Raw genomic sequence first — 57,671 nt, 5'->3', positions numbered from 1 at the left:
CCGCCCCCGGCAGCGACCACCAGCTGGCCTGGGCCCGCACGCTGGCCGGTGCCGCCCGGACGGAGGGTCAGCTCGCGCTGCTGGCCGGTCTGCTGGACGGCTCCCAGGTGATCGAGGGCCTGGCCGTCGACACCGAGCTGCGCTGGGTGCTGCTCTCCCGGCTGGTGGCCACCGGCCGCGCCGCCGAGAAGGCGATCGACGCCGAGCTGGAGCGGGACAGCACCGCGGCCGGCCAGGAGCACGCGGCGTCCTGCCGCGCGGCCCGGCCGACCGCCGAGGCGAAGGCCGCGGCCTGGGCCTCCGTGGTGGAGTCGGACGAGCTGACCAACTACGTCCAGGAGGCCGTGATCAGCGGCTTCGGCCAGCCCGACCAGCGGGAGCTGCTCGCCCCCTACACGGCGAAGTACTTCGCCGCGATCAAGGGGATCTACGAGACCCGCAGCCACGAGATCTCGCAGCAGATCGTCACCGGCCTCTACCCGGCCCGCCAGGTCGAGCAGGCCACCCTGGACGCCACCGACGCCTGGCTGGCCTCGGCCGAGCCGGCCCCGGCCCTGCGCCGGATGGTGGTCGAGGCCCGCGCGGCGGTCGAGCGCGCGCTCAAGGCCCAGGCCGCCGACCGTACCGCCGGTGCCCGGGAGCTCGGTCACTGACGGTCCGCCGGTAGGTGGGGAACGCACGAAGGACCGCCGTCCGGCTCGGAGCCGGACGGCGGTCCTTCGGGTGTCGGAGCGTCAGCTCTTCTTCTTGCCGAGCGAGGGCAGCATCACCAGGCCCGCGATGATCGCGAACAGCACCAGCGGCGCCGCCACGAACAGGGCCAGGGTGTCGACCGTGCTCAGGCCCTTGCCCGGGTCGTCACCGTCGTCGCGGGTGACCGCCTGGGCGGCGGGCGACGTCATCAGCATCATCAGCGTCGCCGCCGCGGAGACCGCGCCGGCTCGCAAAGCGTTCTTCTTGTCCACATCGCCCAAGGTAGCGGCCGCTTACCCCTCGCCGCTCCCCGGGGTCCGCCTTCCGAGCACGCTCCTCAGCCGTCCGGTCCCCTCCGCCTCGGCCAGCGCCTCCAGCGTGACCGGGCGTCCGCTCCGGTCCGCCACCGGCAGGCGCCAGTTCGGGTACTGGTCCCAGGTGCCGGGCAGGTTCTGCGGCCGGGGGTCGCCGACCGTGTCGGGCAGCCAGACCCCGACCAGTTCGGCCGGGGTGGCCAGCAGGAAGGCGTACAGCGCCTCGGCGGTCAGCTCCGCGCCCTCGGGCAGCAGGCCGGCCCGGGTCAGCTCGGCCCGCCAGTCGGCCAGTTCGGCGGTCGCCTCGGCCTGCTCCTCGTCCAGCGGGCGGGCCAGCAGCCCGAGCCGGTGGCGCAGCTCGACGTGCTCGCCGGAGAGCCGGGCGGCGGTGCTCGGCAGGTCGTGCGTGGTCAGGGTGGCCAGGCAGGCGGCCCGCCAGCGCTCCGGCGGCAGGATCTCGCCCTCGGACCGCCAGTCGCGCTCGAACCAGAGCACCGAGGTGCCGAGCACCCCACGCGCCGTCAACTCCTCCCGCACGCCGGGCTCCACCGTGCCCAGGTCCTCGCCGATCACGTACCCGCCCGCCCGGTGCGCCTCCAGCGCCAGCACCCCGAGCATCGCCTCCGCGTCGTAGCGGACGTACGCCCCCTGGGTCGGCGGGTGCCCGGCCGGTACCCACCAGAGCCGGAACAGGCCCATCACGTGGTCGATCCGCAGTGCCCCGGTGTGCCGCAGGGCCGCCCGCAGCAGCTCCGCGTACGGGGCGTACCCGGCGGCGGCCAGCGCGTCCGGGCGCCAGGGCGGCAGGCCCCAGTCCTGGCCGTGCGCGTTGAACGCGTCCGGCGGGGCGCCGACCGAGATGCCCTCCGCCAGCACCTCCTGGAGCACCCAGGCGTCCGCGCCGTCCGGGTGCGCGCCGACCGCCAGGTCGTGGATCAGGCCGACCGGCATCCCGGCCTCCTTCGCCGCCTGCTGGGCCGCGCCGAGCTGCTGGTCCGTCAGCCAGGCCAGCCAGCGGTGAAACTCCACCCGGTCGGCCAGGTCCTGCGACGCCTTGGTGACGTGCGGGCTGTCCGGGTGGCGCAGGCCCTTGGGCCAGTGCCGCCAGTTGTCGCCGTGCTGCTCGGCCAGCGCGGACCAGACCGCGTACTGCTCCAGCCACCGGCCCTCCCGCTCCACGTACGCCCGGTACGCCGCCTCCCGGCCGGGGCCGCGCGGCACCCGGTGCACGAGTTCCAGCGCCTCGAGTTTGAGTGCCCGGACCGCGTCCCGGTCGATCAGGCCGTCGTGCGCCAGCACCTCCTGGCTCAACCTGCGCCCGCGCTCCGGGAGTTCGCCCAGGTCCGCGTACGGGTACTCGGCCACCGCCTCGACCCGCAGGTGCACCGGGTCGGCGAAGCGGCGCGAGGACGGCCGGTACGGGGACGGGTCGGAGGGGGCGCCGGGCAGCGCCGCGTGCAGCGGGTTGATCTGCAGGAAGCCCGCGCCCAGCCCGTGCCCGGCCCACTGCGCCAGCTCGGCCAGGTCGCCGAGATCGCCCATGCCCCAGGAGCGCTCCGACAGCACCGAGTACAGCTGCGCCAGGAAGCCCCAGGAGCGCTGCCCGATCTCCGGCAGCCGCTGCGGGGCCACGATCAGCGGGACCGACTCGGTGCGCCCGCCCGTACGGGCCGTCAGCCGGTGGCGGCCGAGCGGGAGGTCGGCGGGGAGCCAGTGCGAGGGCTTGGTGGGCAGCGTCCAGGTGCCGCCGTCCTCCAGCTCGACGGCGAGCCTGACCCCGGCCGGCACGTCCAGCGCCGTCCGCCGGCCGGCCCGCACCACGATGCAGGGCGGGAGCAGCCGGGCCGCCTGCTCGGCCCGGTGCCGCTCCATCGCGTCCCGGATCGCCACCGGGGTGCCCGCGTCCACCCCGAGCACGGCCAGCACCGCCACCAGCGTGTGCGGCGCCACCGGCACCGGGCCCGAGCCCGGGTCGTACGTGCTGTCCACCCCGTGCGCGTGCGCCAGTGCCACCAACTCCGGTGAGGGCGGCGGATCCTCGGCTGGAGCCTGCGAACTGCCTGTTGCGGCACGGTCGAGGTATGCGGCCACTGCACGGCCTCCTGCACTCGGATGAAGCCCTACGGACCCCCAAGTCCTACCCCCGCCCACCCCGCCCGACCCCACCCGACACGCACAACGGCCGGGCCCGGTACGCCTGCTGGCGTACCGGGCCCGGCCGGGCCGGACCCGAGGGGCCTCCGCTCGGGAATCCGCAGGTCACCCCTTCGGCATCAGCTTTCGACTTCGCTCCCTCTCCCGCCTGCGGCGCGGCTCAGGGGCCGCTCGGATCAATTCGGGGCATAGCAGGCATTCCTCGCACAGCCGTTGACTTCGGAACGGCTTGCTGGTGGGCTGTGCGGCGGGGGCTTGGACTGGACGTTTTTCGGGTTGAGGAGGTCCTGTGCAGGCTCGGGTGTCGGTGGCCGCCGGTCGGCGGTTGAGGCAGCAGATCGAGCAGAGCGCAGCCCTCCGGGAGGTGCTCTGGCACCCCGCCGCGCTGGCCGCCCGCAGGGCCACCGCGCGGACGGCGCGGCAGTTGGCGCCGAAGACCGCGGACCGGCTGATCGCCGACCTCAAGGGGACCGAGCCGCTGCTCGCCTCCGTCCGGGCCGAGCGCCGCCGGGGCCCGCGCCGGGCGGCGCTGCAGCTGGCCGCGACGCTCTCGGCCGCTGCCGTGGTGGGCGGGCTGCTGGTGGGTGTGCCCGGTGTCGCGTACGCCGAGATCCCGGCCGGACGCCCGGTCAGTACGGCCGCCCGCACCCCGCTCGGCACCATGGCCGACCCGCAGGTCTACCCCCGCCCGCAGCAGCTGACCGCGGTCGGACGGCCCGTCAGCGTCCCGACCGCCGTCAGTCTGGTGAGCGCGGACCGGGCCGACGCCCCGGCCCTGGACGCGGTCCGGGAGCTGCTCGGCACCGCCGGGGCCACCGACGTCACCCCGCTGCCCGACCTGCCCGCCGAGCCCGCGCCCGGCAGCCTGACCGTCTACGTCGGCGGCCCGGAGGAGGCGGCCGGCGGCGCCGTCGACCGGGCGCTGCGCGGCCTGGCGGCGGCCTCGGGGCAGCCGCTCTCGTTCGACGGCCTGCCCGCCGGCGGCTACCTGCTGGCGGTCGGTCAGCTGCCGACCACCGGCGGTACGTACGGCGCGGTGGTGCTGGCCGGGGTCGACGCGGCCGGGACGTTCAACGCGGCGCAGAGCCTGCGTCAGCTGCTGGCGCCGGTCCAGCCCGGGCAGGGGCAGGGCACCGGGGCGCTCGGCTTCCCCGGGGTGGTGGTCCGGGACTGGCCCGCCGGAGCGGCCGTCCGGGGCATCGCCGAGTCGTTCCACGGCGCCCCCTGGAGCAGTGAGCAGCGGCTGGCCCAGCTGGACTTCCTGGGCCGGACCAAGCAGAACTTCTACCTCTACGCCCCCGGCGGCGACCCGTACCGGCTCTCCCGCTGGCGCGACGCCTACCCCGCCGCGCAGGCCGCCGAGCTGCGCGAACTGACCGAGCGGGCCCGGCAGAACCACGTCGTGCCCGGCTACTCGATCGACCCGGGCCAGTCGTTCTGCTACAGCTCCGCCAAGGACCTGGACGCACTGCTGACCAAGCTGGACGGGCTGCGCAGGCTGGGCTTCGAGGCGTTCCAGCTGGAGTTCCTGGACGTCAGCTACGACGAGTGGCACTGCTCCACCGACCGCCGCAGCTTCGGCACCGGCCCCGAGGCCGCCGCCAAGGCGCAGGCCGCCCTGGTCGGCAAGGTCAGGGAGCGGCTGACCAAGGGGAAGCTCCCGCTCACGGTGGTCCCGACGGACTATCAGAAGGCCGCCGCCTCCCCCTACCGGACGGCGCTGGCCGCCGGGCTGCCGAAGGACGTCCGGATCGCCTGGAGCGGCGGTTCGGTGATCCCGGCGAAGATCACGGGCAGTCAGGTCGCCGAGGCGGCGAAGGCGGCCGGGCACCCGCTGGTCACCCTGGACAGCTACCCCGTCAACGACTCCGCGCCCGACCGGCTCTACCTCGGCGCCTACCAGGGCCGCGACCCGGAGCTGGCCACCGGTTCGGCCGCGCTGGTGACCGCCGCGATGGCGCAGCCGGTGCTCTCCCGGGTCCCGCTGGCCACCGCCGCCGACTTCGCCTGGAACCCGGCCGGCTACCGGCCCGCCGACTCCTGGCGGGCCGCGCTGCGGCCGCTGGCCGGCACGGACGCGGGCCTGGCCGCCGTCACCGCACTGGCGGGCAACAGCTCCTCCTCCCCGCTGGCCCGGGCCGAGTCCGGCTACCTGACCCCGCTCGCCGAGCGGTTCTGGGCCGCCCTGGAGCCGACCGGCGGCAGCACCCCCGACCCGGCCCGGCTGACCGAGGCGGCCGCCCCGCTCCGGGACGCCTTCGCCACCATGGCCGCCGCCCCGCAGTCGCTCGCCACCGAACCGCTGGCCGCCGAGGCCGATCCCTGGCTCACCCAGCTCTCCGGCTACGGCCGGGCCGGGCTGGCGGCGGTCGACATGCTGCTGGCCCAGCGCGGTGGCGACGGCACCGCGGCCTGGCAGCACCGGGTCACCCTGCGCAGCGCCCGCGAGCAGCTGGCGCAGGGCAGCGCGGTGGTCGGCGCCGGCGTGCTCGACCCGTTCCTGGACCGGGCCGCCCGGGCCGCCGACAGCTGGTCCGGCGTCAGCGCCGGCGCGGTGGGCGCCACCACCACGCTGGGCACCGCGCACGACCACCGGCCCGCGCTGATGACGGACGACTCGGCCAGCACCTTCTACTGGACCTCGGCCCCGCCGCAGGTCGGCGACGCGATCGGGCTCGACCTCGGCTCCGGCCGCCCGCTGGGCACCGTCACGGTACTGATGGGCAGTTGGGGCGACGGCCCGGACGCGCGCAGCGCCGCGACCGACTTCCTGCGCGAGGGCGTACTGGAGTACACCACCGGCGAGGGCGGCTGGAAGGAGCTGGCCCGGGTCAAGGGCCGGCCGGACATCACCGCGACCGCACCGGCCGGGGTGGTCGCCAAGGCCGTCCGGCTGCGCGCCACCAGCGCCCAGAAGACCGCCGTCGCGGTCCGCGAGTTCAGCATCGCCGCCCCGGGCGAGACCCCGGCCACCGTGACCGGCGGTCCGGTCGCCGAGCCCGGCTCCTCGGCCGCCGCCGTCCTGGACGGCAACCCCGACACCGCGTACCGGGCCGCCCGCGCACCGGGCAGCAACGACGCCCCGCTGACGGTCGAACTCGGTGCGCCCCGGCCGCTGGACCGGGTCACCGTGCTGACCGACCCGACCGTCCGGGCCAACGCCACCGTCGAGGTCCAGCTGGCCGACGGCAGCTGGACCGCGGTCGGCGCCGTCCGGCCCGGCTGGAACGAGCTGCCCGCCCAGGGCCGCCCGGTCGGCGCGATCCGGCTCAGGTGGGCCCCCGGCGGCGAACCGCCGGTGGTGAACCAGATCATCCCCTGGTACGCCGACACCCCCGCCGCCCGGCTCGGCCTGACCTCCCCCGTGCTGGACGTGATCGCGGGCGCCGCCGTCCCGGCGCAGACCAAGGCCGTGGTCGAGTCCGGCCGCCCGGACGTGGTCACCGGTGAGCTGAAGGCCGAGGTCCCGGTGGTGGCCAAGGGCCTGACGGTCGCTCCGGTGCCCGCGCTGGCGGTGCCGCGCGGCGGCCGGATCGGTGCCCCGCTGCTGGTCACGGCGGCGGCCGGGACGCCCACCGGGACGTACCAGGTGCCGGTCGCCTTCACGGCGGGCGGGCTGACGGTCCGCCAGACCCTCCAGGTGCGGGTGGTCCCGCCGACCGGCGGGCCCGACCTGGCGCCCGACGCGGCGGCCTCCTCCTCCGGGGACGACTCGGCGAAGACGCCCGCCGACGCGGTGAACGACGGCGACCCCAAGACCCGCTGGACCGCCCCCGCCAAGGACGACGCCTGGATCCAGCTCCGCCTCCCCGCCCCCGTCCGGCTCGGCTCCGCCGTCCTTGCCTGGCAGCCCGCCTACGCCTCGTCCTACCGGATCGAGACCTCCCCCGACGGCTTGCACTGGACCACCGCCGCCACCGTCGAGGACGGCCGGGGCGGCACCGAGACGCTCCGCTTCGACGCCCCCGACACCCAGTACGTACGGGTCCAGGGCGTCACCCGGGCCACGCCGTACGGCTACTCCCTCACCGGCATCGAGCTCTACGGCGTCACGGGCTAGCCAGGTCGCGAAACGCGGCGGGCCGCCGGCGCTCCCCCGGAGGGGGTGGCGGCGGCGGCCCATGAGGCGTACCGAGGATTGGCTGGCAGGCCCTGTCTGTCAGGCGGAGAGCGGTTCGGGCTCGCCGCGGTGGGACCGTCCGTGCGGGGCCGGGAAGGCCGCGCCGTGGTCGGTATGGTCGTAGTGCTCGTACTCGCGGAACTGTTCGGTCGCGCCGTACGGCTCCAGGTAGGGCCGCCAGCGCGGGTCCTTGATGCCGGTGCCGATGATCCGCCAGGCGAGGCCGCTGGGCGGGGCGGGCGGACGCTTCATCCGCCAGCCGAGGTCGGCGAGGTGGCGGTCGGCCTTGGTGTGGTTGCAGCGGCGGCAGGCCGCCACCACGTTGTCCCACCGGTGCTGGCCGCCCCTGCTGCGCGGGATGACGTGGTCGACGCTGGTTGCGGCGGCCCCGCAGTAGACGCAGCGGCCCTGGTCGCGGGCGAACAGGGCGCGGCGGGTGAGCGGGACGGGCCCGCAGAAGGGGACCCGGACGAACCGGGTCAGTCGGACGACGGACGGCGCCGAGACGGCGCTGGTGGCGCTGTGCAGAGTGATTCCGGAATCCTCCAGGCTGACCGCCTTGTGGTTGAGGACCAGGATGAGAGCGCGGCGCATCGAGACGACACCGAGTGGTTCGTACGACGCGTTGAGGACCAGGACATGCGGCACGGAGGCCTCCTTGGACGCCTGCGGCGCGTGGCTCGCGCCGGGACGAGCGGGTGACCGCGTGGGGTGTGGACCCGACACGATCTCCACCAGTGTCGCCTCACGCCGTTGCGGGGCGCCACCAATCCAGCGAAACGGAGCCGATGTGGGTTCCGTCATATCCGATATGCCCAGCGGGTGGCCGCCCTGCACCGTTCACCCCTGGTAACCGGCCCCTTCGGCCCGTTCCGGGCGTCTGACGGGCCGTCCGTCCGGGTGGTGCCCGGCGGCTAGGCTGGCAGTTCGTCCTGATCAGTGGCCCGCAGACGGCCGGTGGTCCCCAGCAGGAAGGACTCCGCTCGTGTTCAGCTCCGGCGCTTTCGGCCTCCTCGCCGACGCCTCCCCCGCCCCTTCGTCCTCGCCGTCCGACGATCCGCTGTCCAGACTGCCGACCTCGCCGTCCGAGGCCGCCGAGGCGACCCGGCAGGCCGCGGGCTGGCTGAGCAGCAGTTGGCAGGGCTGGCTGGAGAACGGTCTGCGGATCCTGCTGATCGTGGTGCTCGCGCTGGTGCTGCGGGCGGTGCTGCAGAAGCTGATCAGCAAGTTCATAGCCCGGATGGTCCGGCCCTCGGAGAGCGAGGCCGAGCTCGGCCGGCTCGGCGGGCTGCTGGCCAACAGCGGGGTGGTGAACACCGAGCGGCGGCAGCAGCGGTCGGCGGCGATCGGTTCGGTGCTGCGCAGCGTCACCTCGTTCACCATCCTGGGGACCGCCGCGCTGATGGTGCTCTCCGCACTCGGGGTGAACCTGGCGCCGCTGCTGGCCAGTGCCGGGGTGGCCGGGGTGGCGATCGGTTTCGGCGCGCGGAACCTGGTGACGGACTTCCTGTCCGGGGTCTTCATGATCATGGAGGACCAGTACGGCGTCGGCGACGAGATCGACACCGGCGTGGCGACCGGCACGGTGCTGGAGGTCGGCCTGCGGGTGACCAAGCTGCGCGGGGCCAACGGCGAGATCTGGTACATCCGCAACGGCGAGGTGAAGCGGATCGCCAACATGAGCCAGGGCTGGGCGACCGCCTCGGTGGACGTCCAGGTCGGCTACAAGGAGGACCTGGTCCGGATCGAGGAGCTGATCAAGGAGACCGCCGAGCAGCTGGCCAAGGAGACCCCGTACGACGAGTTGATCTGGGGTCAGGTCAAGGTGCTCGGGATCGAGTCGGTGGCCTTCGACTCGGTGGTGCTGCGGGTCGAGGCGAGGACCTCCCCCGGCCGGGCCCTGCTGGTCTCACGGGCGCTGCGGCAGCGGCTGAAGGCCGCCTTCGACGAGGCGGGCGTGAAGTTGAAGGAGGACGCGCCGGCCGCCGTCACGGTGGGAGCGCTGGTCGAGCCCGGCGGCACCGCGCCCTCGGCGCTGGCCGATCCGGGCTCCGCCGCCTCGCAGATCGCCAAGCCGATCCCGGCCCAGCCCGGCGAGTAGCCGTACCCCGCGAAGCCCCGTCCCGCCGGAGAACGCCGACCGGGACGGGGCTTCGCGTTGCCCGCACGTAACGCTTCGGCAACCTCGGGTGGGGGTCCCATTGACACTCCCGCACCCTGCGCCATACCGTCCTTCTCAGCGATTGGAAAGTTTCCTAACTATTCACGGAGCACCACCCCGACCAGCACGGCCGGGTGGTGAGAGGGGAGGATCTGGGCTGTGACCGACAACACCCGCACCCCCATCGCCGGTACTCCCAGCCTGCTCCGGGCGATCAACGACCGGGCCGCGCTGGAGCTGCTGCTGGCCCACGGCCCGCTCTCCCGGACCCAGATCGGCAGCCTGACCGGCCTGTCCAAGCCCACCGCCTCCCAGCTGCTCGGACGGCTGGAGAGCGCCGGGCTGGTCCTGCCGGTCGGCACCACGGCCGGCGGCCCCGGGCCGAACGCGCAGCTGTACCAGGTCAACCCGGCCGCCGGGTACGTGGCCGGGCTGGACGTGACCACCACGCACGTCCGGACGGCCGTCGCCGACATCACCGGCAGCACGCTCGCCGAGGCACTCACCCCCACCAAGGGCTGGCCGGCCGCCGAGACGGTGCACCGCACCGCCGAGGCGCTGGCCGCGACCGTGCGGGAGGCCGGGCTGGCCGCGGGCGACCTGCAGGGGATCGTGGTCGGGGTGCCCGGTGCGCTCGACCCGGCCAGCGGCAAGCTGCGGTACGCCTCGCACCTGCCCGGCTGGCACTCGCCCAAGCTGCTGGCCGAGCTGGAGACCGCCCTCGGCGCCCCGGTGACGATCGAGAACGACGTGAACCTGGCCGCGGTGGCCGAGCAGGCCTTCGGCGCGGCCCAGGGCTGCGAGGACTTCGTCCTGCTCTGGGCCGAGGAGGGCCTCGGCGCGGCGATCGTACTGGCCGGCCGGCTGCACCGCGGCTACACCGGCGGCGCGGGCGAGGTCGGCTACATGCCGGTGCCCGGCGCCCCCGTGGTGCACAACGTCCGGCGCAAGAACTCCGGCGGCTTCCAGGAGCTGGCCGGTGCCGAGGCGGTGCTGCTGCTGGCCCGGCAGCACGGCCTCGGCGGCAGCACCGCCGAGGCGGCCGTCGCCCTGGCGCTGGAGACCCCCGGCGCGGGCGACGAGTTCCTCGACCAGCTGGCCGAGCGGCTCGCCGTCGGCCTGGCCTCGATCGTCGCGGTGGTCGACCCCGAGCTGGTGGTGCTCTCCGGCGGCACCGCCACCGCCGGGGGCGACCGGCTGCGCGCCCTGATCCAGGACGCGCTGGCGCGGATCTCGATCCCCCGGCCCGAGGTCCGCAGCAGTACCGTCCCCGGCTCCCCCGTCCTGCACGGCGCTCTGCAGCGCGCCCTCGCCTCGGCCCGTGAGTCGGTGTTCTCCACCCACTGACCCCCGGCCGCCGACATGACCCACCGTCACCCCGTAGCCCGTCCACCGCCCGTGCGCTTCCGCCTGCCCCAAAGTCCCAGGAGGACCCACCGATGCACTCCGCCCGCAGATCGTCCCGCCTGCTCGCCGCCGTCACCGGCACCGCCGTTCTGGCCCTGCTCGCCACCGCCTGCACCGGCACCAACTCCGAAGGCGGCCAGGACGACTCGGCCGCCGGCAAGGACGTGAACATCACGTTCTGGCACGGCTGGAGCCAGGAGAGCGAGACCAAGGCGATCGAGGACAACGTGGCCGCCTTCCAGAAGGCGCACCCCAACATCCACGTCAAGATCGTCTCGAACATCGAGGACGACAAGAGCGAGCAGGCACTGCGGGCCGGCGGCTCGGACGCGCCGGACGTGGTCTCCTCGTTCACCACCGACAACGTCGGCAAGTTCTGTTCGGCCAAGGTCTGGGCCGACCTGAACCCGTTCCTGAAGAAGGACGGGATCGACCCGGCCAAGACCTTCCCCGGCGCGATGCTCAAGTACACCCAGTTCCAGGGCAACCAGTGCGCGCTGCCGCTGCTCAGCGACGCGTACGGCCTGTACTACAACAAGGCCGCCTTCGCGGCGGCGGGGATCACCGCCCCGCCGAAGACCTTCAGCGAGTTCGAGGCGGCGGCCGCCAAGCTGACCATCGCCGAGGGCGACGGGTTCAAGCAGCTCGGCTTCATGCCGAACTACCACGGCTACGAGAGCAGCATCGCCCACCTGCTCGGCCAGTACGGCCCGAGCTACTTCGACGGCGACGGCAAGTCCACCATCGCCGCCGACCCCAAGGTCGCCGCGCTGATGGAGTGGCAGAAGGGCCTGGTCGGCAAGCTCGGCGGGTTCGACAAGCTGGAGAAGTACCGGACCACCTTCGGCGACGAGTTCAGCGCCAAGAACCCGTTCCACACCGGCCAGGTGGCGATGTCGATCGACGGCGAGTGGCGCACCGCCTCGCTGGCCGAGGACAAGCCGGACTTCGAGTGGGCCACCGCGCCGTTCCCGGTGCCGGACGACCAGGCCACCACCTACGGCCGGGGCTACCAGACCGGCACCATCATCGGGATCGCCCGCGGCAGCCAGAAGCAGACCGCCGCCTGGGAGCTGGTCAAGTACCTGACCACCGACACCGACGCCGTGGTGAGCTTCGCCAACACGATCCACAACGTGCCCAGCACCTTCGCCGCGCTCGACTCGCCGAAGCTGACGGCCGACCCGAACTTCCGGACCTTCATCGACATCGCCAAGAACCCGAACTCCGGCACCACCCCCGCCAGCATCAACGGCGGCGCCTACCAGGTGAGCCTGCAGAACCTCGGCTTCGACTACGAGTCCGGCAAGCAGACCGACCTCAAGGCCGGGCTCGCCGCCACGGCCAAGGAGATCGACACGGCCGTCAACCAGGCCAAGTGACGCTGCCATGGCACTTGTTGGTATTCCGATCCCGGCGGCGCTGAAGCGCAAGCGCCGCCGGGAGGCGCTCCGTACGGTCGCCTTCCTGTCCCCCTGGCTGATCGGCTTCACGGTCTTCTTCGCCTACCCGCTGATCTCCACGGTCTACTTCTCCTTCATGAAGTACGACGGCTTCAGCGCGACCTTCCGGGGTCTGCAGAACTGGAGCTACGTCCTCAACGACTACCCGTCGTTCTGGCAGGGCCTGGGCAACACCCTGTGGCTGGTGGTCGTGATGGTGACCCTGCGGGTCGCCTTCGGCCTCGGCATCGGGCTGCTGATCACCAAGGTGAAGACCGGCGCGGGCCTGTTCCGGACCCTGTTCTACCTGCCCTACCTGGCTCCGCCGGTGGCCGCCACGATCGCCTTCGCCTTCCTGCTCAACCCCGGTACGGGCCCGGTCAACGCCCTGCTCGGCGACCTCGGGCTGCCGACCCCCGGCTGGTTCACCGACCCCGCGTGGTCCAAGCCCGCGCTCACCATGCTGGCGATGTGGGGCATCGGCGACCTGATGGTGATCTTCATGGCCGCCCTGCTGGACGTCCCCCGGGAGCAGTACGAGGCGGCCGAGCTGGACGGGGCCGGCCCCTGGCAGAAGTTCCGCTTCGTCACCTTCCCGAACATCTCGCCGATCGTGCTGTTCGCGGTCGTCACCGGCGTGATCCAGACCATGCAGTACTACACCCAGGCGATCGTGGCCGGACGGGTCGCCAGCGGCGTGATCGGCGGCTCTGGCCAGCAGTTCGAGCCCGGCTACCCCAACGGCTCGACCTGGACCCTCCCGCAGATGGTCCAGAACCTCGCCTTCCAGCGCTCCGACTACGGCTCCGCCTGCGTGGTCGCGCTGATCCTGTTCGTGATCTCGATGGCCTTCACGTCGCTGCTGCTGCGCCGGAAGTCGGGCCTGCTGGCGAGTGAGGACTGACCATGACCGCAACCATCCCCCTCCCGCTCACCCGCCGCAGCGCCGCCGTCAGGGTGGCCCGGCGCCGGGCCGCGCTGCACTGGGTCGCCGTCCACTCGCTCGCCCTGGCGGCCGGGCTGTTCTTCGTGCTGCCGTTCGTCTTCGTCTTCCTCACCTCGGTGATGACCGACCGTCAGGCGATCACCTCCGAGCTGTGGCCGCACAGCTGGCAGTGGGGCAACTTCGTCGAGGTCTGGCGCACCCCGGGCTTCCTCGGCTGGTGGCGCAACACCCTGATCTACGCGGGCCTGGGCACGGTGCTGACCATCGTCTCCAGCGTCCCGGTCGCCTACGCGCTGGCCAGGTTCCGCTTCCGGGGCCGCAACCTGGCCATGATGGCGGTCATCTCGATGATGATGCTGCCGCCCCAGGTGATCATCATCCCGATGTACCTGTTCTGGGCCAAGCAGCTCCACCTGGGCGGCACGCTCTGGCCGTTGATCATCCCGATGGCCTTCGGCGACGCGTTCTCGATCTTCCTGCTCCGGCAGTTCCTGCTGACCATCCCGAAGGAGTACGTCGAGGCCGCCCGGATCGACGGCTGCGGCGAGCTGCGCACCCTGCTCAGGGTGGTGCTGCCGATGGCCAAGCCGGCCATCGCGGCGGTCGCGCTGTTCCAGTTCTTCTACTGCTGGAACGACTACTTCGGCCCGCAGATCTACGCCAGCAACAACCAGGACGCCTGGACGCTCAGCTACGGGCTGGCCACCTTCAAGGCCGCGCACCACACCAACTGGAACCTCACCATGGCGGCCACGCTGCTGGTGATGGCCCCGGTGATCGTTCTGTTCTTCTTCGCACAAAAGGCCTTCATCGAAGGCGTGACACTGACAGGGGTCAAGGGCTGATGTCCGCACTGAAGTTGGCAATCGTCGGCGGCGGTTCCACCTACACACCCGAGCTGATCGACGGCTTCGCCCGGCTCCGCGACACCCTCCCGATCGGCGAGCTGGTCCTGATCGACCCGGCCGCCGACCGGCTGGAGCTGATCGGCGGGCTGGCCCGGCGGATCTTCGCCAAGCAGGGCCACGGCGCCACCGTCACCACCACCACCGACGTGAGCGCCGGCGTGCAGGGCGCGGACGCCGTCCTGCTCCAGCTCCGGGTCGGCGGCCAGGCCGCGCGCAACCAGGACGAGACCTGGCCGCTGGAGTGCGGCTGCGTCGGCCAGGAGACCACCGGCGCGGGCGGGCTGGCCAAGGCGCTGCGCACCGTCCCGGTGGTGCTGGACATCGCCGAGCAGGTCCGCCGGGCCAACCCGGACGCCTGGATCGTCGACTTCACCAACCCGGTCGGCATCGTCACCCGGGCGCTGCAGACCGCCGGGCACAAGGCGGTCGGCCTGTGCAACGTGGCGATCGGCTTCCAGCGCAAGTTCGCCGCCCACCTGGACGTCGCGCCCGAGCTGGTCCGGCTCGACCACGTCGGCCTCAACCACCTGACCTGGGAGCGCGGGGTCACCCTGCTCGACGCCCCCGGCGCCGCCACCGGCCGCGAGGTGCTGCCGGAGCTGTTGGCCGGCTTCGGCAAGGAGATCGCGGACGACCTGCACCTGCCGCTGCCGGTGATCCAGCGGCTCGGCGTGGTGCCCTCGTACTACCTGCGCTACTTCTACCAGCACGACGCCGTGGTCGAGGAGTTGAAGGTCGAGGGCTCCCGCGCCGCCAAGGTCGCGGCGATCGAGCAGGAACTGCTCACCATGTACGCCGACCCCACCCTCGACACCAAGCCCGAGCTGCTCGGCCAGCGCGGCGGCGCCTTCTACTCCGAGGCCGCCGTCCAGCTGATCGCCTCGCTGCTCGGCACCGACGGCGGCACCAGCGTGCAGGTGGTCAACACCCGCAACGACGGCGTGCTGCCCTTCCTGCCGGACGACGCGGTCATCGAGGTGCCCGCCGAGGTGGACGCGAACGGGGTCCGCCCGCTGCCGCAGCGGCCGGTCGAGCCGCTGTACGCGGGCCTGATCGCCGGCGTCACCGCGTACGAGCAGCTCGCCCTGGAGGCGGCGCTCAAGGGCGGCCGGGACCGGGTCTTCGACGCCCTGCTGGCCCACCCGCTGGTCGGGCAGATCGAACTCGCCGACCAGCTGACGGACCGTCTGCTCGCGCACAACCGGGCCCACCTGCCGTGGGCGTGAGCTTCTTCTCCATTCCCGGCCGGGACGGTCGGGGCAGTCACGAGCGGGGACCTGATGCAGCAGCTTGAGCAACTCCCCGGCGTCCTCGCCATCGACGCCGGGAACAGCAAGACCGACGTCGCCCTGGTCGGCGCCGACGGCAGCGTCCTCGGCCACGCCCGGGGCGGCGGCTTCCAGCCGCAGACCGTCGGCGCCGAGGCGGCCATCGCCCAACTGGCCCCGCTGGTCGCCTCGGTGGCCGCCCAGGCCGGGATCGACCCGGCGGCCGGCGTCCTGGTCTCGCACGTCAGCGCCTGTCTGGCCAACGCCGACCTGCCGGTGGAGGAGGAGGCCCTGCTGACCGCCCTCACCGCCCGCGGCTGGGGCGTCGGCAACACCGTCGCCAACGACACCTTCGGGCTGCTGCGGGCCGGTACCGACGGCCCGCGCGGCGTCGCGGTGGTCTGCGGGGCCGGGATCAACTGCGCCGGGCTGCTGCCGGACGGCCGGACCGCCCGCTTCCTCGCCCTCGGCAAGCTCAGCGGCGACTGGGGCGGCGGCGCCGGACTGGCCTCGGCCGCCATGTGGCACGCCGTCCGGGCCGAGGACGGCCGGGGCGGCCCGACCGCCCTGTCCGGGGCGATCGCAGCCCACTTCGGGCTGCCCTCCGCCGCCGCGCTGGCCGAGGAGATCCACCTCGGCCGGGTGTCGTCGACCCGGCTGCACGAACTGGTGCCGGTGCTGTTCGCCGCCGCCGAGGCGGGGGACGAGGCCGCCCTCGGGCTGATCGACCGTCAGGCGGACGAGATCGTCCGGCTCGCGGTGGTCGCGCTGACCCGGCTCGACCTGCTTGGGGAGCCCGCTCCGGTGGTGCTCGGCGGCGGGGTGCTGGCCTCGCGCCAGGCCCTGCTGCTCGACAACGTCACCGGGCGCCTGGCCGCCGCCGCACCCCTGGCCGAACCCCGGGTCGTGGTCGCCCCGCCGGTGCTGGGCGCCGCCCTGCTCGGCCTCGACCACCTCGGCGCCGACCCGGTCGCCCAGCAGCGCCTGCGGGACGCCTACCCGACCACGGCCCCGGTCGGCGCCCTCGGCTGACCCGCCGGGCCGCCGCCGGGCCACCGGCTGCACCCGCAGGGGCTCGGGGAACAGCGGCGCCGGCCCCGGGGGCGTTCGACCTGCGGGCCGGTCAAGGCACTCGGTCCGGCGGCCCGCACGCCGGACCTCCGCGCCGTTCCCCGAACCATGGACCGCAGCCGGTCAGACCCGGCGCCAGGTGCGCCGGTAGTCGCGCGGGGCGACCCCGACCCGGCGGGTGAAGGCCGGCCGGAGCGAGACCGCCGAACCGAAGCCGCAGCGGACCGCGATCGCGTCCACCGGCAGGTCGGTCTCCTCCAGCAGGCGCTGCGCCGCCAGCACCCGCTGCTCGGACAGCCAGCGCAGCGGCGGCACGCCCGTCGCCTCGGTGAAGCGGCGGGCGAAGGAGCGTTCCGACATGGTCGCGAGCCGGGCCAACTCGGCCACCGTCCACGGGTGTTCGAGTCCGTCGAGGACGGCGGCCCGGACCGCCGAGACCGGGTCGTCGCCCAGTGCGTCCGGCACCGGGGAGGGTATGAACTGCGCCTGCCCGCCCGAGCGGAACGGTGCGGTGACCATCGCCCGGGCCACCGCGGCCGCCGTCTGCTGGCCGTGCGCCGCCCGGACCAGGTGCAGGCAGAGGTCGATCCCGGCCGCCACCCCGGCCGAGGTCCAGACCGCGCCGTCGCCGGTGAAGAGCACCCCCGGGTCGACCTGGACCGCCGGGTGACGGCGCGCCAGTTCGGCGGCCAGGTACCAGTGCGTGGTGGCCCGGCGGCCGTCCAGCAGACCGGCGTCCGCGACCACGAAGGCGCCCGCGCAGAGGGCGGCGATCGGGATCCCGGCCGCGTGCACGGCGCGCAGCGCCTCCAGCACCTCCTCCGGTGCCCGTACGGTCGGGTCGGTGACCCCGGGCACCACCACCAGGTCGCAGCCCAGCAGCGCGTCGAGACCGGCATCCGGCACCCGTTCCAGCCCGCCGCCGAGCCGGACCCGGCTGCCCTCCCGGCCGCAGACCCGCAGCTGGAAGGGCGGGTAGCCCATCCCGCTCCGCCGGTCGTTCCACACCTCGCCGATCACCGCGTAGTCGAAGGCCCGTACGCCGTCCAGGATCAGACATCCCACCGTCTCCATGGCAGGAATCTATCGATCACCGGCGGTCCGCCCGCTCACCCCCCGCGGTGCTCCGGCCGGAGCATGGAGCCATGACCAACACCAGTGCATTCGACGCCCCGCTGACCATCGCCCCCGACGCCGTCCTGATCGTGATCGACGTGCAACAGGGCTTCGAGGACCAGGAGTTCTGGGGCGACCGGGACAACCCCGAGGCCGAGCAGCGGATCGGCGAGCTGCTCGACGCCTGGCGGCGCACCGACCGGCCGGTGGTCGTGGTGCAGCACGCGACGGCGCGCGGCCCGCTCACCCCCGGCACCCCGGGCTACGAACTCAAGCCCGTGGTGGCCGGGGTCGAGGCCGACCTGTTCATCACCAAGACCGTGAACAGCGCCTTCTATGGCACCCCCGACCTGCACGAGTGGCTGCAGCAGCGCGGCGCCACCCAGCTGGTGACGGTCGGGATCATGACCAACGTCTGCAACGAGACCACCGCCCGGATGGGCGGCAACCTCGGCTACGACGTGGTCTTCCCGATCGACGCCATGCACACCTTCGCGATGGCGGGCCCGGACGGCGTGAGCATCCCGGCCGAGCAGCTGGCCCGGGGCACCGGCGCGGTGCTGCACGCGATGCGCTTCGCCAAGGTGGTCACCACCGGGGACGTGCTCAAGGCGGTCTGACCCGGCGCCTGACCCGGTGTCAGTGCCCCTGCTCGCGCAGCCAGGCGGCGAGGTGCTTGCCGCAGGCGTCCACCGACTCGCGCCAGGTGCGGTCCGCGCCCGTGCCCGCCTCGTCGCTCACGTGCTTGACCAGCCGCACCGGCAGGCCGGCCCGCCGGGCCACGGTGGCGATCGCGTAGCCCTCCATGTCGACCAGGTCGGCCTGCTCGGCCAGCCGGTCCCGGGCGGCCGGGTCGGAGACGAACAGGTCCCCGGTCGCCAGCACCGGTCCGCTGGCCAGGTCCAACCCGATCGGGGCACCGTAGGTCCGGCCGGTGAGCGCGCGCAGCACGGGGGTGTCGAGGTCGTGCTGGAGCACCCGGGCCACCTCGTGCGTCCCCTCCCAGCCGGAGCGCAGCGCGCCCGCGGTACCGAGGTTGAGGATCTCGGTGGGCCGCTCGCCCCGGGCCAGCACGGTCGCCAGGGCCGCGGTGGCGTTGATCTTCCCTATGCCGGTGAGCAGGATCGGGAGCGAGTCGCCGAAGTGGGCGGCCTCCTCCTCCGCGGCGACCACGAGCAGCGGGCGGTCAGGAGTGATGGTTCCGAGCAGACGCATGCCTCCCATGGTAGATCGGCCGGCCTCCCCTCCCCGGGGCCCGGCCTTCTCCTGATCGCGGGGAACCGCATAGGGTGCGTCCCGCGTCGCCCGTGACGGAAGACCCGTACCTCAAGATCGGCGCAACTCAAGTGTGGCGGTCGGACCCGGCGGCCATACTGCTCGCAACGGACCGTACTCCGAACGCGGAGGGTCCACGGGGAGGGTGGGGCAGGTGGCGACACCGGTGGTGACAGGCGTGCGCACGCCGGCGGCAACGGCGGCACAGCAGCGGCTGCGACAGCTGACCGGCACCGCGCCGGCCCGGCTGCGCGCGGCCGGGGCGGTGCTGACCGCGCTGGTGCTGCTGTTCGGCGTCCTGACGGCCTGGCAGGTGAGCACCCGGGCCGCGGCCGCCGACCAGGTGGTGACGCACAGTCAGCCGCTCAGCCAGGACGCCGCCGAGATCTACCGCTCGCTGGCGGACGCGGACACCACCGCGGCCTCCGCCTTCCTGCTCGCGGGCAACGCCCCGCCGGCCCTGCGCGAGCGGTACGAGGGCGATCTGGCCACCGCGGCCCGGCTGCTCGCCCAGGCCGCCGCGCGGACCGACGCCAGCTCGGACGCCCAGCGCTGGGTGGCCGAGCTGAACCAGCAGCTCCCGCAGTACGCCGGCCTGGTGGAGACCGCCCGGGCCAACGACCGGCAGGGGCTGCCGCTCGGCGGGGCCTACCTGCGGTACGCCTCCAAGCAGATGCAGGGCACCCTGCTGCCGACCGCGCAGCGGCTGGTGGAGGCGGAGAACCGGCAGCTGAACAGCGACTACACGGCGGCCGAGTCCTTCGCCTGGACGGCGTTCGGCTTCGGCGTGCTCACCCTGGGCGCGCTGGTCTGGTGCCAGGTGCTGCTGCTGCGCCGGACCAACCGGGTGTTCAACCTCGGCCTGGTGGGGGCGTCGGCGGCGGTGCTGGCCACGCTGCTCTGGCTGGTGGTCGGCACCTTCCTGGCCCAGCTGAACCTCGGTGACAGCCGGACCCACGGTGCCGACCCGCTGCGGGTGCTGAACCGGGCCCGGATCGAGGCGCTGCAGTCCCGGGCGGCGGAGAACCTGGACCTGGTGGCGCGGGGCGGGTCGGACACGTACGACCAGGACTGGCTGAAGTACACCACCGCGCTGGCGGGCGATCCGGCCAAGCGCGACGGCGGCCGCATCCTGGGCGGCACCCTGTCCGACGCCCGGATGAACGCGCCCCGGGACGCCGTGCTGGCGCTGGACCAGGCGGCGAAGCTGTTCCCGGCCTGGAGCGCCAGGCACAAGGCCGCCGAGGAGGGCGACAACTACGCGGCCGCCCTCCAGGCCGTGGTCGGCCCGGAGGGGACGGACACCAGCGCGGCCGTGTTCGCCGCGATGGACGAGCAGTTGGGCAAGGCCGCAGCGGCCGAGCTGGCCGCCTTCGAGGACTCGGCGCAGGGCGTCGACGGCGGGCTGACCGGGCTGGCGGTGGGCGCCGGGGTGCTGGCCCTGCTGGCGGCGGCGGGTGTGACGGTCGGCCTCGGCCGGCGGCTGGCGGAGTACCGGTGATGGTGGCGAAGGGGGAATCGACTGTGCGTACCGTACGGACCAGGGCACTGGTCGTCGCCGCGGCGCTGGCCGCCGGGCTGGTGGGGGCCGGAACCTCCCACGGTGTGGCCGGAGTTGTCGCCGCCGCTCCGGCCGCGGCCCCGCAGGCACCGGCCGCCGAGCCCGCCAAGGACTGCTCCGAGCAGACCCCGGCGCCCAGTTCGGCGCTGAGCGGTCGGAAGGTGCAGGAGATCCGGAGCCGCCCGGGGGCCACCCTGGTCGTCGGCGTGGACCAGAACAGCTACAACTGGGGCTTCCGGAACCCGCAGAGCGGCCAGCTGGAGGGCTTCGACATCGAGCTGGCCCGGGCGATCGCCAAGACGGTGCTGGGCGACCCGAACAAGGTCACCTTCCGGACGGTGACCACGGCCAAGCGGATCGAGGCGATCCGCAACGGGACGGTCGACATGGTGGTCCGCACCATGACCATCAACTGCGACCGCCGCAAGGACATCGCGTTCTCCGCCCCGTACTTCTCCACCGGGCAGCGCCTGGTGGTGCCCAGATCGGACAAGTCGGCCACGGTGGCCGAGGGGCTGCGGGGCAAGCGCGCCTGCGCGGCCCAGCAGTCCTCCTCCGAGACCGAGTTGAAGAAGCCCGGGTACGCCACCAGCTCGGTCACCATCGTGGAGAACCAGCTCGACTGCCTGGTGCTGCAGCAGCTCGGCAAGGTCGACGCGACCCTGACCGACTCCTCGCTGGCCGCCGCCCAGGCCGCCCAGGACCCGACCGTCCGGCTGGTCGATGAGAACATCATCCCGGCGAAGCTCGGGATCGGGCTCAAGCAGGAGGACACCGACCTCACCGCGCTGGTGAACCAGATCCTGCTGGACTACCAGGCGAACGGCGGCTGGCAGGCCGCCTACAACCGCTGGCTGGCCCCCAGCATGGGCACCAACTCCGTGCCCTACCTGCCGTAGCAGCGTCGGCACCGAGACATCGCGCACCGAAGTACGGCGAGACTGGAGAGGAATGACGTGGCGTTCGCAGGAGCTGCCGGCCCGGTGATGAGCCGGGAGGAGGTGGACCGCGCGCTGGCGCGGCTGGGGGCGGAGCGCGACGCGGTGGAGGCCGCGCTGCTGGCTCTGCAGGAGCACGCGGGCCGCCGGTTGCTGGAGGGTGCGGCGCTGAGCGGGCGGACCCTGGAGCGCTGGTCGGTGGCCGAGCCCGGCCTGAACCTGCTCTGGGCGCTGTTCGACCGGTACGCGGAGGCGCTGGCCTCGGCGGTGGCCGTCCGGGCCCGCCGCAGCCGCCCCGGCGGCCCCGAGCTGGCCGAGCTGAGCGAGCTGCTCGGCGGGCCCGCCGTCACCGTCTCCGGCGGCCAACTGCCGGACACCGGCGGCCCGGTGCCGGTCCGGCTGGTGGAGCGGCTCAGCCTGGCCGAGCTGCTGGAGCGGATGAACGCCTGGTACGCCACCGTGTACGAGGTGGTGGCCGCCGCCGACGCGGTCTGGTCCGCGCTGCCCGCCCGGATCGACCTGCTGCTGGCCGAGCTGGGCCGGGTCCGGATGCTCTCCGGTTCGGTCGGGGTGCGCTCCGGCGCGCACCCGCTGGCCGACGACCTGGACGGCCTGGAGCGGGAGTTGACCGAGCTGCGGACCGAGGTGCGGACCGATCCGCTGGCCCTCTGGCGCCCGGGCCGGGTGCCCGCGCAGCGGGGCGGCGGCAGCGGTCCGGCACCGGGCCCGGTCGCCGGGGTGGTGGACACCGAGCGGTTCGACCGGGCCGGCCGGGCGCTGGACGGCGTCCGGATGGAGCTGGACGGGCTGCTCCGGCTGCGGGACGAGGCGCACGAGCGGCTGCAGCAGGTCGGCGACCTGCTGCAGCGGGCCGACGCCACGCTGGCCGAGGCCCGCCGGGCCCGGGGCGAGGTGCTGGCGAAGATCGCCGCGACCGAGGTGCCCGCGGTGCCGGGGCCGACCTCCGCGCTGCGCGAACGGATCGGGCTGGCGGTCGAGTTGCAGCAGACCGGGCAGTGGCACCGGTTGGCGCCGCTGCTGGACACGCTGGAGGACGTGGCCGCCAAGGAGCTGGGGCGGGCCCGCCAGTCGCTCACCGAGGTGGCCCAGCCGCTGGCCGTCCGGGCCGAGCTGCGCGGGCGGCTGGAGGCGTACAAGGCGATGGCCGCCCGGCTCGGGGTGGCCGAGGACCCGGTGGTGATCGAGCGCTTCGAGAAGGCGCGCTGGCTGCTGTGGAGCGCGCCGTGCGACCTGCGCGCGGCGGCGGAGGCGGTGGCGCGGTTCCAGCAGGCGCTGCGGCCGGCGGCGGCGCCCGCCGCTCCGGCGGCCGCGCCGATGGACCGGGTGGACACGTACCAGGACGGACAGGGGGAACAGGGCAATGGGTGAGACCTGTGCCCGGCCGGAGTGCTCCGGCTCGGGGACGATCGACGGCGACGGCTACTGCGACGAGTGCGGCCTGGCGCCGGTGGCCACGGGCACCGCTCCGGCCGCGGCGTCCGTGAAGACGTCGACGTCTTCGGCGTCGGCGTCCGGGTCCGGGTCCGGGTCGGTCAAGGTGGCGCCCGGCGCGACCTGCACCCGGGACTGCACCGGAACGATCGACGCGGACGGCTACTGCGACGAGTGCGGCCTGGCCGCCGAGGCCGGGGCGCTGCCGTTCGTGCCCTCCGCCAGGACCGAGCCGCACTCGGGCTCGATCTCCTCCCGGACCATGTCCGGGCGGTCCCGCTCGCACCGGTCCACCCGGACCGGCAGCGGCCGCTCGGTCTCGGTCCGCAGCAGCACCGGCAGCAGCGGCAGCGGCACCGGACGGCGCGGCAACCTGGGCGCCGGGCTGGTCACCGTCCCGAGCATCCCCTCGGCGGACCCGGCCGCGGCGGTGCTGACCGACCCCCAGGTGCCCGAGCGCAAGCGGTTCTGCAGCAAGTGCGACGCCCCGGTGGGCCGAGAGAAGAACGGCACCCCGGGCCGCCCGGACGGCTTCTGCACCAAGTGCGGCACGGCGTACTCGTTCACGCCCAAGCTGACCCGGGGCGACCTGGTGGGCGGTCAGTACGAGGTGCTGGGCTGCCTGGCGCACGGCGGGCTGGGCTGGATCTACCTGGCGATCGACCGCCGGGTGAACGACCGCTGGGTGGTGCTCAAGGGCCTGCTCGACACCGGCGACCAGGACGCGCTGGCGGTGGCCATCGCCGAGCGCCGCTTCCTGGCCGAGGTCGACCATCCGAACATCGTCCGCATCATCAACTTCGTCGAGCACCCCGACCTGCGCTCCGGCTCCACCGACGGCTACATCGTGATGGAGTACATCGGCGGCAAGTCGCTCAAGGACATCGCCAACGAGCGCCGCACCCCCGACGGGCGGCGCGAGCCGCTGCCGGTCGAGCAGGCGATCGCGTACGCGCTGGAGGCGCTGCCCGCGCTCGGCTACCTGCACGCGCGGGGGCTGGTGTACTGCGACTTCAAGATCGACAACGTGATCCAGAGCGAGGACGCGCTCAAGATCATCGACCTCGGTGCGGTCTCCCGCTCCGGCGACGACGGCCCGGTCTACGGCACCCTCGGCTACCAGGCCCCGGAGATCGCGACCGACGGCCCCTCGGTCGCCTCCGACCTGTACACCGTGGCCCGCACCCTCGCCGTGCTGACCTTCGACTTCCAGGGCTACAACACCACCTTCCGGTACGAGCTGCCCGGCCCCGAGCAGGTGCCGCTGTTCGCCCGGTACGAGTCGTACTACCGCCTGCTGGTCCGCGCCACCGACCCCGACCCGGCCCGCCGCTTCGGCTCGGCCGAGGAGATGGCCGGCCAGCTCACCGGAGTGCTGCGGGAGCTGCTGGCGCTCCAGGACGGGCGGCCGCGCCCCGCGCTCTCCACCCTGTTCGGCCCGGAACTGCGGGTGGTGGACAGCGAGCTGACGCCCGATCCGATCGACCCGACCGCGGCCGCGATGGCGCTGCCGGTCCCCCGGGTGGACCCGGCGGACCCCGGGGCCGGCTTCCTGGCCACCCTGGTCGCCAGCGCCCCGGCCGAGGCCCTGGCCGCGCTCGCCACCGCCCCGGCCGGCTCGGTCGAGCTGCGGCTGCGGGCGCTCCGGGCCCACCTGGAGCTCGGCGCCCGGGAGGACGCCGAGGCGGAGCTGCGCACGCTCGACCAGGACCACGGCGACGACTGGCGGGTGGTCTGGTACCGCGGGCTGGCCGAGCTCTCGGGGGGCCGGACCGAACAGGCGGCGAGCGCCTTCGACGCGGTCTACGACGCCTTCCCGGGCGAGGCCGCCCCCAAGCTGGCGCTGGCCGTCTGCGCCGAGCTGCTCGGCAACGGGCAGGACGCCGCCGAGTTCTACCGCCTGGTCGGCAGCACCGACCGGGCCTACGTCAGCGCCGCGTTCGGCCTGGCCCGGGTGCTGCTGGCGGCCGGGGACCGGAACGGCGCGGTGGCCGCCCTGGAGACGGTGCCCGAGGCGTCCGCCCATTACACCGCCGCCCGGATCGCCACCCTGCGGGCCCGGCTGCGCGACCGGGCCGCCACCGAGCCGCTGGGCGCCGAACTGGTGCGCTCCTCGGCCCAGCTGACGGCCCTTTCGCTGGACGCCCGGCGGACCGAGGAGCTCTCGGTCGAGGTGCTGAACGCGGCCCTGGAGTGGGTGCTGGCCGGCTCGGCCGGAGCCACCACCGCCGAGGGTGCCCCCGGCACGCTCGACGTACTGGGACATCGGGCTGCTGAACGGGAACTGCGGTTCGCCCTGGAACACTCCTACCGAGTGCTGGCGCGGTTGACCGACCGGGCCGAGATCAGGATCGAGATGGTGGAGCGGGCGAACCGTACCCGCCCCCGGACGTGGGTGTGAACCGATGCCGCAGCAGCAGACCATGTGCCCGGGCTGTGCCGAGCCGCTGGACCCCGAGGACGACTACTGCGGGGCCTGCGGCCTGAACGTGACCGGTGACGCGCCGACCGCCACGGCCGCACCGGCGGAGCAGCCGGTGACCGTCACCGCGCCGACCGCCGCGGCCGCACCGCTCTGCGTGCACTGCGGCGCGGCCGAGGTCGCGGCGGACGGCTACTGCGAGAGCTGCGGCGGCGCGCAGCCCCGCCCGCGCGACCACCAGGAGCAGGAGGTGGAGGGCGTGGCCGGGGTCACCGACCGGGGGCTGCGCCACCACCGCAACGAGGACGCCTTCACCGTCGCGGCCACCCGGCTGCCCGACGGCGAACCGGCCGTGCTCGCGGTGGTCTGCGACGGCGTCTCCTCCTCGGCCCGGCCCGACGAGGCGTCGGCCACCGCCGTCGAGGCGGCCTCGGCCCACCTGCTCACCGCGCTCCGGCGGGGTCGGCGCCCGGACCAGGCGATGCGGGAGGCGATCGGCGAGGCCGCCCGCGCGGTGGCCGAGCTGGCCACCGACGGCTTCGACACCCCCGGCGGCAGCCGGAACGCGCCCGCCTGCACGTACGTCAGCGCGATCTCCGCGGCCGGCCTGGTCACCATCGGCTGGGTCGGCGACACCCGGGCGTACTGGATCCCGGACGACCGGGAGTCCGCGGTGGCGTACCGGCTGACCGAGGACGACTCCTGGGCCGCCCGGGTGGTGGCGATCGGGCTGATGGACGAGGCCGAGGCGTACGCCGACCCGCGCGCCCACGCGATCACTGGCTGGCTGGGCGCGGACGCCGAGGAGATCGAGCCGCACACGGTGAGCTTCACCCCGCACGTGCCCGGTGTGCTGCTGGTCTGCACCGACGGCCTGTGGAACTACGCCGAGGCCGCCGCCGACCTGGCCGAACGCGTCCGTCCCGACGCCAGGACCGAGCCGCTGGCCGCCGCGCGCAGCCTGGTGGAGTTCGCGGTGGGGGCGGGCGGCCACGACAACATCACCGTGGCCGTGCTGCCGATCTCCCCGGCGCCGGAGGCGACCCTGCGGACCGTCCCGCTCCAGTCCGCCACCGCCGGGGCGGCTCCGCTCCGCTCGTCCCAGACCCTCCAGCTCCACCGGCCCGGCAGCGGGAGCTGACGGCCACTCACGACTCGTCCGTTTCCCGTCCGCCGATCCACAGAGTGCTCGACAGGAGCAGCAATGGCCGTTCTGTCCCGGTCCCACCCGAGTTTCAGCGTCGACATCTTCCAGAACGAGTACCTGGCCGAGGGTGCCCGTGAGGTGAACGCCATCGTCACCGTCACCGCGACCGGCGGCGGCACCTCGGGCGGGCAGCCGTTGGCCCCCGTCGACGGCGGTGCGGGCGCCGCCGTGGTGATCATGGTCGACTGCTCCGGCTCGATGGACTACCCGTCGGCCAAGATGCGCAACGCCCGGGAGGCCACCGGCGTGGCCATCGACACCATCCGCGACGGGGTCGCCTTCGCCGTGGTGGCCGGCACCCACGAGGCGAAGGACCTCTACCCGGGCGGCGGGAAGCTGGCGGTCGCCGGGCCGGCCACCCGGGCCCAGGCCAAGGAGGCGCTGCGCAAGCTCTCCGCCAACGGCGGCACCGCGATCGGCACCTGGCTCAGCAAGGCGAAGCAGCTCTTCGACAGCCGGGCCGACATAGCGATCCGGCACGGCATCCTGCTCACCGACGGCCGCAACGAGCACGAGCGGGCCGAGGACCTGGAGCGGGTCCTCGGGCAGGCCGCGGGCGTCTTCACGGTGGACTGCCGGGGCGTGGGCACCGACTGGGAGGTGACCGAGCTGCGCAAGATCGCCTCGGCCCTGCTGGGCACCGTGGACATCGTCGCCGAACCGTCCGGGCTGGCCGAGGACTTCCAGCAGATGATGGTGCAGGCGATGGGCAAGCAGGTCGCCGACGTGGCGCTGCGGGTCTGGACCCCGGCCAACGCGGTGATCAAGTTCGTCAAGCAGGTCACCCCGAACCTGGAGGACCTGACCGACCGCCGGGCCGACGCCGGGCCCCGGGCCGGGGACTACCCGACCGGCTCCTGGGGCGACGAGAGCCGCGACTACCACGTCTGCATCGAGGTGCCCGCGGCCGAGGTCGGCAACGAGATGCTGGCCGCCCGGATCAGCCTGCTGCTGCCGCAGCCCGACGGGACGCCCGAGGTGCTCTCCCAGGGCCTGGTGCGGGCGGTCTGGACCGATGACCTGGCCTCCTCCACCCGGATCAGCCCGCAGGTCGCCCACTTCACCGGCCAAGCCGAGCTGGCCTCCTCGATCCAGGAGGGGCTGGAGGCGCACCGCGCCGGGGACGTCGACCTGGCAACGGCCAAGCTCGGCGCGGCCGTTCGGATCGCCCACCGGACCGGCAACGAGAGCACCTTCAAGCTGCTGCAGAAGGTGGTCGACGTGGTGGATCCGAAGGAGGGTACCGTTCGGTTCCGTAAGAACGTGAGCGAGGCCGACTCGATGACGCTGGACACCCGTTCGACCAAGACCGTCCGGGTGAAGAAGTGACCGGCTCGGGGGGCCGAACCGGACTGTTGGAGATGTGGGGGACCTGATGTCGATCTGCCCTAGGGGCCACGAGTCGCAGGCCGAGGACTGGTGCGACTTCTGCGGTTTCCCGATGACCCCGCCACCGGGCCTGGCCGTACCGGGCTCGTCGCCCTTCGCCAGCGGCAACACCCAGCCGCAGGGTGTACCGACCGGCCCGCCGAACGCTCCGCAGGGCGCGCAGTACCCCCAGGCGGGGCAGGCGCACGGGCAGTACACCCAGCCGGGGCAGCCGCCGCAGGCACAGGCACAGCAGCAGTACACCCAGCCGGGACAGCCGCCGGCGCAGCAGTCGCCGTACCCGCAGGCCGGACAGTTCACCCAGTCCGACCTCACCGCCGGGCTGCTCACCTGCCCGATCTGCCGGACCCCGCAGACCGGCCGGTACTGCGAGGAGTGCGGGTTCGACTACGAGCTCTCCTCGCCCGCGAGCCAGCAGCAGCAGCGGCCGGTCGGCGGGTACGGCTTCCCGCCGCCCGCGCCCGCGCCGGTGCCCACCCCGGCCCCGTACCAGCCGCCGGTGCCGCCGCCCCCGCCGATGCCCAGCCCGTACCAGCCCCCGGTGCCGCCGCCCGCGCCCACGCCGGAGCCCTCGCCGTTCCCGCCGCCCGGCACGCAGCACGGCCAGCACGGCCAGCACGGCGGCCAGCAGAGTGGCCAGCACGGCGCGCCGTCCGGTGCACCCGTCGGCCACGGGCAGTTCGAGCAGGGCGACCCGTTCCGCAAGAACGCGGCGTTCCAGGGCGCGGAAGGGCTGGAGAGCTTCGACTCCGGCCCGACCTACGCGCAGCCCGGCAGCGCCCCGGGCGACGAGTTCGGCACCAGCTTCCACCTCCAGCCGCCCGGCGCCCAGCCGGCCCCGGTCCGCTCGACCTGGATCGCGGTGGTCACGGCCGACCGCGACTACTTCACCGACATGATGGCCCGCAGCGGCCCGGAGGCAGCCGGCCTGTTCTTCCCGCCGTACTGCCCGGAGCGGCGGATCCCGCTCACCGGGCGCGGCCAGCTCCGGATCGGCCGCCGCAGCCAGCACCGGGGCACCGTGCCGGAGATCGACCTCTCCGTCCCGCCGGAGGACCCGGGCGCCTCGCACCAGCACGCCCTGCTGGCCGAACAGGCCGACGGCAGCTGGGTGCTGGTCGACCAGGACTCCACCAACGGCACCACGGTGAACGGCGGCGGCGAGGCCGTCCCCCCGCACACCGCGATCCCGCTGAACGACGGCGACCGGGTGCACATCGGCGCCTGGACCACGATCACCCTGCACCGCGCCTGACGGCCCGTCGGCGGGGGCTCCGGCCCCCGCCGACCAGTCCCCCCTGCGTAGGCCCTGGCCCGAACGCCCTGGTGCCACGGTCCTGGTTCCATGGTCCTGGTGTACGACCGCCGGAGCCGTCTGCGACCATGGTCAAGTGACTGACGAGGCGACGTTCTTCGAACAAATCGGTGGCGAGCCGACCTTCCGGCGGCTGGTGCACGTCTTCTACCAGGGTGTCGCCGAGGACGAACTGCTGCGCCCGATGTACCCGGAGGAGGACCTCGGCCCGGCCGAGGAGCGGCTGACCCTGTTCCTGATGCAGTACTGGGGCGGCCCCCGCACGTACAGCGAGGAGCGCGGCCACCCGCGGCTGCGGATGCGGCACGTCCCCTTCAAGGTGGACCGGGCCGCCCACGACGCCTGGCTGCGCCACATGCGCACCGCCGTGGACGCGCTGGAGCTTCCCACCGACGCCGAGCGCCAGCTCTGGGACTACCTCGCCTACGCCGCCGCCTCGATGGTCAACTCGGCGGGCTGAGACCGGCCGGGCACACCGGAGCAGGCAGGCTCAACGCAGCGGGCTTCAGCGCAGCGGGCTTCAGCGCAGCGGGCTGAGCCCGAGGCCGCTGCCGGGCACGGCGGTACCGCGCAGCGCGACCGACCCGGCCGGCGCGCTGAGCCGGAGCCAGCTGCCGGAGCGGTGCGCGGTGAGGGCGGCGCCTGGGGTGAGGAAGCCGATCACGTACGCGGCGTGGGCCGCCCGCAGCGGCAGCGCGGGGGCGGCGGTGAGCGGCCGGGACCAGATCTCGTCCGCGAGCGCGTCCAGCGCCGGGCGGGTCCGGTGGTGTTCCGGGATCCCGGCACTGCGCTGCTTGAACTCCCGGACGGCGGCCATCAGTTCCGGCATCACCTCGGGGGCGGTGGTGGCGGCGATCCGCTCCCAGCGCGAGCGCGGCGGCAGCAGCCCGGCCCAGGCCGGGCCGGTGACCGGGGCGGGCAGCCAGACGGTGGCACCCGCCTCGTCGACGCCCTCCAGCAACTGACCGGCGGAGACGGTCAGATCGGCCTCCTCGACCGCCGCACCGAACAGCCGGGCACTGCGTACGGCCAGCACCCCGGAGCTGCCCAGCGGCAGCCGCCCGAAGACCGCGAGCACCGGCCCCTGCTCGGCCCGGACGGCCTGCAGGCGTACGGCGGCGGCCCGGTCGAAGCGCAGCAGCCGCTCCAGGAACGCCGCCAGGTCGGCGGCTTCCGTGGCGTCGGCGAGCGGGAGGCGGGGCGCGGTCGGCGCGGTCAACGGATCAGCTCACTCGGGTACGGGTACGGGGCGGTGGCGGGGTCAGGCGGCCGCGACGACCGGGGCCTGGTCGGCCCCGTCCATGAATCGGCTGAGGAACTCCCGCTCCACCGGGCTGATCCGGCGCGGTCGGCCCGCCGCCAGGTCGTAGGGGACCACCACGGTGGAGGCCCGGACGTAGACCGTCTCGGTGCCGTCCTCGGCGGTGTCCTTGATCTCGTACGAGACCGTCAGCGAGGCGCCGCCGATCTTGGTCACCCAGGTCTCGATGGTGACCGGCTCGGGCCGGTGCACCAGCGGGAGCTTGTAGTCGATCTCGTGCCGGGCCACCACCGAGCCGCCCGCGAACTCCCCCGCACCGGCGGCGCTGGCCTGGGTGAACATGAAGTCGATCCGGGCCTCCTCCAGGTAGCGCAGGAAGACCACGTTGTTCACGTGTCCGAAGGCGTCCATGTCGGACCACCGCAGGGGGCAGGCGTAGATGTGGCGTGCCACGGTCGATCTCCTCAAATCTCTTGCCCGTCAGCTCGGGTACCCGCCGGAAGCTCACGGGCGCAGGCCCGGCAGACCACCCCAGGGGCAGTCTGCCGGGCCGTTGTTGCACCAGCGTGTCAGCCCCGGGTCAGCTTCCGGTAGGTGGCCCGGTGCGGGCGGGCGGCGTCGGCGCCGAGCCGCTCGATCTTGTTCTTCTCGTACGACTCGAAGTTGCCCTCGAACCAGAACCACTTGCTGTCACCCTCGTACGCGAGGATGTGGGTGGTGACCCGGTCCAGGAACCACCGGTCGTGCGAGATGACCACGGCGCAGCCGGGGAACTCCAGCAGCGCGTTCTCCAGCGAGGAGAGGGTCTCGACGTCGAGGTCGTTGGTGGGCTCGTCGAGGAGCAGCAGGTTGCCGCCCTGCTTGAGGGTCAGCGCCAGGTTGAGGCGGTTGCGCTCACCACCGGAGAGCACCCCGGCCGGCTTCTGCTGGTCCGGACCCTTGAAGCCGAACGCCGAGACGTAGGCGCGGGACGGCATCTCGACGTTGCCGACATTGATCCAGTCCAGGCCGTCGGAGACGACCTCCCAGAGCGTCTTCTTCGGGTCGATGTTGGCGCGCGACTGGTCGACGTAGCTGATCTTGACCGTCTCGCCGACCTTGACCGTGCCGGAGTCCGGCGTCTCCTGGTCGAGCAGCATCTTGAACAGCGTGGTCTTGCCGGCGCCGTTCGGGCCGATCACGCCGACGATGCCGTTGCGCGGAAGGGTGAAGCTCAGGTCGTCGATCAGCAGCTTCTCGCCGAAGGACTTCGAGAGGTTGTTGGTCTCGATCACGATCGCGCCCAGGCGCGGGCCCGGCGGGATCTGGATCTCCTCGAAGTCCAGCTTCCGCATCTTGTCGGCCTCGGCCGCCATCTCCTCGTAACGGGCGAGGCGGGCCTTCGACTTGACCTGACGGCCCTTGGCGTTGGAGCGGACCCACTCCAACTCCTCCTTGAGCCGCTTGGCGCGCTTGGCGTCCTTCTGGCCCTCGACCTTGAGACGCGTCTGCTTGGTCTCCAGGTAGGTGGAGTAGTTGCCCTCGTAGGGGTAGGCGCGACCGCGGTCGAGCTCCAGGATCCACTGGGCGACGTTGTCCAGGAAGTACCGGTCGTGGGTGACCGCGACCACGGTGCCCTTGTACTTCTCCAGGTGCTGCTCCAGCCAGTTCACCGACTCGGCGTCGAGGTGGTTGGTGGGCTCGTCGAGGAGCAGCAGGTCGGGCGCCTCGAGCAGCAGCTTGCAGAGCGCGACGCGGCGGCGCTCACCACCGGAGAGCTTGGTGACCGGCCAGTCGCCGGGCGGGCAGCCCAGCGCGTCCATGGCCTGCTCCAGCTGGGCGTCCAGGTCCCACGCCTCGGCGTGGTCCAGGTCCTCCTGCAGCTTCCCCATCTCGTCGAGCAGGGCGTCGGAGTAGTCCGTCGCCATCAGCTCGGCGATCTCGTTGAAGCGGTTGAGCTTGCCCTTGACTTCCTTGACACCGTCCTCGACGTTCTCGAGCACGGTCTTGGACTCGTCGAGCGGGGGCTCCTGGAGGAGCATGCCGACGGTGTAGCCCGGCGAGAGGAAGGCATCGCCGTTCGAGGGCTGCTGCAGACCGGCCATCATCTTCAGCACCGTGGACTTACCAGCACCGTTGGGGCCGACGACGCCGATCTTCGCCCCGGGGAGGAAGCTCAGCGTCACGTCATCGAGGATGACCTTGTCGCCGATGGCCTTGCGCACCTTGCGCATGGTGTAGATGTATTCCGCCACGTGAGATCGCTCCGGCGTCGTCGGTGAGTATTCGGGTTACAGCCTTCCATTGTGCCGCACGCGGCGGACGCCCCCGAACGCATTACCCGGGGACGGCCGCTCGGGAACGGCACCGGCCCCGCCCCCTCGGCTGTGGAGGGAACGGGGCCGGCCCTGGTCCGGACCTCGGCTCAACCGGTCTGGCTCGACCGGCTCACCGGGTCAGGCGCGGCTGTGACGGCCGCGGCGGCGCAGGGTGAAGACCGCGGCGGCACCGGCGATCACCAGCGCACCGGCGATGCCGGCCAGCAGCGGGGTCTGGCCACCGCCACCGGTGTTGGCCAGCACCGGGCCGGTCGGGCTGGCCGACGGGCTGCTGGGCTTCGGGCTGGGCGAGGCGGCGGTGTCGGTCTTGCAGTTGAGCACACCCTTGAACTGCTGCTTGAAGCCGTTCGGGCCGGTGACGGTGATGTCGTAGGCGGTGTCCTCGGCGACCTTGACCGGGACGCTCTTGGTGCCGCCCGGCGGGACGGTGACGGTCTGCCCGGACAGGGTGAAGGTGAAGTCCTGGTCACCGTTGTTGGCCGCGGTCACGACCACGGCGCCCTGGGCGCACTCGACCTTGGCGGAGACGGCCGGGATCGGGCCGGCGGGGGCCCAGTTGACCGGGGCCGAGGCGCTGGCCGGGACCGGCTTGGTGCCGGCCAGGATCAGCGTCTGGCTGTGGGCGCTGTCCTTCTCGCCGAGGAACGCGCGACCGACCGACACCTCGGTGGTGGCCTCCGCGATGATCTTGGCCTGCCCGGCCGGGGCGCCCGCCGGGGTCTTGGCGTAGATCTTCTCGCCGTTGGCGGCCTCGGTGACGGCCTTGCCGTCCTTGTCCGTGATGGTCAGGCCGGCCTGCTTGCCGGCGTCGTCCAGCCGGAGCTTCACCTTGGCGGCGGTGGACTTCACGGTGATCGGGCCCAGCAGGGCGCCGCTCTTGCCCGCGGCCGTGCCCTCGAGGCTGATGGTCCAGCTGGGCTCGGCGCCCGGCTCGACCGCCGCGACGCTGTCGATCAGGTACTTGGTGAGGTTCTTCGCGTCCGGGGCCACCGGGGTCGCCGTGACACCGTCGGAGAAGTGCCAGATCGCCGCCTGGGTGCCCGCCGCGGCCTCGTCCTCGTCCAGCCCGGCCAGGTCGGGGGCGCTCGGGGCCTTCTTGGCCTCCGCCTGCAGCTGCGGGACGGTGAGGTTCGGGAAGGAGTGCAGCAGGATCCACTTGATCTGCGCGGCCTCCTTCGCCTTGTTGTGCAGCGAGGTCGCGGACCAGTCGGCCTCGCGGTAGGTGGCGTCCTTCAGCGTGCCGTTCCGCAGGTCGATGCAGTAGGCCAGCAGGTGCTTGGTCTCGTCGGTCTCCGTGCTGGGCAGGAGCCGGAACACGCCGCCCTGGATGGGCTTCTCGTCGTTGATCTGGATCTCGCCCCGGAACTTCAGCCCGCCCAGCAGCTTGGCGGTGGTCCCCGAGTTGCCCGGCTCGGCCGCAGCCGCGCCGGCGCTCAGCGCACCGCCGACGAGCAGGCTGGACGCGAACATGACACTGGCTATGCGGGCGAGTGCCCGCCCCTGCTTGTGGAACATGTAGTGACCCCTCCGGGCTGGGCCTTGCCGATGGCAGCCCGCCTTGCATAGCGACGCACCCTGTGACACCGCCGCACTTGTGTGAACCAGAGGCATCCTATTGACCGACGGGCGCTGGCAAACGTCCGTGCCAAACACGGACGGTTCCGTATCTATATTGTTATCAAGCAGCTCATCGTAGCGGTGTACTGACGACCCGCCAGATTCTCACTCCCAATCAGGAGCCTTTCCGCTCGGGCACTCCGGCGGCCCCGAAGTGCCGAGCAGTGAGCAGCTTCGGTCTCAACCGACGGCTACTCGATCAGTACTTGCAATTCCGTCACCGGTCGGTTTCACCTCCCGCACACCAGCGGTCACTTCGGCCTCAGCCGCCCCCTCCACACCGCCGCCCGGCTCTCAGGCACCACCGGCACCACCCGCCCCGGCCACCCGCCCGGCCGCCACCGCGGCCTGCCGGGACTCGACCGCGGCCACGATCCACCCCGGCACCGACTCCCCCGCCGGCGCCATGCCGGCCGGGGCCGCGGGCGGCGCCGCCGACTGCTCCCGACCCGAACGACCCAGCACCAGCTCGGGTTTGGCCTGCACCGCCCAGCGGAACGCGGTCGTCCCGCGACCGAGGTCGTGGCCGACCACCCGGGCGTCGAGCTCCACCACGCAGCGCCGCTTCTCGTCCTCGCCCCACTCCCGGATCCGCAGCCGCCCGCTGACCACCACGGGGTCGCCCTTGTTGAGCGAACTCACCACGTTGGCCGCGAGCCAGCGCCAGGCGGTGACGGTCACCCAGTTCGTCTCGCCCTCCACCCAGTCGCCCTTCTCCCGGTCGTAGCGGCGCTCGGTGGCGGCCATCCGGAAGTTGGCCACCGGGACACCGGCCGCGGTTTGCGAGTAGCTCACCACCGTCGCGACATTGCCGATCATGGTCACCATCGTCTCGTTCATCGGAACACCCTCCGTCCATCCGGAATCACCGTGCGAAATCACTCGCCGAAGAGAGCGTGCCCGGTCGGGAAAAACGAGTCGGGCCGTTTCGGAATCCGGTGGAAAACCCGCACCTGTGGATAACCGACATCACTCTCCGGAGTGAATCAACCCCGATTTACGACCGCCCCGGAGCTACTTTTCCGGGGCCATGACAACTATCGGCCGAGGCCGCCGCCCGGGCGTGCTCCCCGAAGGGGTGGCCGGTCGGCGCATCCGCGCACGTCATCCGACCGAAGGAAGCCTAAGCGTCCCCCCACCCGACCCGCCGACCAGGGCATTCTCCGCACCGAATCCATAACAGGTGGGGCGACAACCCCGTAACGACTGCACAACGTCCGGCGCCAGAAGCCGCCAGAGCGCTGCATGCCCGGCCACCACCTGCGATTATCGGACCGCTCAACCGGTGCCGACACACCATGCACGGTGCTTGAAGACCCGGCCGAGTATCTGGGCACCCTTATCCTGTCCCGGACCCCGCAGGCCGACCGAAGCCCACCCGGGCCGATGTCGTCACGCCCCCATAGCTCAGCGGATAGAGCACCCGCCTTCTAAGCGGTAGGTCGCAGGTTCGAATCCTGCTGGGGGCACCACCGCCACACCCCGCCCGGCCCGCAGTCGCCCGCGCGCCGGCCGGACGCAAGCCTCAGCGCCCGCCCCCGGCCGGCCCGCCGAGCCCGTCCAGGTACCGGTCGAGCAGCTCGACCTGCCGCGCCGGCGGGAACTCCGCCGGGGCGAACAGGGCCTGCACCACCAGCCCCAGCACGAAGCCCTGGGCCGCCGCCGCGACCTCCTCGACGCTCCCCTCCCCCGCCAGTGCGCCCTGCTCCCGCGCCAGCGCGACCAGCTCGGTGAGCCGCTCCCTGGCCCGGCGGTACCGGGCCGCGTGCTCCGCCGCCAGCTCCGGGTCGGCCAGGGCGGCGTCCCAGGAGCCGACCCAGATCCGGTTACCGGCCACCCCTTCCGGCGTCAGCGGCAGGATGTCCAGCAGGACGGCCCGGAGCAGCGCCAGGCCGCCGTCCGCCGGGGAGGTCCGCGCGGCCGCCGGGCGCGGCCGGTCGACCGCGTGCCGGTCGAGCAGGTCCAGCGCGTACGCCACCAGGGCCCGCTTGTTGGGGAAGTAGTGGGTCAGCAGGCCGGTGCTGGCGTTCAGTTCGGCCGCCACCGCACGGAGGGTCAGCCCGCCGAAGCCGCGCTCGGCCAGCACCCGCCAGACCGCCTCGGAGACTTCGGTCCGTCGGGCGTCATGGTCTCCACGGGCGGGCGTCATGGCGCTAGGGTACCTACCAAACGTTTGTTATGTATGTCCGACCATCGGTCCGCCCACCAGCCTGGAGGCCCCGTGTACGCCGTCCCGCTCGCCGACGATGCCGAGCTGCGCCCGCTCGAACCCTGGCGGGCCGCCGAGTTCCTGGCCCACATCGAGCGGGCCAGGGCCAACGTCGACCCGTGGATCCCGTGGGCGACCTTCTCCACCGACCTGGACTCGGCCCGCGCCACCCTGCAGCGGTACGCGGACCGGCTGGCCGCCGACGGCGGCCAGATCTTCGGGATCTGGCTGGACGGCACGCTGGTGGGTGGTGTGATGTTCGTGAGCCTCGACGCCAAGGGCGGGGTGTGCGAGATCGGCGCCTGGTGCGAGCCGGCCGCGCAGGGCCGGGGTCTGATCACCGCCGCCGTCCGCCGACTGGTCGACCACGCGCTGGTCGAGCGCGGCCTGCACCGGGTCGAGTGGCACAACAGCTCGGTCAACGTCCGCAGCCGGGCGGTGGCCCAGAAGCTGGGCATGCACCTGGACGGGGTGATGCGCGAGTCGATCGAGTTCCAGGGCGTCCGGCAGGACTACGAGGTCTGGTCGATGCTCGCCCCGGACTGGCGGAAAACCCGGTGACAGCGCGGCCCCGCCCGCCCAGGATGGGCGGTTGACGACCCGCCAGCCCCAGGAGCGCCGATGGCCGTGCACCGCACCGTCCCCGCCTTGTTCCCCCCGCCCGGCTACGCGCACACCGCCGTGGTCGAGGCCGGGGAGCGGCTCGCCTTCCTGGCCGGCGGCGTGCCGCTGGACTCCGGCGGCGAGCTGGTCGGCCCGGGCGACCACGAGGCCCAGGCGCACCAGGTCATCGCCAACGTGGCGGCCGCGCTGGCCTCGGTCGGCAGCGGCCTGGACCAGGTGGTGGCCAGCACGGTCTACGTGGTGGCCGACCGGCCGGAGCCGCTCTCCGAAGTCTGGGAGATCGTCAAGGCCTCGGCGCTGAGCGCCGGTCCGCACACCTCGACCCTGCTCGGGGTCACCACGCTGGGCTACACCGGCCAGTTGGTGGAGATCACAGTCACCGCCGTGGTCCCCGACCGGCCCGCTGTGGAAGAGTGAGCGCACACCCTCACCCCCCCCCGGAGGCGGCCGTGCCCGAGCAGTTCGACACCCGTGTGCCCGGTCTGCGCGCATCGGTCGACGGCGCCGTCGCGACCCTGCTGCTGGACCGTCCGCAGCGGCGTAACGCGGTCACCCGGGAGATGTGGCAGGCGTTCCCCGAGGTGCTGGGCCGGCTGGCCGCCGAACCCGGCATCCGGGTGCTGCTGCTGACCGGCGCGCAGGGCACCTTCAGTGCGGGGGCCGACATCGGCGAGCTGACCGGGATCTACGGCGACCCGGACCGCGCCGACGCCTACCACGCCGAGAACGTCGCGGCCGAGCAGGCGCTGGCCGCCTTCCCGCACCCGACGATCGCCGTGGTGCACGGCCACTGCGTGGGCGGCGGCTGCCAGTTGGCGGTCGCCTGCGACCTGCGGTTCGTCGCCGAGGACGCCCTGCTGGGCATCACCCCGGCCAAGCTCGGCGTGGTCTACCCGGCGGTGCCGACCACCCGGCTGGCCCGGCTGGTCGGCCCGGCCCGGGCGAAGTACCTGCTGTTCTCCGGCGAGTTGGTGGACGCCCGGCGGGCCGAGCTGTTCGGCCTCGCGGACGAGGTGCTGCCGGCCGACCGACTCGACGCCCGGGCCCGGGAGTTCGCCGAGCTGCTGGCGGCGCGCTCCCCGCAGACCATCGGTGCCGCGAAGGCCGCCCTGGAGTCGGACGACCCGGCGGCCGCGCTGGCCCCGTGGGAGCGCAAGTCCCGCCAGTCCCCGGACGTGCCCGAGGGGTTGGCGGCGTTCCTGGAACGCCGCCGACCGAACTTCTAGCGGATCGGCATCCCGGAGATGGCCCGGGCGATCACCAGCCGCTGGATCTCGCTGGTGCCCTCGAAGATCGAGTAGATCGCGCTGTCCCGGTGCATCCGCTCCACCGGGTACTCCCGGGTGAAGCCGTTGCCGCCGAGGATCTGCATCGCCTGCGCCGTCACGTACTTGGCCGTCTCGCCCGCGTAGAGCTTGGACATCGAGCCCTCGGCCGAGGTGAACGGCTGGTTGTTGACCGCCATCCAGGAGGCCCGCCAGACCAGCAGCCTGGCCGCGTCGATCCGGGTCTTCATATCGGCCAGCTGGAAGGCGACACCCTGGTTCTCGATGATCGGCCGGCCGAACTGCACCCGGGTCTTCGCGTAGTCCAGCGCCACCTCGTACGCGGCCCGGGCGATGCCGATCGCCTGCGCGCCGACGGCCGGGCGGGAGGCCTCGAAGGTGGCCATCGCGGCGTTCCGGCCGCCCTTGCGGACGCCCTCGCGGGCCCGGGCCAGCCGCTCGTCCAGCTTCTCCTTGCCGCCGAGCAGGCAGCTGCCGGGGATCCTGACCTGGTCCAGCACCACCTCGGCGGTGTGCGAGGCGCGGATGCCGTGCTTCTTGAACTTCTGACCCTGGCTCAGGCCCGGTGTGCCGGGCGGCACCACGAAGGAGGCCTGCCCGCGCGAACCGAGCGCCGGGTCGACGGCGGCGACCACCACGTGCACGGCGGCGATCCCGCCGTTGGTGGCCCAGGTCTTGGTGCCGTTCAGCACCCACTCGTCCTTGGCCTGGTCGTACACCGCGCGGGTGCGCAGCGCCGAGACGTCCGAGCCGGCGTCCGGCTCGGAGGAGCAGAACGCGGCCACCTTCACGTCGTCCGGGGTGCCGAACATCTGCGGTGCCCAGGTGCCGATCTGCTCGTCGGTGCCGTTGGCCAGCACGGCGACCGCGGCCAGGGTGGTGCCGACGATGGCCAGGCCGAGGCCGGCGTCGCCCCAGAACAGCTCCTCCATCGCGATCGGTATCCCGACGCCGGAGGGGTCGAAGTACTGCTGGGCGTAGAAGTCCAGCGAGTAGATGCCGATCTTGGCGGCCTCCTGGATCACCGGCCAGGGGGTCTCCTCGCGCTCGTCCCACTCGGCGGCGGCCGGGCGCATCACGTCGGCGGCGAAGCCGTGCAGCCAGTCCCGGACGGCGAGCTGGTCCGGGCCGGGATCGAGGGAGAAGGGGCTCATTGCTGGTTGCCTCCGGTCGGTGAGTTCCCACGCCATGGGGTGTTACCCCCGGTAACATGCGGGGAGTCTGCTACTGATTGGTGAGCCGTGTCAACGCCCGAGCCGAGGAGCCGCACCGTGTCCGCAGAGCCCCGCCGCGAGCAGTTGCTGAACGCCGCCGACCGGGTCATCCAGCGGGACGGGCCCGGTGCGAGCATGAACGCGATCGCGGCCGAGGCGGGCATCACCAAGCCCATCCTGTACCGGCACTTCGGCGACCGGACCGGCCTGATCCGGGCCCTGACGGACCGCCACACCACCGGCCTGCTGGCCGCCGTCCGGGCCGCACTGAACGAACCGCTGGAGCGGCGCGACCGGGTCGAGCACGTGCTGGACGTCTACCTCGCGGGGATCGAGTCCCGCCCGCAGGTGTACCGGCTGCTGACCCACCCCGAGCACGGCGACCCGACCGGCGCGGGCCAGGCGCTGGCGCCCGCGCTGCGGCAGATCGCCGAGGAGATCACCAGGGCGGTGCAGGCCCAGGTCGACCTCGGGCCCGACGCGCCGCTGCTGGCCGAGACCTGGGGCCGGGCGATCACCGGCATGGTGCTGGCGGCCGGCGACTGGTGGCTGGACCAGCGGCCCTGCCCCCGGGCCCGGATGGTGCAGGCGCTGGCCGACCTGCTGTGGGGACGCCTGGCGGCGGCGGCACCCTTGCCGGGGGCGCTCGGGTAGCGCGGACCGGCGAGGAACATGAGCCCAACTCACCTCTTGTGCGGGCTCCCGGCGTGCGGCAGGATCGGCGCTCCCCACCCCCATGCCCCGCCGCGAGGTGCCCCGTGCGTGTCCGCCGTACCGCCGCCGCCCTGTCCCTGGCCACCGCCGCCGTGCTGTCCGGCGCCGCGCTACCGGCCGAGGCCGCCGCGCACCAGGGCGCCGACCGCCACCAGCGCGCCGACTTCCCGACCGGGACGGTGACCACCGCCGACGGCCGGACCCACCTGACCGACTCCGCAGGGCGGGTGCTGCAGCTGCGCGGCTTCAATGTCGACAAGTACGCCGAGGCGACCGAGGCCGACCTGCGGTCCGCCGCCGAGCACGGATTCACCCTGGTCCGGGTGGCGATCTCCTGGAACCGGCTGGAGCCGACCCGGGGCCGACTGGACCGGACCGAGCTGGACCGGCTGCACCGGGTGCTCAACTGGGCCGAGAAGTACGGCCTGTTGGCCCTGGTCGACTTCCACCAGGACGTCTACGGGCCGAAGTTCGGCGGCGGCGACCGGGGCATCCCGCTCTGGGCCACCCGGGACGACGGCCTGCCGTTCGAGGAGGACCCGGACGACTGGTTCGCCGGGTACTTCCAGCCCGCCGTGCAGGCCGCCTTCACCCACCTCTACGACGACCCCGACCTGCGCCGCTGGCAGGCCGACTTCTACACCCGGCTGGCCCGCGAACTCCGGGACCACCGCTCGCTGCTGGGCTACGACCTGTTCAACGAGCCGTCCGGGCCGATCCCGGGCGACCCGACCGACCCGGCCGTCCTGGTCGCCGCCTCGGCCGAGTTGGAGCAGGGCCGGCTGGCCGGGATGTACCGCCGCCTGATCCAGGCCGTCCGGCAGGTCGACAGCCGCTCCTGGCTGTTCGTCGAACCGACCGTGCTGGTCGGCCAGGGCGTACCGACCCGGCTGCCCTCCTTCGGCGACCCGCGCTCCGGCGCCGACCGGCTCGGCTACGCGCCGCACTTCTACGACACCGCCGTCGAGGCGGGCCGCGACTGGGACCCGTCCGGCGGCTTCGTGGAGAACTACCTGGCCGCCATCACCGCCTACCCGGCGGCCAACCACCTGCCGGTGCTGGTCGGCGAGTGGGGCCCGCCGAACTCCCGCACCCCGGGCAACGCCGAGCTGGTGAAGCGCCAGGTCGCCGCGATGAACGGCTTCGCCTCGGGCTGGGCCATGTGGTACTGGTGCAAGGGCGGCGGCGGCTACTGCGCGCTCGGTCCGGACGGCCGGCCCGCCCCCGGCAACGAACCGGTCTTCGGCCCGTACGCCCGGGCCCTCGCGGGCACCCCCGGCACCGAGAGCCACCAGGACGGCACTTACACCCTGACCTTCACCGCCGGCGGCCGGACCGCGGGCGGCAGCGGCGGCTGGACCGAGATCAGCCTGCCCGGCACCGCCTACCCGGGCGGCGCGAAGGTCACCGTCAGCGGCGCCCGGGCCTCGGTGCTGGACGTCGACCAGCCCCGGGGCGACCGGGCCGGGGTGGCCCGGATCCTGCTGCCGCTGGTCCGCCCCGGCACGGTCGTGACGGTACGGATCAGCGCCCGCTGAACCCGGGCCCCTCGGTCAGCCCGTCAGGCCGCGGCGGGTCAGCAGCGGGGTGATCTCCGGGTCGCGGCCGACCACGGCCCGGAAGCAGTCCAGCGCGTCCACGCTGCCGCCCCGGGAGAGCAGTTCGGCCCGGAAGACCTCACCGCTCTCCCGGACGGTGCGGCCGTTGGTCTCGAACCAGCGCACCGTGTCGGCGTCCAGCACCTCGGACCAGATGTACGCGTAGTACCCGGCGCTGTAGTCGTTCGAGAACACGTGGTTGAAGTACGTGGTCCGGTAGCGCGGCGGCACCAGCGGGTCGGCCAGCCCGGCCTTGGCCAGCGCGGCCGCCTCGAACTCCTGGGCGTCCTCGATCACTTCACCGGCCGGCACACTGTGCCAGGCCCAGTCCAGCAGCGCGGCGGCCAGGTACTCCACGGTCCGGAAGCCCTGCCCGAACCGCTCGGCGGCAGCCATCCGCTCGACCAGCTCGGCGGGCAGCGGCTCGCCGGTCAGGTGGTGCTTGGCGTAGTTGGCCAGCACCTCCGGCCTGGTCATCCACATCTCGTTCACCTGGGACGGGAACTCGACGAAGTCGCGCGGCACTTCGGTGCCCGCGAAGAACGGGTACCGCACCGCCGAGAACAGCCCGTGCAGGGCGTGGCCGAACTCGTGGAACAGCGTCCGCACCTCGTCCCAGGTCAGCAGCGCGGGCTCGCCGGCCGCCGGGTGGGCGATGTTGAGGTTGTTCACCACCACCGGGCGCTGGCCCAGCAGTTCGGACTGCGAGACCAGCTCGTTCATCCAGGCCCCGCCGGTCTTGGACTCCCGGGCGTGGAAGTCGCCGACGAACAGGCCGACCGAGGAGCCGTCCGCCTCGAACACCTCGAACACCCGGGCCTCCGGGTGGTACCCCGTCAGATCGGCCCGCTCGGTGAAGGTCAGCCCGTAGGCCAGCCCGGCGGCGAAGAACACCCCGTCGTGCAGCACCCGCTCCAACTCGAAGTACGGGCGCAGCTCCGAGGCGTCCAGCTGGTACGCGGCCCGCCGGACCCGCTCCGAGTAGAAGAGCCAGTCATGGGCCGCGAAGTCCACCACCCCATCGGCCTTCTCGGCGAACTCCGCCAGCTTCCGGGCCTCCTCGCGGGCGTTCGCGACGGCCGGCGGGATCAGCCGGCCGAACAGCTCCTCGACCGCCCCGACCGTCCCGGCCGTCTCGTCGGCCACCACGTACGCGGCGTGGCTCGGGTACCCCAGCAGCTCGGCCCGCTCGGCCCGCAGCCCGGCCAGCTCGATCGCCAGCGGACCGTTGTCCGCCACCGCCCGGTCCACCGAGGCCGCCAGCAGCCTGGCCCGCAGCCCGCGGCCGGTGAGCTCGGACAGCTCGGACTGGTTGGTGAAGTTCTTCAGGCTCAGCACGTACGTGCCGTCCCGGCCGAGCGCCCGGCCGTTCGCGGCGGCCGCTGCCACCGCGTCGGGGGACAGCCCGTCCAGGTCCTCGGCCCGCTCCACCACCACGGCCCGGGCCCGGGTGTCGGTGAACACGTTCTGCCGGAACGCCGCCTCGGCCGACGCCAGCCGGCCGTTGATCTCCCGCAGCCGGACCTGCCCCTCGGCCGGGAGCCGCACGCCCGCCCGGACGAAGCGGTTGTGCTGCCGCTCCAACAGCCGCAGGCTCTCGGCGTCCAGGCCGAGTTCGGCGCGCTCCCGGTGCAGCGCCTCGAACCGGGCGAACAGCGCCGGGTCCAGCAGGATGGTGTCCCGGTGCGCGGCCAACCGGGGGCTCAGCTCTGCGTCCAACTCCTGCAGCGCCGGGGTGGTGTCCGCAGCGGTCCGGTTCTGGAACACCAGCCGGACCCGGCGCAGCAGCGCGCCCGAACGCTCCAGTGCCACCACGGTGTTGTCGAAGCTCGGCGGCTCCGGGTCAGCGGTGATGGCAGCGATCTCGGCGAGCTGATCGGCCATGCCGCGGTCGAATGCGGGCAGGTAGTGCTCTTCCCGGATGGCGGTGAAGGGCGGAAGTTCGAACACCAGGGTGCTGGGCGCGAAGAAAGGGTTTTCGCTCATAGGCAGACCCTAGAACCGAGCCCGGCCCTTCGGAAGACAGGGTCCCTCGGCCACAGCACCCTGCTTCGGCCACCAGGGGCCCGGGGAACCGCTGATGTGCGGCCTCGCCGCGCGGGCCACGCCGACCCCGGTGAAGGTCACCCGTGCGCAGGTCGTTCCCCCAGCCCCCGACCGTCGATGCCGAATCACCTGCCGAAGGTCGCTGCACCGGATTCCCCGGCTGTGCCGGGACGGGCGCCTGCCGGAAAGTGTCGGCAGGGGCCGGTACGGTCGGGGCGAACCTGTGTCCGACGTGCGAGGAGGCCCCGTGGCACCCCGGATTGCCGTTGTGCCCGCCCCGCACGGCCCCGGCGGCCGCCTGCAGCCGCTCGGCGAGGACGGGGTACCGCTCGGCCCGCCCGAACGGGTCGCCGACCTGGCTGCCGCCGTGGCGGAGCGCGAGGCGTCCGACCGCCCCCGCTGGGTCTGGGCGGCGGCCGACAGTGCGTACGCGCCGCTGCTCCCGCTGCGGGTGGCCCGCTGCCACGACCTGCGCCTGGTCGAGGCCCTGCTGCTCGCCAACGAGGGGGCCTGGGGCGAGCCCCGCTCGCTCGGCGCCGCATGGGCGCGGCTGCGCCGGCTGCCCGTCCCCGCCGACCTGCCGGAGACCGGCGGCGGCGAGGACCAGGACAGCCTGTTCGCACCGGACCGGCTGCAGCTGCCGCCCGGCACCGACCAGTTGGAGGCGGTGGTGGCGGTGCACGCCGAGCAGCTGCGGCGGATCGCGCTGGTCGAGCAGCCGGGCCCGTTCCGGCTGCTGGTGGCCGCCGAGTCGGCCGGTGCGCTGCTGGCCACCGAGATCACGTACGACGGCCTGCCGTGGCGGGCCGACCTGCACGACCGGCTGCTGACCGAGCTGCTCGGCCCCCGCCCGCACATCCCCGGCACCCAGCCGAAGCTGCTGGCCGAGCTGGCGGTCGAGCTGCAACAGGCGCTCGGTTCCCGCCCGTTCAACCCCGACTCGCACACCCAGGTGCTGAAGGCGTTCGCCGACCAGGGCATCCGGCTGAGCTCCACCCGGGTCTGGGAGCTGCGCGAGATCGACCACCCGGCGGCCCGGCTGATGATCCGTTACAAGGAGCTGTCCCGGATCCACGCCGCGCACGGCTGGGCCTGGCAGGACGCCTGGGCGCGCGGCGGCCGGTTCCGGCCCGAGTACGTGGTCGGCGGGGTGGTCTCGGGCCGGTGGGCGAGCCGGGGCGGCGGGGCGCTGCAGATCCCGCGCATCCTGCGCAGCGCGGTGGTGGCCGACCCGGGCTGGGCCCTGGTGGTGGCGGACGCGGCCCAGCTGGAGCCCCGGGTGCTGGCCGCGCTCTCCGGCGACGCCGGCCTGGCCCGGTCGGCGGCCGAGGGCGACCTGTACGACGCGCTGGCCGCCAGCGCCTTCCAGGGCGACCGGGACAAGGCCAAGCTCGGCCTGCTCGGCGCGATGTACGGCCAGACCAGCGGGGACATCGGGCCGCTGCTGGCCACCCTGCGCCGGCAGTACCCCACCGCGATGGGGTACGTCGAGGCGGCCGCCCGCACCGGCGAGGACGGCGGCATCGTCCGGTCCCGGCTGGGCCGGACGTGCCCGCCGCCGTCCGCCGACTGGCTGGATCTGACCGAGGCTCCGGAGACCGCGGGCGAGGCGGGCGGCCGTTCGGCCCGGGCCCGCGGCCGGTTCACCCGCAACTACGTGATCCAGGCCAGCGGAGCGGACTGGGCGCTCGCCCTGCTGGCCGCGCTGCGCCGCCGCCTGGCGGTGCTGGGCACCGAGGCGGACCGGCCGCACCTGGTCTTCTTCCAGCACGACGAGGTGATGGTGCACACCCCGGTCAACCTGGCCGACCAGGTGGTCGAGGCGGTCACCGCCGCCGGCGACGAGGCCCGGCGGCTGGTCTTCGGCAACACCCCGGTGCGCTTCCCGCTCAGCACCGCCGTGGTGGACTGCTACGCGGACGCGAAGTGACGACCGCTCGGAGCAGGTCCGCTCAGAGAAGGTCCGGTCAGAGCTTCCGGTAGCTCCGGGCGTCCTCCGCCGCCGCCACCACCTCGGCCAGCCCGGCCCCGGTCGAGGCGGTGACCACCGCCGCCACCGCACCCTCCACGAACGGCGCGTCCACCAGCCTGACGTACTCCTCCGGGTGGTCCTCCAGCGCGGCCAGCGTGGCCAGCACCGAGCTGCCCAGGTCCGACAGCACCACCACCCCGGCCCCCGCGTCGGCGTCGGCGAGAGCGGCCACGATCAGCTCGTAGCTGGTGCCGAGCGCCCCGTCCTCGGTGCCCGCCGCGAGCAGCACGGGGACGTCCGCGGAGCCCAGTTCGACCAGCAGGTCACGCAGCCCGGCCGCCAGACCGTGACTGTGCGAGACCAGAACGATGCCCACGTACGTGCCCATGCCCGGACCATACCCAGCACCACCATCCGTGTACCGGCGCCGACCGGGCACCGGCCGACGGCTAACCCCGTTCGAGGTCGGTCCGGCTGATCAGCAGCAGCAGGGCGTCGTCCCCCAGCTCGCCGCCGGTGTGCTCCAGCAGGTCGCCGTAGAGCCGGCCGACCGCCGCCTCCAGCTCGGCCGCCGACTTCGCGGCCTCCCGGACCAGCGGGCCGACCCGGTCGGCCAGCGGGTAGAACTCCCCGCTCCGGTGGTGCTTGGCCTCGATCACGCCGTCGGTGCAGAGCACCAGGACGTCGTCGGGGCCGAACACCGTCTCCATGCTCTGCGGCTCCCCCGTCGCCATCCGACTCAGCCCGAGCGGCACCCAGGGCTCGCTGGCCTCCAGCACCGTCACCGCCCCGTCCCGGCCGACCATGATCGGCGGGACGTGCCCGTAGTGCAGCAGTTCCACCGCCCCGGGCCGGCGGAACTCGGCGAACAGGGCGGTGGTGAACTCCCCGTCCGGCACGTGCCGCTCCACGCTCGCCTCGACCCGGGCCGCCACCGAGAGCAGCCCGCTCTCGTCGTACGCCGCCTCCCGGAAGGCCCCGAGCACTACCGCCGCCGTCTGCACCGCACCGAGGCCCTTGCCCCGGACGTCGCCGACCAGCACCCGGGTGCCGTTCGGGGTCTCCAGCACCGAGTACAGGTCCCCGCCGATCCGGGCCGCGTCCGCCGCCGAGGCGTACCGCACGGCCAGCCGCAGCGGGCCGACCGCCGGTCCCGGCAGCCGCAGCAGGGCGCGCTGGGCGGCCTCCGCCACCGAGGAGACGGCGGCGAAGGCCGCAGCTCTTCGCATCCTGATCCGGGCCACCCAGGCGCTGAACACCGAGAGCACCAGGTAGCTGACCACCGCGCCGAACAGGAACTGGCCGTTGTTCAGGTCGGTCACCTGGTCGTAGTGGCTCAGGCCGATCAGCGCACCGAAACCGACCAGGCAGACCACCAGCAGCTCCATCGGCCGCAGCGTCAGCGCCGCGAGCGAGGGGACCACCACCATCAGCGGGGCCAGGTAGCTCTCCCGTCCGGTCACCAGGTCCGCGACCACCACCAGCACCAGCGCCACCAGGGCCGGCGTGGCCCGCCGCCGCCAGGACAGGTCCTGCAGGTCCGCGGCGAGCAGCGCCCGCTCCCGGCGGGTCGGGGAGAGCCCGGCGGCCTTGGGCAGCGTCGTGGTCTGGGCGCGGGTGAACTGGAACACATACCGAACATAGCGGAGAAATCATCCCCTGCACCCGCGCGTCAGATGGACCAATACCGACCGATTTAGCCCTTTTGTCATACCGTACGGACAACGTGACGCCCACTCATCGAGGGAAGGCTCCCCACCGATGTCCGGATACGGCAGCGCAGCACCCCCGCCCACCCCTCCGCCCGGCCCGCAGCGGTCCGCACCACCAGCCGCCGTACCGGTCCAGCAGTCGCGGCACTGGCTTCGGCTGTTCCTGATCGGGCTGGCGCTCTGGGTGGCGACCGTCGTGGTCACCTTCTTCACCGACAACAGCAACCTGGTGCCCACCATCGTGCTGCTCGGCAGCTTCCTGGTCCCGGCCACCTTCGTGGTCTGGGCCTACGAGCGCTTCGCCGCCGACGTGGGCACCGAGCGGATCGCCGCCTGCTTCGGCGTCGGCGGCATCATCGGCGTCCTCGGCGCCTCGGTGCTGGAGACCTACCTGCTCTCCCCCTCGGTCTGGATGTACGTCGGCGTCGGCCTGATCGAGGAGGCGGTCAAGCTGGCCGCCCTGATCATGGTGGCCCGCCGCATCCCGGTCACCGGCCTGCGCCACGGCCTGGTGCTCGGCGCCACCGTCGGCGCCGGGTTCGCCGCGTTCGAGAGCGCCGGCTACGCCTTCAACGCGGCACTCAGCCTCCAGGGCCTCTCACTGAAGGACCTGGTCGAGACCGAGATCCTGCGCGGCGTGCTGGCCCCGGTCGGCCACATCCTGTGGACCGCGATCATGGGCGGGGCGCTGTTCCGCGAGCGGGAGGGCCTGCGCTTCCGCTTCACCACCCCGGTGATCCTCACCTACCTGGGCGTCTCACTGCTGCACGCGCTCTGGGACAGCACCAGCGGCATCGCGGTCTGGCTGGTCGCCCGGACCACCACCAGCGACTTCCAGCGGGCCATCTTCGAACTCGGCTACGTCCCCAACCCGACCAGCCAGCAGGTCCACCTGTACACCCTGTACGACACGCTGGGGCTGATCGTGGTCTCGCTCGTCGGGCTGGTCTGGCTGCGGACGCTGATCAGCAGGAACCGGGCGGCCGCACGGGCCACCTGACGGACATCGCACCAGAACGGGTGGTTCCCGGGATTCCCGGGAACCACCCGTTTTCGCGTGCCGACACCCTGACGGGACACGCCCCGACCGGCGCAGCCCGACTCTGCGTCGCCAGACGGTTACTCTCTGCTGGCGATCGCGAGGATCGCCCTCCTGGGACATGGAATACCCCCAGGGGGTATGGTGTTGTCACAGTCAGCCCCAGCACGGGGCGAACGAAAACCTCCGGAGGCCCCGATGTCGAGCACTGTCACCTACTCCGTCAGCGGTATGAGCTGCGGCCACTGCGAGAAGTCGGTCAGTGCCGAGGTGGCCGGCCTGCCGGGCGTGACCGACGTCGCCGCCGACGCCAAGGCCGGCACCGTCACCGTCTCCTCCCAGGCCCCGCTGGACGACGACCAGCTCCGCGCCGCCGTCGACGAGGCCGGCTACGAGCTGGTCGGCCGCTCCGCCTGAGCACCCCCCGTACGGGGCCGCCCCGGCGTGCGCGGCCCCGTACGCTCTCCCCAAGGAGCAGATGAGCCATGAGCACCACCACCCCGGGCATAGAGCCCGGCGCCCTCCGCGACCGGGTCGAACTCGCCATCGGCGGGATGACCTGTGCCTCCTGCGCGGCGCGGATCGAGAAGAAGCTCAACCGGATGGACGGCGTCGAGGCCACCGTCAACTACGCCACCGAGAAGGCGCAGGTCGACTTCACGGCCGAGGTCAGCGTCGCCGACCTGATCGCCACGGTGGAGCGCACCGGCTACACCGCCGAGCTGCCCGCCCCGCCGGCGGTCGCCGAAGAGCTCCCCGCCGAGCAGCCGCGGCAGCCCGACCTCCTCCGCGAGCGACTGCTGATCAGCGCCGCGCTGACGGTGCCGGTGGTGCTGCTCTCGATGATCCCGGCGCTCCAGTTCGACAACTGGCAGTGGCTCGCCTTCGCGCTCACCGGCCCGGTCGTGGTGTACGGCGGCCTGCCGTTCCACCGCGCCGCCTGGACCAACCTCAAGCACGGCGCCGCGACCATGGACACCCTGGTCTCGCTCGGCACCCTGGCCGCCTTCGGCTGGTCCGTCTGGGCCCTGTTCTTCGGGCACGCCGGGATGGCCGGCATGCGGCACTCCTTCGCGCTCGGCACCGACGCCGGTGACGCCTCCTCCACCCTCTACCTGGAGACGGCCGCCGCCGTCACCACCCTGATCCTGCTCGGCCGCTGGCTGGAGGCCCGTTCCAAGCGCCGCGCGGGTGCCGCCCTGCACGCCCTGCTCGACCTCGGCGCCAAGGACGTCGCCGTCCTCCAGGACGGCCGCGAGGTACGGCTGCCGGTGGGTCGGCTGGCTGTCGGGATGCGGTTCGTGGTCCGGCCCGGCGAGAAGATCGCCACCGACGGCACCGTGGTCGAGGGCAGTTCCGCCGTGGACGCCTCGATGCTCACCGGCGAGTCCGTCCCGGTCGAGGTGACCACCGGCGACCCCGTCACCGGCGCCACCGTCAACGCCGGCGGCCGCCTGGTGGTCGAGGCCACCCGGGTCGGCGCCGACACCCAGCTCGCCCGGATGGCCAAGCTGGTCGAGCAGGCGCAGAACGGCAAGGCCGCCGCCCAGCGGCTGGCCGACCGGATCTCCGCCGTCTTCGTCCCCGTGGTCATCCTGATCGCCCTCGGCACCCTGGTCGCCTGGCTGCTGGTCAGCAGCAACCCCACCGAGGCGTTCACCGCAGCGGTCGCCGTCCTGATCATCGCCTGCCCCTGCGCCCTCGGCCTGGCCACCCCGACCGCCCTGATGGTCGGCACCGGCCGCGGCGCCCAGCTCGGCATCCTGATCAAGGGCCCCGAGGTGCTGGAGACCACCCGCAAGGTCGACACCATCGTGCTCGACAAGACCGGCACCGTCACCACCGGCCGGATGTCCCTGACCGCCGTGCACACCGCCGACGGGGTCACCGAGACCGAGGTGCTCCGGCTGGCCGGCGCCCTGGAGCACGCCTCCGAGCACCCGATCGCCGCCGCCATCGCCGCAGCCGCCGCCGAACGCCTCGGTGAGCTGCCGCCGGTCGAGGACTTCGCCAACATCCCCGGCCGGGGCGTCCAGGGCGTGGTCGACGGCCACGCGGTGATCGCCGGCCGCGAGCTGCTGCTCGCCGACTGGGCCCAGCACCTGCCGCCCGCCCTCGCCGAGGCCAAGGCCGCCGCCGAGGCCACCGGCGCGACGGCCGTCTCGGTCGGCTGGGACGGCGCCGCCCGGGCCGTCCTGGTGGTCTCCGACACCGTCAAGCCCACCTCGGCCGCCGCCGTGGCCGAACTCCGGGCCCTCGGCCTGCGGCCGGTGCTGCTGACCGGCGACAACCGCAGCGCCGCCGAGGCGGTCGCCGCCGAGGTCGGCATCGACCTCGCCGACGTGATCGCCGAGGTGCTCCCGGAGGACAAGGTCGCCACCGTCCGCCGGCTCCAGCAGGAGGGCCACTCGGTCGCCATGGTCGGCGACGGGGTCAACGACGCCGCCGCCCTGGCCCAGGCCGACCTCGGCCTCGCCCTGGGCACCGGCACGGACGCCGCCATCGAGGCCGGCGACCTCACCCTGGTCCGCGGCGACCTGCGCTCGGCCGCCGACGCGATCCGGCTCTCCCGGCGCACCCTGGCCACCATCAAGGGCAACCTGTTCTGGGCCTTCGCCTACAACGTGGCCGCCATCCCGCTGGCCGCGGCCGGGCTGCTCAACCCGGTGGTCGCGGGCGCCACGATGGCCTTCTCCTCGGTCTTCGTGGTCACCAACAGCCTCCGCCTGCGCAGGTTCAACGCCACCGCGTAGCAGCGGCTCGGGGAACTGCGACGCCGGTCTCCGGACCTACCGGCCGAGCAGTTCCCCGCCGTTGCAGTGCAGGATCTCGCCGGTGATGAAGCCGGCGTCCGCGGAGGCGAGGAAGTAGACCGCCGCCGCCACCTCGCCCGACTCGCCGATCCGGCCGAGCAGGGTGCGGGAGGCCCGCCGGGAGACCTCGGCCTCGTCCAGCCGGGGCCCGAAGAACTCGGTGCCCGAGACGGTGCCGGGGGCCACGATGTTGGCGGTGATCCCGGAGGCGCCGAGCTGGGCCGCCAGGAAGTGGTTCCAGGCGTGCAGGGAGGCCTTGGCGGCCCCGTACGAGCCGGCGCCGCGCAGGGCGGCGATCGAACTGACCGTCACCACCCGCCCGGTGCCCTGGGTGAGCCGGTCCCGGAGCGACTCGGTGAGCAGCACCACGGTGAGCACGTTCCGCTCGAAGTCCCCGCGCCAGCGGGCCAGCACGGCGTGCGGCCCGGCCCCGATCACGGTCTCCCGGCTGCCGGCGTTGTTGACCAGCACGTCGATCTCGGCCGGCAGCGCGCTCAGGGCGTCCTCGACCGCGTCGGGGTCGGCGAGGTCGCAGACCAGCGGGGTGACGTTCGGCCCGAGGTCCGCCGCAGCTCTCTCCAGGACCGCCCGCCGACGTCCGACGATCACCACCCGTTCGCCCGCCTCGGCGAAGCGGCGTGCCACCTCGTACCCGATGCCGGTGCCACCACCGGTGACGACGACGTTCCTGGTCATCTGCGCACTCCCTCCCTGCCTTGCCGCCGCAGCTGAGGCATGCGGGCGGTCCGTACCGGAATGGGACGATTCCTATCACGCTGGGTTGCGGCGGCTGCGGGGAGGGTGACGCGGCTCGGCTGGGATCGTGTGGTATGAGACTGGCACCGCCCGTGCACGGAGCGTGGAGAGAGCCAACTCACACCCCCCGAACGTAACTTTGCGCCCCCGAATACGTCTTACCTTTGTAGTACGACGGTCCATGACCGCCGTGAACGGGGCTCCGGCGGGCCCCGGTACGACTGCCGAGTCCGCTCGGTGGTCTCGCGCACGACGCCGGGGAGCGGGTAGCCGCCGGGGACGCTTTGAGCGGCCGTACCCCGGCAACCAGGTCCGCCCCCGGGCGTCGTGCGCCGCACTCCTCTCCGCACGTACGCAGCAGGGCCCGGCCACCAGTGGTGGCCGGGCCCTGCTGCGTACCGGTGGATCAGCGCGCGTCGAGCTCGACGTAGTCGCGGATCTCGACACCGGTGTAGATCTGGCGCGGACGGCCGATGCGGCTGCCCGGGTCGTTGATCATCTCGTGCCAGTGGGCGATCCAGCCCGGCAGCCGGCCGAGCGCGAACAGCACGGTGAACATGCTGGTCGGGAAGCCCATGGCGCGGTAGATCAGGCCGGTGTAGAAGTCCACGTTCGGGTAGAGCTTGCGCGAGACGAAGAAGTCGTCCTTGAGCGCGTGCTCCTCCAGCTTGAGCGCGATCTCGAGCAGCTCGTCGGACTTGCCGAGCTGGCCGAGCACCTCGTGCGCAAGGATCTTGACCTGCGCGGCGCGCGGGTCGAAGGCCTTGTAGACGCGGTGCCCGAAGCCCATGAGCTTCACGCCGTCCTCGCGGTTCTTCACCTTGCGAATGAAGGTGTCGACATCGCCGCCGGACTTCTGGATCTCCTCCAGCATCTCCAGCACCGCCTGGTTGGCGCCGCCGTGCAGCGGGCCCCAGAGCGCCGAGATACCGGCCGAGATCGAGGCGAACTGGTTGGCGTGGCTGGAGCCCACCAGGCGGACCGTGGAGGTCGAGCAGTTCTGCTCGTGGTCCGCGTGCAGGATCAGCAGCTTGTCCAGCGCGTTCACGATGACCGGGTTGATCTCGTAGTCCTCGGCGGGGACGGCGAAGGTCATCCGGAGGAAGTTCTCGACGTAGCTCAGGTCGTTGCGCGGGTAGACGAACGGCTGGCCGACCGACTTCTTGTACGCGTAGGCCGCGATGGTCGGGAGCTTGGCGAGCAGCCGGACGGTCGACAGGTGGCGCTGGCCGGCGTCGAACGGGTTGTGGCTGTCCTGGTAGAAGGTGGACAGCGCGCCGACCACCGACGACAGCATCGCCATCGGGTGGGCGTCCCGGGGGAAGCCCTGGTAGAAGCGCTTGACGTCCTCGTGCAGCAGGGTGTGCTGAGTGATCTCGTTGCTGAACACCGCCAGCTGATCGGCGTTCGGGAGCTCACCGTTGATCAGCAGGTACGCGGTCTCGATGAAGGAGGCCTTCTCGGCCAGCTGCTCGATCGGGTAGCCGCGGTACCGCAGGATGCCGTTGTCACCGTCCACGAAAGTGATCGCGGACTTGTAGGCGGCGGTGTTGCCGAAGCCGTTGTCCAGGGTGACCAGGCCGGTCTGCGGGAGCAGCTTCGAGATGTCGAAGCCGGCGTTGCCCGCAGTGCTCTCGACGACGGGGTACTCGTACTCGCCGTCCTGGTACCGCAGTACTACCGAGTTGTCGCTCACGTCTTCCTCACCGACGAAATGAATCCTCTTCCAAGGTGCCCTGACTGTCTCTACGATCCCCCATCCGCAGGACCGTCGTGCACCCGGGGTGGGCCGAGAAGGCCCTTGCCCTACAAAAGCTGTCGCCGCGGCCGGTATGAACCGGACAAGATCGGCACAGACTAGGTTCCGCCGTAAATCTCTTCACGTCAAGACAACCCCGCAGTAGGGGCAACCCTTGGACGATCATCCAGTTGTCAGCCGGTGATCAAGGGCGGAGTGCCTTCGACCAGCACTGACGGCCCGAACCGCCTGGGCGATCGCCCTGCGTGACCCGACCAGCACAACCAGCTTCTTCGCCCTCGTCACGGCGGTGTACAGCAGGTTCCGCTGCAACATCGTCCAGGCCGAGGTGGTGACCGGAATCACCACCGCCGGGTACTCACTCCCCTGCGAACGATGGATCGTCACAGCGTAGGCATGGGCCAGCTCGTCCAGCTCGTCGAAGTCGTACGGCACCTCCTCGTCCTCGTCCGTACGGACCGTCAGGCGCTGCTCGTCCACGCTCAGATCGGTCACCACCCCGACCGTGCCGTTGAAGACCCCGTTCCGCCCCTTCTCGTAGTTGTTGCGAATCTGGGTGACCTTGTCACCTACCCGGAAGGTCCGGCCGCCGAAGCGGCGCTCCGGCAACCCCTCCCGGGCCGGGGTGACCGCCGCCTGCAGCAGCGTGTTCAACGCCCCCGCCCCGGCCGGACCCCGGTGCATCGGCGCCAGCACCTGGACGTCGCGGCGCGCGTCCAGCCCGAACCGCTGCGGAATCCGCCGGGCCACCACGTCCACCGTGAGACCGGCCGCCGCCTCCGCGTCGTCCTCGGCGAACAGGAAGAAGTCCGGCAGGCCGTCGGTGATCGGCGGCAGGCCCTCGTTGATCCGGTGCGCGTTCGTCACCACGCCGGACTGCTGTGCCTGCCGGAAGATCCTGGTCAGCCGGACCGAGGGCACCGGGCTGCCGGCCGAGAGCATGTCCCGCAGCACCTCCCCCGCCCCGACCGAGGGCAGCTGGTCGACATCCCCCACGAAGAGCAGATGAGCCCCCGGCGCGACCGCCTTCACCAGCTTGTTCGCCAGGATCAGATCGAGCATCGACGCCTCGTCCACCACCACCAGGTCCGCGTCCAGCGGGCGATCCCGGTCGTACGCCGCCTCACCGCCGGGACGCAGCTCCAACAGCCGGTGCACGGTGGACGCCTCAGCCCCCGTCAGCTCCGCCAGCCGCTTGGCCGCCCGCCCGGTCGGCGCCGCCAGCACCACCTTGGCCCGCTTCGCCAGCGCCAGCGTGACGATCGACTTCACCGTGAACGACTTGCCGCAGCCCGGGCCGCCCGTCAGCACCGCGACCTTCTCGGTCAGCGCCAGCTTCACCGACTCCCGCTGCTCCGGGGCCAGTTCGGCCCCCGTGCGCTTGGCCAGCCAGCCCAGCGCCGCCTCCCAGTCCACCCCCGCGAAACCCGGCATCCGGTCGATGTCGGCGGTCAGCAGCCGCAGCAGCTGATTCGACAGCGAGACCTCGGCCCGGTGGAACGGCACCAGGTACACCGCCGTGACCAACTGCCCGCCCTCACCCGGCACCCGCTCCCGGACCACGCCCTCGGCCGCCACCAGCTCCGCCAGGCAGTCGATCACCAGCCCCACGTCGACCTGCAGCAGCTTCACCCCGTCCGCGATCAGCCGCTCCTCCGGCAGGTAGCAGTGCCCCTGGTCGCTGCTCTGCGAAAGCGCGTACTGCAGGCCCGCCTTGACCCGCTCCGGGCTGTCGTGCGGGATGCCCACGGCCTGGGCGATCCGGTCCGCCGTCAGGAAGCCGATGCCCCAGACGTCGGAGGCCAGCCGGTACGGCTCGTTCTTCACCACGCCGATCGAGGCGTCGCCGTACTTCTTGAAGATCCGCACCGCCAGGGAGGTGGAGACGCCGACGGTCTGCAGGAAGACCATCACCTCCTTGATGGACTTCTGCTCCTCCCAGGCCGCCGCGATCATCTTGGTCCGCTTCGGCCCGAGGCCCGGCACCTCGATCAGGCGCTTCGGCTCGTTCTCGATCACCTCCAGGGTCTCCACCCCGAAGGCCTCGACGATCCGCTCCGCGAAGCGCGGGCCGATGCCCTTGATCAGCCCCGACCCCAGATACCGCTGGATGCCCTGCACCGTGGCCGGCAGCACCGTGGTGTAGTTCTCCACCGTGAACTGCCGCCCGTACTGCGGATGCGAGCCCCAACGCCCGAACAGCCGCAGCGACTCCCCCGGCTGCGCCCCCAGCAGGGCCCCGACGACCGTCAGCAGGTCGTTCGCCCCGCGCCCGGTGTCGACCCGGGCCACCGTGTAACCCGTCTCCTCGTTGGCGTACGTGATCCGCTCCAACACGCCCTCCACCTGGGCGAGCTGACGCTGCGGCGACTGTGCGCTCGGTGCACTCACAGGGCGCCCCCTCGGTTCGGTGACGGTGCGCTACGCACCGTACCCTCCCGCACCGACAGTGCGGGCACGGTCGGTGCTTTATCGTCCTGATCATGAACGACCTGACAATCCGTCCGGCGAGGCCCACCGACCTCCCCGCCATCGTGGCCATGCTCGCCGACGACCCCCTCGGCGCCTCCCGCGAATCCCCCGACGACCTGACTCCCTACCGGGACGCCTACGCCCGGATCGCCGCCGACCCGCACCAGCACCTGGTGGTCGCCGAGTCGGCCGGCCGCGTCATCGGCACCCTCCAACTGACCGTCATCCCCGGTCTCTCCCGCCGGGGCGCCACCCGCACCCTGATCGAGGCGGTCCGGATCGACGCCTCCGCCCGCGGCACCGGCCTGGGCACCACCCTGATCGAATGGGCCGTCGAGGAGTCCCGGAAGCTCGGCGCCGAGCTCGTGCAGCTCACCTCCGACGCCACCCGCACCGACGCCCACCGCTTCTACGAGCGCCTGGGGTTCACCGGCTCGCACCTCGGCTTCAAGCTGGCCCTCCGGTGAGTCCCCGCGCGCCCGCCGTCCGCACCGACACCGAGCGGGAGGCCCTGGTCGGCTTCCTCGACAAGCAGCGCGCCTCCCTGCTCCGCAAGCTCGACGGCCTCAGCGACGAGGACGCCCGACGGGTACCCACCGCGAGCTCGCTCTCGCTGCTCGGCCTGCTCAAGCACTCCGGTATCTGGGAGCGCCGCTGGTTCCAGATCATCCAGGCCGGCCATGAATTCCCCGACGAGTGGCCGGCCGTGGACGAGGAGGAGGGCGCGGACTTCGCCCTCGGCGACCACGACACCGTCGCGGCATGGCGTGCCTTCTACGAGACCCAGGTCGCGGTCAACCGGGACATCGTCGCCGGGCTGTCCCTGGAGACCCCGTGCGCCTGGCCGAAGATGGCCGGTCGCAACCTGCGCTGGGTCCTGCTGCACATGATCGAGGAGACCGCCCGGCACGCCGGCCATGCGGACATCATCCGCGAGACATTGGACGGCGAAACCGGGATCTGAAATGCAGAAAGCCCCGCCGGTTACCCGGCGGGGCTTTCTGACTAAAGATTGTTCGGCGGCGTCCTACTCTCCCACAGGGTCCCCCCTGCAGTACCATCGGCGCTATGAGGCTTAGCTTCCGGGTTCGGAATGTAACCG

General features: G+C 73.0%; 47 protein-coding genes, 1 tRNA gene and 1 rRNA gene (1 of these 49 running past the window's edge). 30 read left to right on the top strand and 19 right to left on the bottom strand.

All coding sequences use genetic code 11. From position 1 onward, the window contains the following. Positions 1–653, top strand: the final stretch of a protein-coding gene (gene pepN / locus ABT118_RS18500) for an aminopeptidase N (protein ID WP_350669817.1). Its footprint begins 1,939 nt before the window's first position; the window shows 653 of its 2,592 coding nt (coding positions 1,940–2,592); its start codon lies off the left edge, out of view; it ends in the stop codon at positions 651–653. Between the two features lie 81 nt (positions 654–734). On the opposite strand, the gene ABT118_RS18495 is transcribed toward pepN, so the two are convergent. Continuing rightward, positions 735–965 (bottom strand): hypothetical protein, encoded by a 231-nt coding sequence (locus ABT118_RS18495; RefSeq protein ID WP_350669816.1) that lies wholly within the window; start codon positions 963–965, stop codon positions 735–737. A gap of 21 nt (positions 966–986) precedes the next feature. Next, on the bottom strand, positions 987–3,020 hold the full coding sequence (malQ, locus tag ABT118_RS18490) for a 4-alpha-glucanotransferase (RefSeq protein ID WP_350669815.1): 2,034 nt from the start codon (positions 3,018–3,020) through the stop codon (positions 987–989). Between the two features lie 430 nt (positions 3,021–3,450). Between malQ and ABT118_RS18485 the strand changes: the two genes are divergently transcribed. Beyond that, complete coding sequence (locus tag ABT118_RS18485) at positions 3,451–7,221, top strand: beta-N-acetylglucosaminidase domain-containing protein (RefSeq protein ID WP_350669814.1); 3,771 nt, start codon at positions 3,451–3,453, stop codon at positions 7,219–7,221. A gap of 99 nt (positions 7,222–7,320) precedes the next feature. Here ABT118_RS18485 and ABT118_RS18480 read toward each other — a convergent pair whose 3' ends face one another. Further along, on the bottom strand, positions 7,321–7,929 hold the full coding sequence (locus ABT118_RS18480; RefSeq protein WP_350669813.1) for an HNH endonuclease: 609 nt from the start codon (positions 7,927–7,929) through the stop codon (positions 7,321–7,323). A gap of 337 nt (positions 7,930–8,266) precedes the next feature. Between ABT118_RS18480 and ABT118_RS18475 the strand changes: the two genes are divergently transcribed. The 7 genes from ABT118_RS18475 to ABT118_RS18445 all read left to right on the top strand — a co-directional run bounded on the left by ABT118_RS18475 (position 8,267) and on the right by ABT118_RS18445 (position 16,445). After that, the gene (locus tag ABT118_RS18475) at positions 8,267–9,382 is read left to right on the top strand and encodes a mechanosensitive ion channel family protein (protein WP_350669812.1); all 1,116 of its coding nucleotides are present in this window, start codon (positions 8,267–8,269) and stop codon (positions 9,380–9,382) included. A gap of 243 nt (positions 9,383–9,625) precedes the next feature. Next, positions 9,626–10,789 (top strand): ROK family transcriptional regulator, encoded by a 1,164-nt coding sequence (locus ABT118_RS18470; protein ID WP_350669984.1) that lies wholly within the window; start codon positions 9,626–9,628, stop codon positions 10,787–10,789. A gap of 92 nt (positions 10,790–10,881) precedes the next feature. Continuing rightward, on the top strand, positions 10,882–12,231 hold the full coding sequence (locus ABT118_RS18465) for an ABC transporter substrate-binding protein (RefSeq protein WP_350669811.1): 1,350 nt from the start codon (positions 10,882–10,884) through the stop codon (positions 12,229–12,231). A gap of 7 nt (positions 12,232–12,238) precedes the next feature. Continuing rightward, the gene (locus ABT118_RS18460) at positions 12,239–13,195 is read left to right on the top strand and encodes a carbohydrate ABC transporter permease (protein ID WP_350669810.1); all 957 of its coding nucleotides are present in this window, start codon (positions 12,239–12,241) and stop codon (positions 13,193–13,195) included. 2 nt (positions 13,196–13,197) lie between these two features. Further along, entirely contained in the window at positions 13,198–14,082 is an 885-nt protein-coding gene (locus ABT118_RS18455) for a carbohydrate ABC transporter permease (protein ID WP_350669809.1), read from the top strand. An 8-nt stretch (positions 14,083–14,090) separates the two neighbouring features. Then, positions 14,091–15,371, top strand: a complete 1,281-nt coding sequence (locus ABT118_RS18450) for a 6-phospho-beta-glucosidase (protein WP_350669983.1) — start codon at positions 14,091–14,093, stop codon at positions 15,369–15,371. 54 nt (positions 15,372–15,425) lie between these two features. Beyond that, positions 15,426–16,445 (top strand): N-acetylglucosamine kinase, encoded by a 1,020-nt coding sequence (locus ABT118_RS18445; RefSeq protein ID WP_350669808.1) that lies wholly within the window; start codon positions 15,426–15,428, stop codon positions 16,443–16,445. Positions 16,446–16,607: 162 nt separating this feature from the next. Here the strand turns inward: ABT118_RS18445 and ABT118_RS18440 are convergent, their stop codons facing one another. Continuing rightward, a complete protein-coding gene (locus ABT118_RS18440; RefSeq protein WP_350669807.1) occupies positions 16,608–17,558 on the bottom strand; it encodes a GlxA family transcriptional regulator in 951 nt (316 codons plus the stop codon). 71 nt (positions 17,559–17,629) lie between these two features. Between ABT118_RS18440 and ABT118_RS18435 the strand changes: the two genes are divergently transcribed. After that, positions 17,630–18,220, top strand: coding sequence for a cysteine hydrolase family protein (locus ABT118_RS18435; protein ID WP_350669806.1), 591 nt, complete (start codon positions 17,630–17,632; stop codon positions 18,218–18,220). Positions 18,221–18,239: 19 nt separating this feature from the next. Here the strand turns inward: ABT118_RS18435 and ABT118_RS18430 are convergent, their stop codons facing one another. Continuing rightward, positions 18,240–18,815, bottom strand: a complete 576-nt coding sequence (locus ABT118_RS18430; RefSeq protein ID WP_350669805.1) for a nucleosidase — start codon at positions 18,813–18,815, stop codon at positions 18,240–18,242. A 238-nt stretch (positions 18,816–19,053) separates the two neighbouring features. Between ABT118_RS18430 and ABT118_RS18425 the strand changes: the two genes are divergently transcribed. The 8 genes from ABT118_RS18425 to ABT118_RS18390 all read left to right on the top strand — a co-directional run bounded on the left by ABT118_RS18425 (position 19,054) and on the right by ABT118_RS18390 (position 29,619). Next, on the top strand, positions 19,054–20,376 hold the full coding sequence (locus ABT118_RS18425) for a GlnX family signal transduction membrane protein (protein WP_350669804.1): 1,323 nt from the start codon (positions 19,054–19,056) through the stop codon (positions 20,374–20,376). 23 nt (positions 20,377–20,399) lie between these two features. Next, positions 20,400–21,335 (top strand): glutamate ABC transporter substrate-binding protein, encoded by a 936-nt coding sequence (locus ABT118_RS18420; RefSeq protein WP_350669803.1) that lies wholly within the window; start codon positions 20,400–20,402, stop codon positions 21,333–21,335. Positions 21,336–21,422: 87 nt separating this feature from the next. Beyond that, positions 21,423–22,763 (top strand): hypothetical protein, encoded by a 1,341-nt coding sequence (locus ABT118_RS18415; RefSeq protein WP_350669982.1) that lies wholly within the window; start codon positions 21,423–21,425, stop codon positions 22,761–22,763. After that, positions 22,756–25,227, top strand: a complete 2,472-nt coding sequence (locus tag ABT118_RS18410) for a serine/threonine-protein kinase (protein ID WP_350669802.1) — start codon at positions 22,756–22,758, stop codon at positions 25,225–25,227. Before ABT118_RS18415 ends, ABT118_RS18410 begins: the two co-directional genes overlap by 8 nt. 4 nt (positions 25,228–25,231) lie before the next feature. Next, positions 25,232–26,389: a PP2C family protein-serine/threonine phosphatase gene (locus tag ABT118_RS18405; RefSeq protein WP_350669801.1), complete on the top strand. Its 1,158-nt coding sequence runs from the start codon at positions 25,232–25,234 to the stop codon at positions 26,387–26,389. A 63-nt stretch (positions 26,390–26,452) separates the two neighbouring features. Further along, on the top strand, positions 26,453–27,784 hold the full coding sequence (locus tag ABT118_RS18400; protein ID WP_350669800.1) for a vWA domain-containing protein: 1,332 nt from the start codon (positions 26,453–26,455) through the stop codon (positions 27,782–27,784). A 46-nt stretch (positions 27,785–27,830) separates the two neighbouring features. Then, on the top strand, positions 27,831–29,099 hold the full coding sequence (locus tag ABT118_RS18395) for an FHA domain-containing protein (protein ID WP_350669799.1): 1,269 nt from the start codon (positions 27,831–27,833) through the stop codon (positions 29,097–29,099). 136 nt (positions 29,100–29,235) lie between these two features. Next, entirely contained in the window at positions 29,236–29,619 is a 384-nt protein-coding gene (locus tag ABT118_RS18390; RefSeq protein WP_350669798.1) for a globin, read from the top strand. A gap of 60 nt (positions 29,620–29,679) precedes the next feature. Here ABT118_RS18390 and ABT118_RS18385 read toward each other — a convergent pair whose 3' ends face one another. The 5 genes from ABT118_RS18385 to ABT118_RS18365 form a co-directional block, all read right to left on the bottom strand. Further along, entirely contained in the window at positions 29,680–30,378 is a 699-nt protein-coding gene (locus tag ABT118_RS18385) for a DUF8010 domain-containing protein (protein WP_350669797.1), read from the bottom strand. Positions 30,379–30,420: 42 nt separating this feature from the next. Next, the gene (locus tag ABT118_RS18380; protein ID WP_350669796.1) at positions 30,421–30,873 is read right to left on the bottom strand and encodes an acyl-CoA thioesterase; all 453 of its coding nucleotides are present in this window, start codon (positions 30,871–30,873) and stop codon (positions 30,421–30,423) included. Between the two features lie 116 nt (positions 30,874–30,989). Then, positions 30,990–32,654, bottom strand: a complete 1,665-nt coding sequence (gene ettA, locus ABT118_RS18375) for an energy-dependent translational throttle protein EttA (protein WP_350669795.1) — start codon at positions 32,652–32,654, stop codon at positions 30,990–30,992. Between the two features lie 201 nt (positions 32,655–32,855). After that, positions 32,856–34,253 (bottom strand): Cys-Gln thioester bond-forming surface protein, encoded by a 1,398-nt coding sequence (locus ABT118_RS18370; RefSeq protein ID WP_350669794.1) that lies wholly within the window; start codon positions 34,251–34,253, stop codon positions 32,856–32,858. 396 nt (positions 34,254–34,649) lie between these two features. Continuing rightward, positions 34,650–35,195, bottom strand: coding sequence for a single-stranded DNA-binding protein (locus ABT118_RS18365; protein WP_350669793.1), 546 nt, complete (start codon positions 35,193–35,195; stop codon positions 34,650–34,652). A 556-nt stretch (positions 35,196–35,751) separates the two neighbouring features. On the opposite strand from ABT118_RS18365, the gene ABT118_RS18360 reads away from it, so the two are divergent. Further along, positions 35,752–35,827, top strand: a tRNA-Arg gene (locus ABT118_RS18360). Positions 35,828–35,880: 53 nt separating this feature from the next. On the opposite strand, the gene ABT118_RS18355 is transcribed toward ABT118_RS18360, so the two are convergent. Then, complete coding sequence (locus tag ABT118_RS18355; RefSeq protein ID WP_350669792.1) at positions 35,881–36,504, bottom strand: TetR/AcrR family transcriptional regulator; 624 nt, start codon at positions 36,502–36,504, stop codon at positions 35,881–35,883. Between the two features lie 72 nt (positions 36,505–36,576). Here ABT118_RS18355 and ABT118_RS18350 point away from each other — a divergent pair, with 72 nt between their 5' ends. From ABT118_RS18350 to ABT118_RS18340, 3 genes are read left to right on the top strand one after another with little or no spacing between them, the layout of a single operon-like run. Then, positions 36,577–37,125, top strand: coding sequence for a GNAT family N-acetyltransferase (locus tag ABT118_RS18350; RefSeq protein ID WP_350669791.1), 549 nt, complete (start codon positions 36,577–36,579; stop codon positions 37,123–37,125). A 60-nt stretch (positions 37,126–37,185) separates the two neighbouring features. Then, entirely contained in the window at positions 37,186–37,605 is a 420-nt protein-coding gene (locus ABT118_RS18345) for a RidA family protein (protein WP_350669790.1), read from the top strand. Positions 37,606–37,637: 32 nt separating this feature from the next. Further along, entirely contained in the window at positions 37,638–38,414 is a 777-nt protein-coding gene (locus ABT118_RS18340) for an enoyl-CoA hydratase/isomerase family protein (RefSeq protein ID WP_350669789.1), read from the top strand. On the opposite strand, the gene ABT118_RS18335 is transcribed toward ABT118_RS18340, so the two are convergent. Further along, the gene (locus ABT118_RS18335) at positions 38,411–39,628 is read right to left on the bottom strand and encodes an acyl-CoA dehydrogenase family protein (RefSeq protein WP_350669788.1); all 1,218 of its coding nucleotides are present in this window, start codon (positions 39,626–39,628) and stop codon (positions 38,411–38,413) included. The two genes, ABT118_RS18340 and ABT118_RS18335, sit on opposite strands and share 4 nt — an antisense overlap. Positions 39,629–39,715: 87 nt before the next feature. Between ABT118_RS18335 and ABT118_RS18330 the strand changes: the two genes are divergently transcribed. Together ABT118_RS18330 and ABT118_RS18325 are read left to right on the top strand one after the other, a co-directional pair. Next, a complete protein-coding gene (locus tag ABT118_RS18330; protein WP_502884579.1) occupies positions 39,716–40,342 on the top strand; it encodes a TetR/AcrR family transcriptional regulator in 627 nt (208 codons plus the stop codon). A 104-nt stretch (positions 40,343–40,446) separates the two neighbouring features. Next, complete coding sequence (locus ABT118_RS18325; protein ID WP_350669786.1) at positions 40,447–41,940, top strand: cellulase family glycosylhydrolase; 1,494 nt, start codon at positions 40,447–40,449, stop codon at positions 41,938–41,940. Between the two features lie 15 nt (positions 41,941–41,955). Here the strand turns inward: ABT118_RS18325 and ABT118_RS18320 are convergent, their stop codons facing one another. Further along, positions 41,956–43,986 (bottom strand): M3 family metallopeptidase, encoded by a 2,031-nt coding sequence (locus ABT118_RS18320; RefSeq protein ID WP_350669785.1) that lies wholly within the window; start codon positions 43,984–43,986, stop codon positions 41,956–41,958. A gap of 307 nt (positions 43,987–44,293) precedes the next feature. Here ABT118_RS18320 and ABT118_RS18315 point away from each other — a divergent pair, with 307 nt between their 5' ends. Next, entirely contained in the window at positions 44,294–45,976 is a 1,683-nt protein-coding gene (locus ABT118_RS18315; protein ID WP_350669784.1) for a bifunctional 3'-5' exonuclease/DNA polymerase, read from the top strand. Between the two features lie 37 nt (positions 45,977–46,013). Here ABT118_RS18315 and dhaM read toward each other — a convergent pair whose 3' ends face one another. Then, entirely contained in the window at positions 46,014–46,406 is a 393-nt protein-coding gene (dhaM, locus tag ABT118_RS18310) for a dihydroxyacetone kinase phosphoryl donor subunit DhaM (RefSeq protein WP_350669783.1), read from the bottom strand. A 61-nt stretch (positions 46,407–46,467) separates the two neighbouring features. Further along, positions 46,468–47,649 (bottom strand): PP2C family protein-serine/threonine phosphatase, encoded by a 1,182-nt coding sequence (locus tag ABT118_RS18305; protein ID WP_350669782.1) that lies wholly within the window; start codon positions 47,647–47,649, stop codon positions 46,468–46,470. Between the two features lie 130 nt (positions 47,650–47,779). Here ABT118_RS18305 and ABT118_RS18300 point away from each other — a divergent pair, with 130 nt between their 5' ends. The 3 genes from ABT118_RS18300 to ABT118_RS18290 all read left to right on the top strand — a co-directional run bounded on the left by ABT118_RS18300 (position 47,780) and on the right by ABT118_RS18290 (position 51,522). Beyond that, positions 47,780–48,730: a PrsW family intramembrane metalloprotease gene (locus tag ABT118_RS18300; RefSeq protein WP_350669781.1), complete on the top strand. Its 951-nt coding sequence runs from the start codon at positions 47,780–47,782 to the stop codon at positions 48,728–48,730. A 237-nt stretch (positions 48,731–48,967) separates the two neighbouring features. Beyond that, a complete protein-coding gene (locus ABT118_RS18295; RefSeq protein ID WP_350669780.1) occupies positions 48,968–49,186 on the top strand; it encodes a heavy-metal-associated domain-containing protein in 219 nt (72 codons plus the stop codon). Between the two features lie 68 nt (positions 49,187–49,254). After that, positions 49,255–51,522 carry a heavy metal translocating P-type ATPase gene (locus ABT118_RS18290; RefSeq protein WP_350669779.1) on the top strand — a complete coding sequence of 756 codons (2,268 nt, stop codon included), beginning with the start codon at positions 49,255–49,257 and terminating at the stop codon, positions 51,520–51,522. 36 nt (positions 51,523–51,558) lie between these two features. Here ABT118_RS18290 and ABT118_RS18285 read toward each other — a convergent pair whose 3' ends face one another. From ABT118_RS18285 to recD2, 3 genes are all read right to left on the bottom strand, one after another. Continuing rightward, positions 51,559–52,278 carry an SDR family NAD(P)-dependent oxidoreductase gene (locus tag ABT118_RS18285; protein ID WP_350669778.1) on the bottom strand — a complete coding sequence of 240 codons (720 nt, stop codon included), beginning with the start codon at positions 52,276–52,278 and terminating at the stop codon, positions 51,559–51,561. 466 nt (positions 52,279–52,744) lie between these two features. After that, a complete protein-coding gene (locus tag ABT118_RS18280) occupies positions 52,745–54,034 on the bottom strand; it encodes a citrate synthase (protein ID WP_350669777.1) in 1,290 nt (429 codons plus the stop codon). 225 nt (positions 54,035–54,259) lie between these two features. Next, entirely contained in the window at positions 54,260–56,488 is a 2,229-nt protein-coding gene (gene recD2, locus ABT118_RS18275) for an SF1B family DNA helicase RecD2 (protein WP_350669776.1), read from the bottom strand. Positions 56,489–56,580: 92 nt separating this feature from the next. On the opposite strand from recD2, the gene ABT118_RS18270 reads away from it, so the two are divergent. Both ABT118_RS18270 and ABT118_RS18265 read left to right on the top strand, forming a co-directional pair. Beyond that, positions 56,581–57,036, top strand: a complete 456-nt coding sequence (locus ABT118_RS18270; RefSeq protein ID WP_350669775.1) for a GNAT family N-acetyltransferase — start codon at positions 56,581–56,583, stop codon at positions 57,034–57,036. Continuing rightward, positions 57,033–57,533 (top strand): DinB family protein, encoded by a 501-nt coding sequence (locus ABT118_RS18265; RefSeq protein ID WP_350669774.1) that lies wholly within the window; start codon positions 57,033–57,035, stop codon positions 57,531–57,533. Before ABT118_RS18270 ends, ABT118_RS18265 begins: the two co-directional genes overlap by 4 nt. A gap of 50 nt (positions 57,534–57,583) precedes the next feature. Here ABT118_RS18265 and rrf read toward each other — a convergent pair. Further along, a 5S ribosomal RNA gene (gene rrf / locus ABT118_RS18260) occupies positions 57,584–57,671 on the bottom strand; the annotation flags it as partial.

The organism is Kitasatospora sp. NPDC002040 (assembly GCF_040296785.1).
Lineage (GTDB): Bacteria > Actinomycetota > Actinomycetes > Streptomycetales > Streptomycetaceae > Kitasatospora.
Note: the sequence above shows the minus strand (reverse complement) of the source record. Positions and strands in the feature narration are given on the sequence as shown.

Coding starts and splice junctions, on each gene's coding strand:
- ABT118_RS18465 (WP_350669811.1), top strand. CDS start 10,882: ATGCACTCCGCCCGCAGATCGTCCCGCCTGCTCGCCGCCGTCACCGGC.
- ABT118_RS18460 (WP_350669810.1), top strand. CDS start 12,239: ATGGCACTTGTTGGTATTCCGATCCCGGCGGCGCTGAAGCGCAAGCGC.
- ABT118_RS18455 (WP_350669809.1), top strand. CDS start 13,198: ATGACCGCAACCATCCCCCTCCCGCTCACCCGCCGCAGCGCCGCCGTC.
- ABT118_RS18445 (WP_350669808.1), top strand. CDS start 15,426: ATGCAGCAGCTTGAGCAACTCCCCGGCGTCCTCGCCATCGACGCCGGG.
- ABT118_RS18440 (WP_350669807.1), bottom strand. CDS start 17,558: ATGGAGACGGTGGGATGTCTGATCCTGGACGGCGTACGGGCCTTCGAC.
- ABT118_RS18435 (WP_350669806.1), top strand. CDS start 17,630: ATGACCAACACCAGTGCATTCGACGCCCCGCTGACCATCGCCCCCGAC.
- ABT118_RS18430 (WP_350669805.1), bottom strand. CDS start 18,815: ATGCGTCTGCTCGGAACCATCACTCCTGACCGCCCGCTGCTCGTGGTC.
- ABT118_RS18415 (WP_350669982.1), top strand. CDS start 21,423: ATGAGCCGGGAGGAGGTGGACCGCGCGCTGGCGCGGCTGGGGGCGGAG.
- ABT118_RS18410 (WP_350669802.1), top strand. CDS start 22,756: ATGGGTGAGACCTGTGCCCGGCCGGAGTGCTCCGGCTCGGGGACGATC.
- ABT118_RS18405 (WP_350669801.1), top strand. CDS start 25,232: ATGCCGCAGCAGCAGACCATGTGCCCGGGCTGTGCCGAGCCGCTGGAC.
- ABT118_RS18400 (WP_350669800.1), top strand. CDS start 26,453: ATGGCCGTTCTGTCCCGGTCCCACCCGAGTTTCAGCGTCGACATCTTC.
- ABT118_RS18395 (WP_350669799.1), top strand. CDS start 27,831: ATGTCGATCTGCCCTAGGGGCCACGAGTCGCAGGCCGAGGACTGGTGC.
- ABT118_RS18370 (WP_350669794.1), bottom strand. CDS start 34,253: ATGTTCCACAAGCAGGGGCGGGCACTCGCCCGCATAGCCAGTGTCATG.
- ABT118_RS18365 (WP_350669793.1), bottom strand. CDS start 35,195: ATGAACGAGACGATGGTGACCATGATCGGCAATGTCGCGACGGTGGTG.
- ABT118_RS18355 (WP_350669792.1), bottom strand. CDS start 36,504: ATGACGCCCGCCCGTGGAGACCATGACGCCCGACGGACCGAAGTCTCC.
- ABT118_RS18345 (WP_350669790.1), top strand. CDS start 37,186: ATGGCCGTGCACCGCACCGTCCCCGCCTTGTTCCCCCCGCCCGGCTAC.
- ABT118_RS18335 (WP_350669788.1), bottom strand. CDS start 39,628: ATGAGCCCCTTCTCCCTCGATCCCGGCCCGGACCAGCTCGCCGTCCGG.
- ABT118_RS18320 (WP_350669785.1), bottom strand. CDS start 43,986: ATGAGCGAAAACCCTTTCTTCGCGCCCAGCACCCTGGTGTTCGAACTT.
- dhaM (WP_350669783.1), bottom strand. CDS start 46,406: ATGGGCACGTACGTGGGCATCGTTCTGGTCTCGCACAGTCACGGTCTG.
- ABT118_RS18300 (WP_350669781.1), top strand. CDS start 47,780: ATGTCCGGATACGGCAGCGCAGCACCCCCGCCCACCCCTCCGCCCGGC.
- ABT118_RS18295 (WP_350669780.1), top strand. CDS start 48,968: ATGTCGAGCACTGTCACCTACTCCGTCAGCGGTATGAGCTGCGGCCAC.
- ABT118_RS18290 (WP_350669779.1), top strand. CDS start 49,255: ATGAGCACCACCACCCCGGGCATAGAGCCCGGCGCCCTCCGCGACCGG.
- ABT118_RS18285 (WP_350669778.1), bottom strand. CDS start 52,278: ATGACCAGGAACGTCGTCGTCACCGGTGGTGGCACCGGCATCGGGTAC.
- ABT118_RS18270 (WP_350669775.1), top strand. CDS start 56,581: ATGAACGACCTGACAATCCGTCCGGCGAGGCCCACCGACCTCCCCGCC.